This is a genomic window from Thalassospira sp. (genome assembly GCF_030690045.1).
In the GTDB taxonomy this organism is placed as follows: domain Bacteria; phylum Pseudomonadota; class Alphaproteobacteria; order Rhodospirillales; family Thalassospiraceae; genus Thalassospira.
In genome coordinates this window covers 114,236-171,906 of sequence record NZ_JAUYHK010000011.1, presented here as the reverse complement: position 1 = coordinate 171,906, position 57,671 = coordinate 114,236, and the positions used below count along the sequence as shown (strand labels likewise).

Here is a 57,671-nt window from a genome sequence, read left to right as displayed (position 1 = left end):
TCGCGCTGCGTTTCAAAGGCTCCGGCGGAGACGCCAAGACGGCCAAATCTTTCGGCATTTTCACCCTCGCCCGCGACGATCAATTCCGGCGTCGCCACGATCTCGATAAATTGGTCATTCCTAGTGACAGACAGAGTAACAGATTGCCCGCCTTTTTGACGCACAATGGCCGACAATTCATCAAACCAGGCAATGTCCTGCCCATCAATGGCCACGATCCGGTCCTGCGATTGCAAACCGGCAACCGCCGCCGGGCTTTCGGCCACCACATCTCCGACAACCGGCAAGGCCCGTTGCTGACCAACGACGGCAAACAAAACCGCAAAAACGATCACGGCAAAAATGAAATTGGCAAGCGGACCGGCAAAAACAATGGCAGCACGGGCCCAAAGGCTTTTGTGATGAAAGGCATGCTTGCGATCTTCGTCGCTCAGATCATCACGCTGCCCGACGCTGGCAGGATTCATATCGCCAAACATCTTGACATACCCGCCCAGCGGCAGGGCGCTAACCTTCCAGCGTGTCCCGCGCTTGTCGCGCCAGCCAAACAATTCCGGACCAAAACCGATTGAGAAGGCTTCGACTTTTACGCCAGAACGGATTGCGACCCAATAATGCCCGAATTCATGCACAAACACCAAAACCGACAAAACAAAAAGGAACGCAAGAATAGTTTCCATCAGACGTTTTACCTTGTCTCGAAAAAAGAAAAATCAGGCAAATTGCCCGGCAATGATATCAATAGTTTCACGACGCGCAGCCTGATCAATGGCAAAAACCTGATCAAGCGTCGTCAATTGTTCCGTTCCCAAACGATCCATCGCCATTTCCACCAGTTCGGCAATTTGTAAAAAACCGATTTTTTCGGCAAGAAAGGACGCAACCGCAATTTCATTTGCCGCATTCAAAACAATGGGCAGGGTCCCGCCCGCCTGCAATGCCTCACGGGCCAATCGCAATGCCGGAAACCGGTCCGGGTCAGGTTTCTCGAACGTTAATTGCTGCAAAGTGGCAAAATCAAGGCGCGGCACATCAATCCGCAAGCGTTCCGGCCAGGCAAGGGCATACGAAATCGGCGTACGCATGTCTGGCATCCCCATCTGCGCCAGAACCGAACCATCGCTGTATTCTACCATACTGTGAATAAGCGACTGCGGATGGACCAGAACGTCAATCCGCCCTTCCTCAACCGGAAACAGGCGGCATGCCTCAATCAGTTCAAGACCCTTGTTCATCATGGTCGCAGAATCAATGGAAATCTTGGCTCCCATATCCCAATTGGGATGCGCCAACGCCTGTTTCGGCGTTACCCGGGACATATCCTGTTTCGACCATGTCCGGAAAGGTCCGCCTGATGCCGTCAACAAAATCCGTTCGACCTGCGAAACAAGAGGTACTTCCAAAACCTGAAAAATAGCACTGTGTTCTGAATCAACCGGGATCAGGGTTGCCCCGTGGCTGGCGACCTCCTGCATCATCAGATCACCAGCACAAACCAGCGTTTCCTTATTGGCAAGTCCGACTGTCGCCCCCCGACGGATCGCGGCAAGTGTCGCTCGCAGCCCGGCCGCCCCGACAATTGCCGATATCACGATGTCGCTGGGCCGGGTTGCCGCCTCGACCACGGCGGCTTCGCCTGCGGCAACGGCAATGCCGCTTCCGGCCAGTGCCTCGCACAGATCACCATATAAATCCGGATCAGCAATCACCGCCAAAGATGCCTTCAGGGATTTCGCCGCCGCCGCAAGCCCCGCAACATCTTTATGGGCTGTGACCGCATCGACATCAAACCGGTCCGGATGCGCCTGCAACACATCACAAGTGCTGCTCCCGACAGAGCCGGTAACACCCAGAACGCAGACTGATTTTTTTTGGGTCATCAAGCACCAGTTAAACAGGATATCGCCGATATCAAATAACGATCAGCGCAGCGTCAAATCAAAGAAAAAAACAATAACAAAGGCGACAGGAAAAACCGACAACATCCCGTCGGCACGATCCAGAAACCCGCCATGCCCCGGTATCAGATTGCTGCTGTCCTTGACATCAAAATGGCGCTTCAATGCCGATTCTGCCAGATCGCCGATCTGGGCCACAATCGCCAGCACGGCACTGGCAACAGCAATGATGATGATATTGGGGCCATCCGCCACAAAAACCGTAATACCACCGACCAAGGCCGCACAAAACATTCCGCCAAACAAACCCGCCCAAGTTTTTTTCGGGCTGAAACGCGGGGCCAGTTTGGGTCCACCAATCGCCCGGCCAAAGGCATAGGCACCGGTATCCGTGGCCCAAACAACAAGAAACAGCCACATAATCAGCAAAAGGCCGTCATCATGATGGCCGCGCAACCACTGGGCGGCCAGTGCCGCGACCGACACATAGACAATCCCGATCACCACCAGCTTGCGTTCAGTCCCCGTCATCGCCAACACGATAAGGGTCGCTACAATCACCGGAACAAATATCAGAATCTCAGCAGATACCCATTGCATCACCATTGCAACAGCCAGCCCCAGCGACGCAATCCCGGCAAGAATACCGGCCCGTAATGGGGCACACATCCTCAACCATTCCCAAAGCATGCCAATCGAAAAAACCAAAAGCAGCAATTCATAAAAGGGAGAGCCAAACCATACCGCAGCAATCGCGATTGGCGTCATCACCAGTGCGGACCCGATGCGAAGGCCCAGACCGGATTTCAGGGGTTTTCCGGCCTCAGACGACTGCACCGAAACGCCGCTCCCTTCCGGCATAGTTTTCAATGGCTTTTTCCAGGTGCGAACGATCAAAATCCGGCCACAAAACCTCGTCAAAAATGAATTCGGCATAGGCACATTGCCACAGCAGAAAATTGCTGATCCGCTGTTCACCGCTACTCCGAATCAAAAGATCCGGGTCCGGCATTCCGGCCGTCGCCAAATGCTGTTCAATCACCGCCTCGTTGACATCGGCGGGATCAAGCACACCATCGCGCACCTTCAGGGCAATTGCCCGCATTGCTTCGGTTATTTCAGCACGCGCACCATAACTGAGCGCGATTGTCAGGTTCAGGCGTGTATTGTTGGCTGTGCGGTGTTCGGAGTCATCGAGCAATCGCCGAATATCTTCCTCAAACCGCGACCGGTCACCAATCACTTTGATCCGCACCCCGTTTTTATGCAGGGTCGACAATTCACGTTTCAGGAAAATCCGCAAAAGCCCCATCAGATCGCTGACTTCGCTTTGCGGACGTTTCCAGTTTTCCGTCGAGAAACCATAAAGCGTCAGATATTCGATCCCGATATCTGCCGCAGCCTCGACAACACGGCGCACCGCCTCGACACCGGCCCGGTGCCCGAAGCTGCGCGGCTTGCCACGCAACGACGCCCAGCGCCCGTTGCCATCCATAATGATGGCAACATGACGCGGCACAGGGCTAGTCTCTGAAAATCCGGGATATGGGGCCAGTGCGGTCATGATCAGACTTGCATGATTTCCTGTTCTTTATGCGCAAGCGACTTGTCGATATCCTCGATCACCTTGTCGGTAATTTTCTGGATTTCTTTTTCTTCGGAATGCAACTCATCTTGGGAAATGACGCTGTCTTTTTCCCATTTTTTCAGTTGATCCATACCGTCGCGACGCACATTGCGAACTGAAATCTTGGCCTGCTCGGCATATTTTCCGGCAACCTTGGTCAGTTCGCTACGGCGTTCTTCGTTCAGGGCCGGGATCGGAACGCGAACAAGAGTCCCGTCAGCGGCCGGGTTCAGGCCAAGACCCGCATCGCGGATCGCCTTTTCAACCGATTTGACCATCGACTTGTCCCAAACCTGAACCGACAACATGCGGGATTCGGGAACACTGACCGAGGCCACCTGATTAAGCGGAACCTGCGAGCCATAAGCATCAACCATCACCGGTTCCAAAAGGCTTACACTGGCACGCCCGGTGCGTAACCCGGTAAACTCCTTGTGCAAAACTTCAACAGCACCTTCCATACGTCGGGAAAGGTCTTTTTTAAGGCCAGCAACTTCAGACACCGTCAGTCTCCATTCGAAATAATTGTGAATTTACCTCTGGCACAAACGACATCGGCAAATGCGCCGGGATTATGCAAAGAAAACACAATCACAGGAATATCATTTTCGCGTGCCAAAGAAATAGCCGAAGCATCCATGACACGCAAATCTTTAGCCAACACTTCCATATAGGTTAGCGAATCATAACGTACCGCATCCGGGTCAAGTTTGGGATCGGCGGTATAAACACCATCCACTTGCGTTCCCTTGAGAAGCGCATCACAGCCCATTTCAACAGCACGCAAGGCGGCGGCCGTATCGGTGGTAAAAAACGGATTGCCGGTCCCAGCAGCAAAAATCACCACCCGACCCTTTTCCATATGCCGCACAGCCCGTCTGCGGATATAGGGTTCGCACACTGATGACATCGGGATCGCTGATTGCACACGAGTCTGAACGCCATGACGTTCCAGCGCGTTCTGCACAGCCAGCGCATTCATAATGGTCGCCAGCATGCCCATATAGTCGGCCGTGGCGCGTTCCATGCCTTGCGCGGCCCCCTTGACGCCGCGGAAAATATTTCCGCCGCCAATCACCATGCAAATCTCGGCACCCATCTCATGGACGGTTTTGATCTCGCTGGCGATCCGGTCTACCGTTTCAGGGTCAAGGCCATATTGCTGTTTGCCCAGCAACCCCTCACCCGACAGTTTCAACAGGACACGACGGAACTTTAGCTGGCCGTTTTCTGTCATACCAGGATGCCTCTCAAGCTGATTTTAGTGTTGCGGTCCGGCATTCAAGCAGGATGCAGATATGAAAAAACCGGCGGGCACAGGGGCGACAAGCACCGCATCGACCCGCCGGTCAGGATCATACACGAATTGGCACAGGACGCACCAATTCGATCCAGTATCTTTATTTTTTAAGCTGTTCTGCGACTTCGGCAGCGAAGTCTTTTTCTTCTTTCTCGATACCATCACCGAGTTCAAAGCGCAGGAAGCCTTTCAGGGTGATCGGGGAGCCCGCAGATTTTGCAGCCGCTTCGATCACATCCTTAACCTTGCTTTCGCCGTCAATCACGTAGGTCTGTTCAAGCAGAACGACCTGTTCGTAATATTTGCGAATGCGGCCTTCGATCATCTTTTCGATGATTTCCATCGGACGCCCCGATTCCTTGGCCTGTTCGGTCAGAACGGACTTTTCACGTTCGACCAGTTCAGGATCAAGATCGTCAACGCTGGTTGAAGCCGGATTGGTAGCAGCAACATGCATGGCAATCTGTTTGCCCAGACCTTCAAGAACAGCCGCATCAGCAGCCGATTCAAGCGCAACCAAAACACCGATCTTGCCAAGGCTCGGCGCGATTGCCGAATGGATATAGGCCGCAACAACACCCTGCTGGACCGAAATCGCAGCCGAACGACGCAAATTCATGTTTTCGCCGATTTTGGCGATCATGTGCGTAACCTGTTCTTCGACATTGCGTTCGGTACCCGGGAAAGATGCCGCTTTCAGCTTGTCGATATCGCCACCGGCGGCAACCGCCAGATTGGCAACTTCACGAACAAATTGCTGGAAATCGTCGTTGCGCGAAACGAAATCGGTTTCGGCATTCAGTTCGACAACAGCCGCCGAGGTTCCGCTGACGGCAACACCGACCAGACCTTCGGCGGCAACGCGACCTGCTTTCTTGGCAGCAGCGGCAAGACCCTTGGTACGCAGCCAGTCAACAGCAGCTTCAAGTTCGCCATTGGTTTCGGTAAGCGCCTTTTTGCAATCCATCATGCCAGCGCCGGTGGTTTCACGAAGCTCTTTAACCAGAGCAGCGGTAATAGCCATTTTTCAAAGCCCCTATTACGCGATCAGGTGATTACCTAAAGAAACGGCGGCATGATGTGCCGCCGTTTCATCAGGCACAAAATGAAATTTATGCGGAAGCAGATGCTTCTTCAGCCGCTTCGACAGCAGCAGCCGCTTCAACCGGAACGTCTTCGGACGCGCCAATATCGGCACCCGAAGCCGTCATTTCCTGCTGGATACCATCCAGAACCGCACCGACAAACAGGTCGCAATACAGCTGGATCGAACGGATTGCATCGTCATTGCCCGGAATCGGGTACTGAACATTTGCGGGGTCCGAATTGGTGTCCAGAATGGCGACAACCGGAATGTGCAGGTTTTTGGCTTCGTTAATTGCAATCGCTTCTTTGTTGGTGTCGATCACAACGATAATGTCCGGCAGACCGCCCATATCCTTGATCCCGCCCAGCGCGCGTTCAAGCTTGTCGCGCGAACGGGTCAGGTTCAGAATTTCTTTTTTGGTCAGGCCATCGGTGTTACCGGAAAGAATTTCTTCCTGTTCTTTCAGGCGCTTGATCGAACCGGAAACAGTGTTCCAGTTGGTCAGCATGCCGCCCAGCCAACGATGGTTGACATAATACTGGCCACACCGTTTTGCAGATTCGGCCACAACCGACGACGCCTGACGCTTGGTACCAACAAACAGAACGCGACCACCACCGGCGACAACGTCGCGCACAGCCTGCATCGCAGCATGCAGCATCGGTACGGTGTCTTGCAGATTGAGGATGTGAATATCGTTACGGGCACCAAAGATGTATTGCTTCATCTTCGGGTTCCAGCGGCGGGTATGGTGACCAAAGTGGACGCCAGCTTCCATGAGCTGACGCATCGTAAAGGTTGGCAATGCCATGATAAATCCTTACCTTTTTCCGGTTTAATCCTCCGCGAGAGGGAATTTCATACACCATGTATGAAACACCGGATGGACGAGAAGTCAGCAAAGACTTTTCGCCACGCTCCCGCGTGCGATGTTCGGGGCGGGTTTTAGCCCTCTCCCCGGCAGAATGCAAGCGTTAAGTCGTCCCGCCCGGATCAGATCAGGGTAATCTTCAGATGGTTTAAATTTCTTCGGCAAATTCAACACCGGGAATCGCCCCGATGACCCCGATCAGGGACGGACCAACCTTGAAGGTATCACCCAGTTCGATTTCCGCAATACGTCCGTCCGGACAAACCGACGAAATATTGACCAACCCTCGCCCCTTGCCGGTTTTCGCCAACATTTCGCTGATCTCGGATAAGGGATCAGGTTTGGATAATCTGATCCGCATGCCTTCGGCTGCCCCGGAAACCGCATTTTCAAGGTCTTCGACCTTTTGGCCCTGAATTCGCAACTGTCCGTCACGGGTTTCGGCCACCACCACCAACAATAACGGTTTGCCGCTAGTGATCAGTTCCTTGTATGCCGCCCACGCCTCGGCCCAGAACGCAACTTCAAACGCGCCGGTGGCATCGGAAAACTGCACAAAGGCAAACTTTGATCCGTTTTTCTGCGAAATCCGTTCCCGTGCACTGATCAACGTCCCCGCCAGCTTGATCGATCCGGCATTATGCGCGCGCATCCGGGCGGGCAGTTCCTTATAGGTTGCGACGCCAATACGCTGCAAACTTTTGCCAAAAGTATCAAGCGGATGGGCCGACAGGTAAAAGCCGACGGCGGCAAATTCCTCGGCCAGTTTTTCCATCGGTACCCAGTCGCGGTCTTCGGGCAGAACGATTGCATCTTTTTCAAAGCCAACATCGCTGCCAAACATGCTGATCTGGTCATCATTGCGGGCATGCATTTCGCGTTGCGCCACGGCAAGGATTTTATCGGTATGTTCAAACATCACCTTGCGATTGCCATGCAGGCAATCAAGCGCCCCGGCCTTGACCAGATTTTCCAGCGACCGTTTGTTTAACGCCCGGCTGTCAATGCGCGAGGCAAAATCGGTCAGGTCGCGGAATTTGCCATTCGCCTCGCGTTCCACCACCAGACTTGCCATCGCCGCATCGCCGACATTGCGGATCGCAGCAAGCGCATAACGGATTTTGCCAACGCCATCGACATTTTCAACCGTAAAGGCCACTCCAGAATGATTGACATCCGGCGGCAGGATTTCAATCCCCAGACGGTCGATTTCCTGTTTGAAAATTGCCAGTTTGTCGGTGTTGTGCATATCAAGGGTCATCAGGGCGGCCATGAATTCGACCGGATAATTCGCCTTCAGATAGGCCGTTTGATACGCCACCAGCGCATAGGCCGCCGCGTGGGATTTGTTAAAGCCATAAGACGCAAATTTGGCAACCTGATCGAAAATATCCGACGCCTGCCCGCGATCCACACCGTTCTTTTCGGCGCCATCGACAAACAGCGAACGCTGCATTTCCATTTCCTCGGCAATTTTCTTGCCCATCGCCCGGCGCAGCAAATCCGCCCCCCCCAGGGAATAACCGGCCATAATCTGGGCCAGCTCCATCACCTGCTCCTGATAAATCATGATCCCGTAGGTTTCCTGAAGGATCGGCTGAAGCATCGGGTGCATGTAATCGGGTTTTTCAGTGCCGTGTTTGCGGGCAATATAATGCGGAATATTGTCCATCGGCCCCGGACGATACAGGGCGACCACAGCGATAATGTCTTCCAGTGTGTCAGGTTTCAGGCCGCGCAACACATCCTGCATCCCCTGGGATTCAAGCTGAAACACCCCGACGGTTTCCGCCGCCGACAACAGCTTGAACGCCGGTCGGTCGTCAAAGGGAATGGCCGTGATGTCAAAATTGGGCTGAACATCGCTTCGTTGCGACATCAATTTGACGGCTTCGATAATCACCGTCAGGGTTTTCAGGCCCAAAAAGTCGAATTTCACCAGTCCGGCATTTTCAACATATTTCATGTTGAACTGGGTGACGGGCATATCCGAACGCGGATCGCGATACAGCGGAACCAGTTCATCCAGATCACGGTCACCAATCACCACACCGGCGGCGTGGGTTGATGAATTGCGATACAGACCTTCGATCTGCATGGCGATGTTCAAAAGCCGGTCAATATCCGGGTCTTCACGCGCAATGCGGCGCAAATCCGGCTCCATGCCAATTGCTTCTTTCAACGGGATCGGCTTGGCCGGGTCGCCGGGGATCATCTTGCAAATACGATCCACATAGCCATACGGAATGCTCAGAACCCGCCCGACATCGCGCACCGCCGCCTTGGCCTGCAATTTACCGAATGTGATGATCTGGGCGACGCGGTTATAGCCGTATTTCTTTTGGACATATTCAATAACTTCGCCGCGCCGATCCTGACAGAAATCGACGTCGAAGTCCGGCATCGACACACGTTCCGGATTCAGAAACCGTTCAAACAGCAAGGAAAACCGCAACGGGTCCAAATCGGTAATCAGCAAGGAATAGGCCACCAGCGACCCTGCACCGGACCCACGGCCCGGACCGACCGGAATATTATGTTCCTTGGCCCACTGGATAAAATCGGCAACGATCAGGAAGTAACCCGGAAACCCCATCTGATTGATGACGTTCAACTCGAAATCCAGCCGGTCATAATAGGGTTTGGCGGTTTCCTGTTTTTTCTCGTCCGACATATCGGCGGTGAAAACATATTTCTCCAACCGCCCTTTCAGGCCTTCCAGCGATTTGATGCGTAATTCATCGACTTCGGTGCGGCCTTCGCCGCAATCAAAGGGCGGCAAAATCGGATCGATTTTCTCAACATGCCAGGCGCAACGTTGTGCAATCACCTGCGTATTGTCGCAAGCCTCGGGAATATCGGCAAACAGGGCGCGCATTTCCGCCGCCGTTTTAAAACGGTGATCGCGGGTTAACCGGCGACGATCATCCTGACTGACAACCGCCCCCTGCCCGATACACAGAAACACATCATGCGCCTCATACATTTCCACCTTGGGGAAAAAACAGTCATTGGTCGCCACCAGTGGAATATTTTGCGCATAGGCCAGATCAATCAGCCCTGGCTCCACCTGATCCTCCAGCGGCAAGCCATGCCGCTGCAATTCGATATAAAGCCGGTCTCCATAAATATCGGCGAGTTGTTTCAGGCAGGCTTCAGCCTTGTCCTTTTGATCATCAGCCAGCATCCGCGCCAGCGGCCCGGACGGCCCGCCGGTCAGGCAAATTACGCCTTCATTATGTTCTTGCAGATGTGCAAACAGCGCCTTGGGCTCGTTCCCGGCCTCGGTCGTCATATGGGCGCGCGAAATCACCTTGAGCAGGTTGAAATATCCCACCCGGTTTTGTGCCAGCAGGACAATCTGATCAGGGTCAGCTTCGCGGGACAGTTTGCCAATGACAACGTCCTCGCCAAAGCGTTGCAACCCCAATTGAACACCCAGAATCGGCTGGATACCGGCTCCGGTTGCTGCGCCAGCAAAGTCCAGTGCGCCAAACATATTGTTGCTGTCGGTCATGGCAACCGCCGGCTGGCCGTCGGCGGCACATAATTTCGTCAGTTCTTTCGTCGTGATCGCACCTTCGGCAAGCGAATAGTTGGTGTGAACACGAAGATGGACGAAACCGTTTTCCATCGCAGACTTACCCCCGGTACAAAATACAACATCCGCACGGTGGCTCGTGATGGAACCGCCGCAACCAGCCTGTCAGGCTAGAAAATTTTCCGGCTTCAGGAAAGCGTTTCGCGATCCATTTCGACCAGATGCCCGTCGCGCAATGTCACCACCCGGTCCATCTGTTTGGCCAGTTCGGGATTATGCGTGGCAATCAGCGCGGCCAGACCGGTTTCCCGCACCAGTGTCACCAACATACCAAACACATTGGCCGCCGTTTGCGGGTCCAAATTGCCGGTCGGCTCATCGGCCAGCAACACATCAGGCACATTGGCCAGCGCCCGCGCAATCGCCACACGCTGCTGTTCTCCACCCGAAAGACGCGCAGGACGATGCTCTGCCCGTGCCTCAAGTCCCAGACAGCGCAAAAGCTCCCGCGCCCGGACCTCCGCTTCCTTGCGGCTCAGTCCACTGATCATTTGCGGGATAATGACATTTTCCAGCGCCGAAAATTCCGGCAACAAATGATGGTACTGATACACAAAACCCACATGATTGCGGCGCATGCCGGTGCGTGCCAGATCAGAAAGATCAGTGCTGCGTTTTTCGCCAATCGCCACCGAGCCGCTATCGGGTTTTTCCAAAAGCCCGGCAATCTGAAGCAAAGTCGATTTCCCCGCCCCCGACGGCCCGACAAGGGCGACGATCTCGCCCTGATGAATTGTCAGGTCCACTTCCTTGAGGATTTCAAGTTTCTCCGGTCCTTGCGAAAAGGACCGGACAACTTTTTCAAGTTTCAGAACCGGTTTTTTCACCAGATCATTCATAACGAAGAGCCTCCACCGGATCGAGGCGTGAAGCACGCCATGCCGGATAGATCGTCGCAAGGAAAGACAGGGTCAGCGCCATGACACAAACCATAACCACCTCGCCAACATCCATGTCGGCAGGCAATTGCGACAGGAAATAAATCTCGGCGCTAAACAAATCGGTGCCGGTCAGACTTTGGATAAACTGTCGGATATTTTCGATATTCAGGCAGAACAGGACCCCCAGTATCAGGCCGCTGAGCGTACCGAGAACACCAATCGACGCACCCGACAAAAAGAAAATCTTCATGACCGAGGATCGTGTCGCCCCCATCGTGCGCAAGATGGCAATATCGCGCCCCTTATCCTTGACCAGCATCACCATACCCGAAATGATATTAAATGCTGCAACCAGAATAATCAGCGTCAAAATCAAAAACATTACATTACGCTCAACTTGCAACGCATTAAAGAAACTGGAATTTGATTGCTGCCAATCCACCAGACGCAGGCTTTCGCCCGACAGGTTGCGCAACAGGTCATTCATGCTGGATGCAAGTTCTGACGGCTTTTCAAGCATCACTTCAAAATGCGTGATTTTTTCCGGCAGCCGGAAATAAGTCTGCGCGGCCTCAAGCGGCATGAAAATAAAGCCGGAATCATATTCATACATGCCAATGTCAAACAGCCCGACAATCCGGTAGGCCCGCATTCTGGGGACGGTGCCAAAGGCGGTTACATTGCCCTTGGGCGAAATCAGATTAACCGTGTCGCCCACACCAACGCCCAGCTTCATCGCCAAGCGTGCGCCCATCAGAATGCTGTCATCGCCGGTAAAATCATCAAGACTGCCAAACACGATATTATCGGCAATAGTGGCGCGCCCGGCAATATCACTTGCCCGCATGCCACGCACAATCGCACCGGATGCCCGATTGTCTTTGGTGGCCATCACCTGGCCCTCCACCACCGGCGTCACCAGCGTGATATTGCCGGTTTCCCGGATTTTCCGTTCGATGTCCTCATAATCGGGTAAGCCATCGGGGGATTGCGCATAAACAGAAATATGGCCGTTCAGCCCCAAAATGCGGCCCAGTAATTCCGCCCGGAACCCGTTCATCACCGACATGACAATGATCAGGGTCGCCACACCCAGCATGATTCCAAGCAGCGAAAAGATCGCAATGACGGAAACAAAACCTTCCTCCCGACGGGGACGCAGATAGCGGAATGCCACCATACGTTCGAACGGACTGAACATGCGCAAATGATCCTTGTGGAGAGTGTTTCGGAAATCGACCAAAAATCAGGCCGGGGCAGCATCGCCGCCCCGGCCCGTCATTATCAGGCGCTGATCTGGTTCAGGGCCGCTTCAAATGTCACCTCAACCCGCTCGCCACTGCGGCGGTTTTTCAGTTCGACAATACCGTTAGCCAAGCCTTTCGGGCCAATCACGATCTGCCATGGCAAACCGATCAGGTCCATGTCGGCAAATTTCCCGCCTGCCCGCATATCGCGGTCATCATACAAAACCTCGATCCCGGCGGCTTGCAACTTGCCATATGCATCTTCACAGGCCGCGTCACAGGCATCATCACCTGTGCGCAGATTGATCAGGCCAACCTTGTAAGGTGCAACCGCATCGGGCCAGATGATACCGTTTTCATCATGCGATGCCTCGATCAGGGCACCGACAAGACGCGAAACCCCAATGCCATAAGACCCCATCATCACCGGGACTTCCTTGCCATCAGGGCCCAGAACATTGGCGCCCATCGGTTCGGAATATTTGGCCCCGAAATGGAAAATATGACCGACTTCAATGCCGCGGGTGGCAATCATGTCATCGCCCGATACCGGGCACGTCGCCGGATCGTGTTTTTCTTCGGTCGCGGCATAATCTTCCAGTGTCGTCTGAACCCAGTTTTCCAGCCCGGTGCGATCATTCAGATCAACCCCCTTGCCGGTCAGATCCTTGTCCAGCCATTTGCGGTCACAAAACACTTCACTTTCGCCCGTTTCGGCCAGAATGATGAATTCATGGCTCAGATCGCCGCCAATCGGGCCGGTATCGGCCACCATCGGGATGGCTTTCACCCCCAGACGCGAAAATGTCCGGCAATAGGCCAGAAACATTTTATTATAGGCGTGGCGTGCACTTTCATAATCCACGTCAAAGGAATAGGCATCCTTCATCAGAAATTCACGACCGCGCATCACGCCAAAACGTGGGCGGATCTCGTCGCGGAATTTCCACTGGATATGATACAAAAGCTGCGGCAATTGTTTGTAAGATCGGACATCCTTGCGGAAAATGTCGGTGATCACTTCTTCGTTGGTCGGACCAAACAGCATATTGCGGTCATGGCGATCAGTAATGCGCAGCATTTCCAAGCCATAATCCTCATAACGACCGCTTTCCTGCCACAACTCGGCGGGCTGGATCGTCGGCATCAGAAGTTCGTTACAGCCAATGGCGTTCTGTTCCTCGCGCACGATCTGTTCGATCTTTTTCAAAACGCGATAACCCAGCGGCAACCAGGAATAAATCCCGGCCGAAAGTTGCCGGACCATCCCGGCGCGCAGCATCAAACGGTGGGAGACGATCTGGGCTTCTGCCGGGGTCTCTTTAAGGGTCGGCAAAAAGAACTGGGAAAGACGCATCAAAGCCTCGTGATCATGCAATCGGGAAAAGGAGCAACACCATAAACGTTGCCCGGAACATGCGACAGCGAAAACCGAAAGGCAAGCCGGAACTTCCCCGCAGCACCCTATAAACATGCCAAAAGCAATTTCATCCATTCCCGCAGAAAATGGCGAAATTGCGCCTGGATGTGAGCCTAGCGGAACCCGGCAGCCTTGCAGGCCGCAATCAAATCATCCTTGCCCGCATCATCGCCCAGCGGAGTATTGTTGAAATAAACCCGCCCGTTGCGAAAACTGATGCGCCCCAGTGTCGCCTCGCCGCCAATTCCTGTCGGGGCCGCGATTCCGGCATTTTCAAAAAAATCGACCGTCACCGGAAATTCAATCTCGCGGGGCACATCAATCACCGATTGCCCGGTTCCGCCATCGGCGGGAACAACCGGGCGGCCATGCACATCCACACCGGGTTTATAAGCGACATCATCGTCGGGAACATGACTGACCAGTGCCTCGCAGGCAGCCCGTGTGACGGTAACCGTTGGTTGGGAATTTTCCAGCGCAGAATTCGGAGAATCCGCACCCTGCGCTACAGCAGTTTGCCCGGCCAATGCAGTGATCAAGATCACGATACAACCCGTTACAATAACATTTCGAGACATCAGGAATAATGATCTCATCTGAACAATCCTTTGCGAAAGGGCTGATAACCGGCAGTTACTGCACCGCAGCATCGAAACACTTGTGAAATATGGTCAAAACATCTTGCATAATTGTGAAAGCTATGGCTTTTTAAGCAACACAAAACGACGTAAGATCGTTTTAAAGACGCACCGCAGCCGCTCATAATCTTGCGGGAGGCTTTTTACCAAAAAAGCAATAAGAAGCTGGCGCGACGTCGGAATACAACCTGTGCCACGTGCCCAGGTCTAGGAGGAATAAGAAAGATAACGGGAAAACAGCTAAAAATAGCTAATTGGGCAAGATCTTCGGATCTTGCTTTTTTTTGTCTGAACCCCGACCGTTATCAGGCCGGGGGCCGCACTTCGATGATCCCGCTGGTGATAACGGCATAGGCAACGCCCCATAACACGACCGATATCAATGAGGTCGCCAGAATTTTCTTCCACATATGGGGCTTTTCCGGGGCGCCACTGGCATGGCCATGTCCAATTTTGGCCGGACGATTAACACCAAACGGCAAGACCATGAACAAAACCAGCCACCAAATCACGATATAAACAAGGATGGCGGAAAACCAGTTCATGGCAACACTCTTGAACATTGAAAACAAATGATCCGCCGAACATAGAAACACCCGCCCGACATGGCAAGGGCGGGTGTGATAATTTGGATCACGGAATCGGGATGATAATCAAACCTGTTCAAGTTCGATCAGGGTGCCGTTGAAATCCTTGGGATGTAAAAACAGTACCGGTTTGCCATGCGCCCCGATTTTTGGCTCTCCATTGCCCAATATCCGCGCTCCGTCCTTGCACAGGCTGTCGCGGGCGGCCAGAATGTCATCCACTTCGTAACAGACATGGTGAATGCCGCCCACACTGTTTTTATCCAGAAACCCCTGAATCGGCGAATGATCACCCATCGGATAAAGCAGTTCGATCTTGGTATTGGGCAATTCGATGAAAACCACCGTCACCCCGTGATCGGGTTCATCCTGCGGTTCGGTAACCTTTGCGCCCAGAACATCGCGATACAGCCGAATGGCCTCGGTCAGATCGGGAACGGCAATCGCCACATGGTTCAATCGTCCAATCATTGATTTGCTCCTGCACTGAAACCGGTCCGCCGGGCAGCAAGACGGACCTTATCCGCCCTGCCCCGCACGGCAAAGTGCGTCATTGGTCGAACATGCGCCTCAGGCGCTTTCCTGGACCCTCATCAAATGCACTTCAATCAACGGGCGCTTGCCCAGTTTTTGGCGAATGGGGCGACGCATGCTTTGCCGGATCGCCAAAATAACCGCTGCATCATCAAGGACTTCGTCATCATCAAGCTGATCGACACGATTGCCGATTTCAGCGGCAAAAAGATCCAGCCGCACATCATCGCCCGGTTCGTCAAACAGGCTGGGGGCGGTGATTTTCGGTTCACCGACCATTTCCCCGAACTGGTTGAGGACAACGGAAACAAACACCACCCCGTTCCAGACAATACGGTTTCGATTGCGGAAGGTTTCCGAATCCCGGCTTAACAACCGCCCACCATCCAGGCACAAAATCCCCGCCCCCGCATCGCCAATGATCCCGGCATTGCCCGGTTCAAGACGAATAATCGTGCCATCATGTGGCACGACGCTTTCAGGGACCAGGCATTGTTCGGCAAGGGCGGCCTGCGCCCTTAAATGACGGGGTTCACCATGCACCGGAATCAGAATTTTGGGTCGGGTCAACTGATACATCCGCGCCAGATCCTGCCGCCCCGGATGACCCGACACATGGATCGGTTCATCACGCGCCGTAATCACCTGAATGCCGCGCTTGATCAGGCGGTTCTGGATATGGCCAATCGCCTTTTCATTGCCCGGAATTTCTCGGGCCGAAAAAATCACCGTATCCCCGGCATCAAGTTGCACCGTCGGATGATCGCCATTGGCAATGCGCGACAGGGCCGCACGCGGTTCACCCTGCGACCCGGTACAAATCAGCAAAACCTGATCCTTGGGCACTTCCATCGAATCTTCATCGGACAGCAAGTTCGGATACCCGGTCAGATAGCCAACCTTGCGCGCTGCCTCGGTCACCCGTTTCAAGGATCGCCCGGCCAGGGCAACACAGCGACCGTTTTCATGGGCGGCCTCGATGATCGATTGCAGACGGGCGACATTGGTCGCAAAGCAGGCGATGGCAATACGTCCGGTCGGATATTTGGCAATCACCTCGACCAGATTCTTGGCAACTTCAGCTTCGGATCCGGTAACGCCTTCGGAAAACACATTGGTCGAATCACAAATCAGGGCAATAACACCCTCATCGCCCAGTGCTTCAAGCTTTTTGACATCCGCGGCTTCGCCAATTTGCGGGTCGGGGTCAAATTTCCAGTCGCCTGTATGCACCACCAACCCCTTGGGTGTCCGGATCGCCAGCGCATTGGGTTCCAGAATCGAATGGGTCATGGTGATCATTTCGATATCAAACGGGCCAAGGCTAAAACGCCCGCCCAGTTCAATCTCGTGAATCGGCACCTGATCGGCAAAATCGGTTTCGGTCAGTTTCGCCCGCAGAAATTCGGCGGCAAACGGTGTTGCATAGATCGGGCAGCGAAACCGCTTCCACATATAGGGAACCGCCCCCAGATGGTCTTCATGGGCATGAGTCAGAACCAGCCCCAACAAGCCGTCCTTGCGGTCTTCGATAAAGGTCGGGTCAGGCATGACGACATCGACACCCGGCAGGCCATCCTCGCCAAACGACACCCCCATATCGACCATCAACCACTGGTCATTATAACCATAGAGGTTGAGATTCATGCCAATCTCGCCGGAGCCACCAAGCGGTACAAACAGCAATTCGTCTTTGGGCAAATACAGATCCACGGGTTTTACCTTTGTTCTGTGTGTCAGCACGCCAAGGGATAATGGCGCGGCTTATTCGGACGGGGCCGTATTGCGACGATAAATCATCAATAGCCCCAGCATGGTCAGATCGCCATGCAAATGCTGAATTTCATCAACCGCCTTCGTAAACAGCGGTGCAAGGCCACCGGTGGCGACAACTTTCATATCGGAAACACCCTGCTGGGCCTTGATCCGGGCGATCAGCCCCTCGATCATCGAGACATAACCCCAGAAAACCCCGGATTGCATCGCCTCGACCGTATTTTTGCCAATCACATTGCGCGGAGCTTCGACCGCCACCATCGGCAATTGCGCCGCCGCCATATGCAGGGCTTTAATCGACAAATTCACCCCCGGCGCAATGATGCCGCCCAGATAGTTTCCCTCGCCGTCAATCACATCGAATGTAGTCGCCGTGCCAAAATCCAGCACCACCAGCGGCCCGCCAAACAGCTTATGCGCGGCAACTGCATTGACCAGACGGTCCGAACCGACTTCGCTGGGCCGATCCATGATGATTTTCATGTCCAGTTCAACACCCGGATCACCAATCACCATTGGTTCGACATTAAAATAATGTCGGCACAAGGTTTTCAGGCTGAATTCCGCCGCCGGAACCACAGTGGCAATGATGGCACCGGTAATCGCATCTCTGGGCACATCGGCCAGCGTGAACAAATGGTGCAGCCAGACACCCAATTCATCCGCGGTACGTTCCACCGTTGTTGAACAACGCCATTGTCCCTTGACGGTATCGCCGTCAAACACGGCAAAAACAATATTGGTATTCCCCGCATCTATCGCCAGCAGCATGATGGTCCCTTTGTCGTCGGTATGGCTGTTGTTATTTAGGACCGGAAAAAAACTTCGCCAGCACCAATAAAATGATCCTGCCCTGTACTGTCTCTTAGAAGAAGCGCACCATCGTCATCAAGACCGACAAAAGTACCTTCTTGCGTCCTGTCGGACAATCGTGCAGTTACCGCCTCGCCCAGACCATGCGCCCGCGCCAGCCACACTGCCCGGACCGGGGCAAACCCCTGTTGCTGCCAGATATCAAGCCAATGCGCCATCCGCGCCATATAGGCTTCAACAAGGTCGCGAACAGATACCGGTGCGCCAAGCGATGCCAGCGAAGTCGCCGGACTTTCGGAATCTTCAGGATGAAAGGCAATATTGACCCCGGTGCCGATCACCAGATAATCGGTATCCGATCCCCGGGAAGAGGTGCTTTCAAGCAAAATACCCGAAAGTTTGCGCCCATGTACCAGCAAATCATTGGGCCATTTGCACGCGGGCTGCACCCGGTTGGCAGTCACCTGATCAATGGCTTCGGCCATCGCAATGGCGGCCAAAAATGTCAGGCGGGCACTTTCATTCAACGGCCGTTCCGGCCGCAGTAAAAGCGAACAATACAAATTGCCCGCAGGCGACGACCAGACACGTCCACGACGCCCCCGCCCCGATTGTTGCTGCCTTGCCCAGACAAGGGCACCGTTTCCGGTGCCCTTGTCGGCAAGGCGTTTCGCTTCTTCATTCGTATTGTCAACGACATCCAGATAGAAAAGATCATATCCATCCGGAAGCCGGACCACCGGCACCGGTGCCGTCATCCTAATTTCCGAACAACGCCGCAGCCGCAACAGCAGCACTGTCGGTCAACGGGTTGGGGAAAAAGACAAAGGCCAGCATAACGATGGTGGCAACGGCCATGATGACATTCATCTCGGTGCCATTGCGGTCGAAATCCTCGACCGGTTCGTCGAAATACATCACCTTGATGATCCGCAGATAGTAATAGGCACTGACAACAGACGTCACCAGACCAATCACCGCCAGCGTAATCAAACCGGAATCAACGGCGGCCTTGAAAACATAGAACTTGCCAAAGAACCCCGCCAACGGCGGAATACCTGCCATCGAAAACATCAGGATCGCAGTAACCGCCGCCATCATCGGTTTTGTTTTGGCCAGACCGGACAGATCGACAATATCTTCGACCATGCGTTCATTACGGCGCATGCACAGAATGACGGCGAATGTACCGATATTCATCACCAGATAAATACCAAGATACACCAGAATAGCCTGAACACCGTCCTGCGTCCCTGCGGCAAGGCCGACAAGGGCAAAGCCGACATGGCCGATCGATGAATAGGCCATCAGGCGTTTGATATTTTCCTGACGCAGGGCGGCAAAGGCACCAACCAGCATCGACAGGATCGAAATCAGGACAATGATCTGCTGCCAGTCTGCGACAACACCGGCAAACGGTCCCATCGCAACACGTACAAACAGTGCCAGACCGGCAATTTTCGGAGCAACGGCAAAGAAAGCCGTCACCGGGGTCGGTGCCCCTTCATAAACGTCCGGGGTCCACATATGGAACGGCACCGCCGATACCTTGAAACACAAACCGGCAAACATGAAGGCCAGACCAACCAGCGTCCCAACCGACAACGACCCTTCGGCCATAACGCCCGCCAGAACCGCGAAATTGGTAGTGCCGGTAAAGCCATAAACCATCGACATACCATACAGCAGCATGCCCGATGCAATCGAACCCAGAACGAAATATTTCAACCCCGATTCCGTGGCACGCACGGTATCACGGCGGATCGCCGCAACGACATACAGTGCCAGACTTTGCAGTTCCAGCCCCAGATACAGTGACAGCATATCGGTGGCCGATACCATCGCCATCATACCAACCGTCGCCAGCGTGATCAGGATCGGAAATTCAAACCGCGCCATGCGTTCACGCTCGGCATACCGGATCGACATGATAATACCCAGCGCCGAACCGGTCAGGATCAGAACCTTGCAAAACTGCGCAAACGGATCGGCCACGAACTGGCCGAAAAAGGCCGGGCCACCCTGCCCCATAATGACCAGAAAGGCCGTCACCAGCATGGCAACAACAGCCGCCCACGATACCGTTCGGAACGCCTTGTCCTTGCCGGCGAAAACGCCAAACATCAACAGGGCAAGTGCGGCAACAGCCAGAAACATTTCGGGCAAAGCCGCCCAGAGATTGAGCATAGTATCTCCCATGATCATTCCCCTCAATTCGCCGCCAGCTGGGCGGCCTGTGCCGCCGCAGCCTGTGCTGTTTCAACCTGGTTGACAAGGTTTTCAACCGACACATGCAGGACATCAAGGAACGGGACCGGATAAACACCCATCCAAATCACCACAATCACCAACGGCGCAAAGATCAGCCATTCCCGCGGGTTCATATCCAGAATGTTTTTAAGGTTTTCCTTCGTCAGGGCCCCGAAAACAATCCGGCGATAAAGGTACAGCGCATAGGCCGCCCCAAGGATCAGACCGGTCGCGGCAAAAAATGCCACCCAGGTATTCGCCTCGAACGCCCCCAACAGAACCAGAACCTCGCCGACAAAGCCGCCTGTACCGGGCAACCCGACCGATGCCATGGTAAAAAACATGAAAATCACGGCATAGCCGGGCATCCGGTGAACCAGACCGCCATAAGCATCAATCTCGCGGGTATGCATGCGGTCATAAACCACACCAACACACAGGAACAATGCCCCGGACACGACCCCGTGGCTCAGCATCTGAAAGATCGACCCTTCGATACCATGCTGGTTAAAGGTAAAAGCCCCGATCGTCACAAAACCCATATGGGCGATGGAAGAATAGGCAATCAGCTTTTTCATGTCCGACTGCACCAGCGCAACCAGCGAGGTATAGATCACCGCAATAATCGACAGGGTAAAGATCAGCGGTGCAAAGGTTTCAGATGCCAGCGGCATCATCGGCAACGAGAACCGCAGGAAACCATACCCCCCCATCTTCAACAGCACACCGGCCAGAATGACCGACCCGGCGGTCGGTGCTTCAACGTGGGCATCAGGCAACCAGGTATGAACCGGCCACATCGGCACCTTGACGGCAAAGGATGCAAAGAATGCCAGCCACAACCACAATTGCATATTATAGCCGAAATCATGGGCCATCAGGCTGGGGATATCGGTGGTACCGGCATCGAAATACATTGCCAGCAACGCCACCAGCATCAGGACCGATCCCAGCAGGGTATAAAGGAACAGTTTGAACGCGGCATAAACGCGGCGCTGTCCGCCCCACACCCCGATGATGATAAACATCGGGATCAGGACACCTTCAAAGAAGATGTAAAACAGCATCGCATCAAGCGCCGAAAACATGCCGATCATCATCGTTTCCAAGATCAGGAAAGCGATCATGTATTCCTTTACACGTTTTTCGATGGCTTCCCATGCCGACAGGATACAAATCGGTGTCAGGAATGTTGCCAGAATGACAAACAGCATCGAAATGCCGTCCACCCCCATGTGATAGGAGATGTTCAGGCCCGGCATCCAGGCTGCTTTTTCAACAAACTGGAAATCGGCGGTGCTATTATCGAAATTCACCCATAGCATCAGGGATGCCAAAAAGGTAAATCCCGATGTCCATAACGCAACCCAGCGCGCGTTGCGGGCGACATTCGCCTCTTCGCCACGGATCAACAGGACAAAAACAGCCCCGACCAGCGGCAGAAAGGTGATGATCGAAAGAATTGGCCAATCACTCATCGCCCGTTAACCCATCTTGTAAATCGTGAATGTCACCAGAACCGCAATGCCAATCAGCATCGCAAAAGCGTAATGGTAGACAAAACCGGTCTGCATCGAACTGACCCGACGGGCGATATTGCGACATGCCGCAGCAACCCCGTCCGGACCGACGCCATCAATCAGCGCACCGTCACCCGATTTCCAGAAACCCCGGCCCAGATAAAAGGCCGGTTTGACGAAAATCGCGTGATAGAGTTCATCGAAATACCACTTGTTGAACACAAAGCGATACAAACCATTGAAACTGTTCGCCAGCGTACGTGGCAGGGACGGCACCAACTTGTACATCACAACCGCGATGATAAAGCCGGTCAGCATGGCAACAAACGGTGCCAGCTTGACCCACCCCGGAACATGATGTGCATGTTCCAGCGCCTGATGACCTTCGGCCATGAACAGCGCACCATTCCAAAATGCCAGCATTTCCTCGTAATCGCCGCCGCCAAACCAGTCCTTGGCGAACCACCCGGCGAAAATCGCGCCAATCGCCAGAATAACCAGCGGCACCGTCATCACAGCCGGGCTTTCATGGACATGGGCCATGGTCCGTTCATCGGCACGCGGAGCCCCGAAGAAGGTCATGAAAATCAAACGCCAGCTATAGAAAGACGTCATCAATGCCGCCAGAATACCCGCCCAGAATGCATAGGTTCCGACCGGCGTATGGGCCGCAAATGCGCTTTCCAGAACCAGATCCTTGGAATAAAAGCCCGCAAAGAACGGAACCCCGGTAATCGCCAAAGTCCCGATCATCATGACAGCAAAGGTCAGCGGCACCATTTTATAGATACCACCCATCTTGCGCATATCCTGTTCATCAGACATGGCATGGATGACAGAACCGGCCCCAAGGAACAGCAACGCCTTGAAGAAACCATGCGTCATCAGGTGGAACACACCGGCACTATAGGCAGACACGCCGCAGGCAAAGAACATATAGCCCAGCTGCGAACAGGTCGAATAGGCGATCACTCGTTTGATATCGTTTTGCAAACAGCCAATGGTCGCCGCAAAAAACGCCGTCGAGGCCCCGACAATTGTAACAATCGCCAGCGTGGTTTCGGCATATTCAAAGATCGGCGACAGACGCGCCACCATAAACACACCGGCCGTCACCATGGTGGCGGCGTGAATCAGGGCAGAAACCGGGGTCGGACCTTCCATCGCATCAGGCAACCAGGTGTGAAGACCCAACTGGGCCGACTTGCCCATCGCCCCGATAAACAGCAGGAAACAGGTGATCTCAAGCGCCGAGAACTCCATACCAAGGAACATCAACGTGCTTCCGGCGACTTCTTCGGCATTGGCGAAAATCACGTCGAATTCCACACTGCCAAACAGCACGTAAACCGCAAAAATGCCAAGGGCAAAGCCAAAGTCACCCACACGGTTGACCAGAAACGCCTTGATAGCCGCAGCCGACGCCGACGGTTTGGAATACCAGAACCCGATCAGAAGATAGGACGCCAGCCCCACCCCTTCCCAGCCAAAAAACAACTGGATCAGGTTGTCTGCCGTTACCAGCATCAGCATGGCAAAGGTAAACAGGCTGAGATACGCCATGAAACGCGGCTTGTCAGGATCATGCGACATATAACCGATGGAATAGACATGTACCATCGACGACACGCCCGTCACAACAATCAGCATCACACAGGTCAGGGTATCAAACCGCAACGACCATTTGACCAGAAAATCACCTGAACTGATCCAGGTAAACAGCTCCACCGTTACCGGATTGCCATTCAGCGCGACTTCGACAAACGCCAAAATCGACAACAGCGCGGCCACCAGAACCGAACCGGTTGTGATCAATTGCGCAAGGCGTTCCAGTGGAGAAATACCGTGATGATGCCCGTGCCCGTCATGAGATGACGGGTGCGATACCGATTTCATTGCCCCGGCAAGGGTAATGATCCCGGCAATCAGGGACGCAATCAGGGGAAGGAATACGATCAAAGCATACATATTGTGCCTTACCCCTTCATCATGTTGATGTCTTCAACCGCGATGGTGCCACGGTTGCGGAAATAGACCACCAGAATCGCCAGACCGATGGCGGCTTCGGCCGCAGCAACCGTCAGGACAAAAATGGTAAAGACCTGGCCGACGAGATCACCCAGAAAGGCAGAAAACGCCACGAAATTGATATTGACCGCCAGCAGCATCAGTTCAATCGACATCATGATGATGATGACGTTCTTGCGGTTCATAAAGATACCGAAGATGCCAAGCGTAAACAGGATTGCCGCAACGGTCAGATAATGTGCAAGACCAATATCCATCAGATCCCCCTACCGACCGGTACTTTTTTGACTTCAAGGGTATCGGCGCGGGTGCGCCGGACCTGCTCGGAAATATTCTGGCGGCGCACACCTTCACGGTGACGCAGAGTCAGGACAATCGCCCCGATCATCGCCACCAGCAGAACCAGACCGGATGCCTGGAACACATAGACGTAATCGGTGTAAATCAGATTGCCCAGCGCCTCGATATTATTGATACCGTCCGGTGTCGGTTTGCCAAGGGCGGCAACCTTCTCATCCGTCAAGGCCCAGGTCGCACCGACGAATGCCAGTTCCACAAACAGGGCGACCGCCACCAGAATACCAATTGGCAAATAGTTCAGAAAACCTTCGCGCATTTCGGTAAAATTGATGTCGAGCATCATGACGACAAACAAGAACAGCACCGCGACGGCGCCGACATAGACAACCACCAGCAGCATCGCAAGAAATTCAGCGCCTAGCAGAACAAAAAGCCCCGCCGCGTTGAAAAATGTCAAAATCAGCCACAACACCGAATGAACCGGGTTGCGCACGGTCACCACCAATGTCGCGGCAATCACCGCGATTGAGGCAAACAGGTAAAAAGCCAAAGCCTGTACGACCATAAGGTACCCCCTTGGCGAGTCATTTCCGTCCCTTTGGCAGGAAAATGACCCAAAACTCTCTTTTCTCGATCAGACGCGACACTTACCGGTAAGGTGCGTCTGCCTCCAATCGTGCGGCAAGCTCGGCTTCCCAACGCTCGCCATTCGCCAGAAGCTTGTCTTTGTCATACAAAAGCTCCTCGCGGTTTTCGGTTGCGAACTCAAAGTTCGGACCTTCGACAATCGCATCCACCGGGCAGGCTTCCTCGCAAAAACCGCAATAGATGCATTTCGTCATATCGATATCGTATCGTGTGGTGCGGCGCGATCCGTCGGTGCGCGGCTCCACTTCGATGGTGATGGCCTGCGCCGGGCAAATTGCTTCGCACAATTTGCAGGCAATACAGCGTTCTTCACCGTTCGGGTAACGGCGCAACGCATGTTCACCGCGAAAACGCGGGCTGAGCGGACCTTTTTCGTACGGGTAGTTCAGCGTCACCTTCGGTTTGAACATATACCGAAATGTGAGCCACATGCCCGACACCAGTTCCGCCAGAAGAAAGCTCCGGGCTGTCCGGTCTATAAATGACATCGTTTACCTCTCTCTTTCCCGATGCCGGCGGTCAGGCCGGGACCTTGTCGAAAACAACCAGGAACGTGGCGACCAGCATGACCCATGCGAAAGACAGCGGCAGGAAAATCTTCCAGCCCAGACGCATCAGTTGGTCATAGCGATAACGCGGGAAAGTGGCACGTACCCAGAGGAAAATAAACAGAACCAGACAAATCTTGATGATGAACCAGATCGCACCCGGGATAAATTCAAGGAACGGCAGCGGTGACGTCCATCCCCCAAGGAACAGAACGGCGCACAGGCCGCTCATCAGGATCATGTTGGCGTATTCACCAAGGAAGAACAGCGCAAAGGTCATTGCCGAATAATCGACGTTATACCCCGACACCAGTTCGGCTTCGGCTTCGGGAAGGTCAAACGGCGCACGGTTGGTTTCGGCAAGGATCGAAACGATAAAAATCACAAACATCGGGAAATGATAGACGAAATTCCATTCCCAGAAACCGCCGCCCTGCCCGCGCACAATATCGCTCAGATTAAGCGACCCGGTCGTCAGCAGAACCGAAATAATGATCAGACCAATCGAGATTTCATAGGAAATCATCTGTGCGCCCGACCGCAGCGACCCCAAAAACGCATATTTGGAGTTCGACGACCAACCCGCCATCACGATCCCGTAAACCCCAAGCGATGAAATCGCAAAAAGATACAGAACCCCGACATTGAGATCGGCCAGAACCATTCCCTCATCAAACGGGATAACCGCCCAGGCGATCAGCGACAGAATGAATGTCAGCATCGGCGCAATGATAAAAACGCCCTTGTTGGCACTGGTCGGAATGACCGTTTCTTTCAAAAACAGCTTCAGACCATCCGCCAGCGGCTGCAACAGCCCGAAAGGCCCGACAACGTTCGGCCCCTTGCGCAGTTGCATCGCGCCGATAACCTTGCGTTCCGCATAGGTCAGATAGGCGACACCAACCAGCAACGGCAGAACAATCGCCAGAATCTTGACGACGATCCAAACTGCCGGCTGAATATATCCGTCCCAAAGAAGTTCCATCGGTCAAACCGTATCTTTTGCGTTTCGTCCCAAAATCGGGACACCCCCTTGCGAGACGGGCGACGGCTTTTGCCATCGCCCCTCAATCTCAGGCAACCTTGCCTTCTGCCGTGCCGCTAACAAAGGCCTCGGTACATTTGGCCATTGTTACCGATGCCCGGCTGATCGGGTCGGTCATATAGAAATTGCGAACAGCCGACACGAACCCTTCGGGTTTCATGTCGCCCGCCACACCGAAATCGCTCCATTCTGCCTTGCGCGTCACATTCAATCCGGCAAAAACGTCATTGATGGCAATCATGCGAGTTCGCACATCATCCAGCGTATCATAAGGCAGGGTTTGCCCCAGAACAGCCGAAAGTGCACGCAGGATCGCCCAGTCTTCCTTGGCCTCGCCCACCGGAAAAACCGCACGCCAGCCTTGCTGAACGCGGCCTTCGGTATTGACATAGGTGCCGTTCTTTTCGGTATAGGCCGCACCCGGCAGGATCACGTCGGCGGCCTGCGCCCCGGCATCCCCCATGCAGCCCTGATAAATCACAAATGCTTTTTCAAGTTTGGACATATCAATTTCATCGGCCGCCAGCAGATAAACCGCTTCGATCTTGCCTTTGGCAGCGGCATCAAGGATTTCTTGCGTGGCAAGACCACCCTTGCCCGGCACCAGACCAAGATCAAGGCCCCCCACACGGGCAGCCGCCGAATGCAGAACGTTAAAGCCGTTCCATTCACCTACCACCATGCCGAATTTGTCGGCAATGGCGCGGGCGGTTGCCAGAACCGCATCGCCATCTTCACGGGCCAGCCCCCCCATGCCGATAATGATCATCGGCTTCTGGGCTGCTTCCAGAACCTTGGCAAAGGCATTCTTGCCGTCCAGAACATCCTTGAGGGTTTCCGGACCGGCCCCCAGATAATCATGCTTGAAGGTCGGGTCCCAGCTTTCGCCGATCATCGCAACCTTGAAAGCACCCGCCGTCTGTTTCCAACGCTTGCGCAGGCGGGAATTGATAATCGGTGCTTCCTTGCGCAGATTGGCCCCGATAATCAGGCAGGCATCCGCCTCTTCAATACCGGCAATTGTAGTATTGAAAATGTAGGAACCCCGAGCTTCGGTGCCGATTTTCGCCCCGTCCTGACGGCAATCAATATGGGGGGACCCCAGTTTGCCCATCAAATCTTTCAGCGCGGTCATCGATTCGCAATCGACCGTATCCCCGACAATCGCCGCAATCTTTTTGCCACTCAAACCCGAAAGCTTTGCCTGGATCGCGGCAAAAGCCTCGTCCCAGCTTGCGGCTTTCAGTTTGCCATCGACCCGCACATAAGGTCGGTCAAGGCGCTGGCGTTTCAGGCCGTCAATCGCATAACGGGTTTTGTCGGAAATCCATTCTTCATTCACGTCTTCGTTCAGGCGCGGCAGCACGCGCATGACTTCGGGACCGCGGGCATCAATACGGATGTTCGATCCAACCGCGTCCATCACATCGATGCTGTCGGTCTTTTTCAATTCCCATGACCGCGCCGTAAAGGCATAGGGCTTGGAGGTCAGTGCGCCAACCGGGCACAAATCAACCAGATTTCCCGACAGTTCGGAATTGATCGACGCCTCGATATAAGGTCCGACCTCGGTTTCTTCGCCGCGATAAACCGCGCCCATCGTCGGAACACCGGCAACTTCTTCGGAGAACCGCACGCAACGGGTGCAATGGATGCAGCGGGTCATGATCGTCTTGACGATCGGGCCCAGTTCCTTGTCCTTGACCGACCGTTTGACTTCGTCATACCGCGACGAGTCAAAGCCATATGCCATCGCCTGATCCTGAAGATCGCATTCACCGCCCTGATCGCAAATCGGGCAATCAAGCGGATGGTTGATCAACAGAAATTCCATTACCCCGTTACGGGCTTTTTTAACCAGATCGGAATCGGTTTTGATCACCATTCCATCGGCCGCAGGCATGGCACAGGACGCGACCGGTTTGGGTGCACGTTCCATTTCCACCAGGCACATACGGCAATTCCCGGCGATCGACAGCCGTTCGTGATAGCAAAAACGCGGGATCTCCTTGCCTGCTTCTTCACAGGCCTGAAGCACCGTTGCGCCGGGTGCTACTTCGACTTCGATACCGTCAACTGTCAGTTTCGGCATGTCTCAATCCCTCTCAACAGGCCCTTCAGGCCGCGATCCGTGCGCGATATTCCTTGATCCGGCGTTCCATTTCGGGACGGAAATTCCGGATCAGCCCCTGAATGGGCCATGCGGCAGCATCACCGAGCGCACAAATCGTGTGGCCCTCTACCTGCTTGGTCACTTCCCAAAGCAGATCAATCTCTTCCAGTGTGGCTTCGCCCCGGACCATGCGTTGCATCATCCGCATCATCCATCCCGTTCCTTCACGGCACGGGGTGCACTGGCCACAACTTTCATGTTTGTAGAATTCCGACAGGCGAGCAATCGCGTAGACAATGTCGGTTGACTTGTCCATGACGATCACCGCCGCCGTGCCAAGGCCGGAACCGACCTCGCGCAGGGCATCAAAATCCATCAGAACCGTGTCGCAGACATCCTTGGTCAGCAACGGCACCGATGATCCGCCGGGAATAACGGCCAACAGATTGTCCCAGCCGCCGCGAACCCCGCCGCAATGCTTTTCAATCAGTTCGCGCAACGGAATGCTCATGGCTTCTTCAACCGTGCAAGGCTGGTTGACGTGGCCGGAAATGCCGAACAATTTGGTCCCGTGATTGTTTTCACGGCCAAAACTGGTGAACCATGAACCGCCACGCCGCAGAATTTCGGGCACAACCGCAATCGATTCAACGTTATTGACCGTGGTCGGGCAACCATACAGACCGGCATTGGCCGGAAATGGCGGCTTCAAACGCGGCTGGCCTTTTTTGCCTTCAAGGCTTTCAATCAGGGCGGTTTCCTCGCCACAGATATAAGCACCCGCCCCCAGATGCAGATACAGGTCAAAATCCCAACCCGATCCACAGGCATTTTTGCCGATCAGACCGGCTTCGTAGGCCTGATCAATCGCCTGTTGAAGGTTGGAAGCCTCGTTATAAAATTCACCACGGATGTAAATATAGGCCGCATGCGCCCCCATGGCGAAACTGGCCAGAAGGCAGCCTTCGACCAGTGTATGGGGATCGTTGCGCATGATTTCGCGGTCTTTACAGGTACCCGGTTCGCCCTCGTCAGCATTGACGACCAGATAGCTTGGACGGCCATCCGATTCCTTGGGCATAAACGACCATTTCAGACCGGTCGGAAAGCCCGCACCGCCACGGCCACGCAGACCGGACGATTTCATCTCGCTGATGATCCAGTCGCGTCCCTTGTCAAGAAGCGCCTTGGTGCCGTCCCAGTTGCCGCGTTTCTGCGCCGCTTTCAGGCCGAAATCCTGATAACCATAGAGGTTGGTAAAGATGCGATCCTTGTCTTGCAGCATCTCAGGCCTCCTCGCCTTTTGCGTCACAGCCACAATAGGCTTTCAGTACCTTGGGTCCGTCAATCGGTTCGCATCCCTTGCGACCGCTTTGCGGACCGGCCTTGGGTGTCTCGCCACGCTTGAGCGCGTCAAGAATGGCCTTGGTGCTGTCTGCGGTCAGATCTTCGTAATAATCGTCATTCACCTGCATCATCGGGGCATTGACACACGCGCCAAGGCATTCAACCTCGATCAGGGTAAACTGGCCATCTTCGGTGGTTTCACCAATACCAATGCCCAGATTATCCTTGCACGCCTTGACGACATCCGACGACCCGCGCAACCAGCACGGCGTCGTCGTGCAAACCTGGATAAAATTCTTACCGACCGGTGACAGATTGTACATCGTATAAAATGTCGCCACTTCATAGACGCGAATCGCGGGCATTTCCAACAGGTCGGCAATGTAATCCATTGCGACTGTCGGCACCCAGTTCCCCTCGGTCTGACGCTGTGCCAGATCAAGCAACGGCATCACCGCACTTTGCTGGCGGCCTTCCGGGTATTTGGCGATGATCTTTTGCGCCTTTTCCATGTTTTCCGGAGAAAACGCAAAGCTGATCGGTTGAAGCTCGCGCGGAGCAGGTCTTCTTACATGGCTCATCGGTCAATCTCACCGAAAACAATATCAAGCGAACCGATATTGGCGACAACGTCCGCCAACATATGACCTTTGGACATGAAATCGATGCCCTGAAGATGCGGGAACCCCGGCGCACGGATCTTGCAGCGATACGGACGGTTCGACCCGTCCGATACCAGATAGACCCCGAATTCGCCTTTGGGTGCTTCCACGGCGGCATAGCATTCGCCTGCCGGAACGTGGAACCCTTCGGTAAACAGCTTGAAGTGATGAATAAGGGCCTCCATCGAACGCTTCATATCGGCGCGCGACGGCGGAGCAACCTTGTTGTTTTCAACAATCACCGGCCCGTCGGGCATATTGGCAATCGCCTGCTGCATGATCGACAGCGACTGGTTCATTTCCTCGAAACGCACCAGATACCGGTCATAACAGTCGCCGTTTTTGCCAACCGGAATGTCGAAATCAAACTCTTCGTAAGAATCATACGGCTGGGATTTACGCAAATCCCACGCAATCCCCGACGCCCGCAAATTCGGCCCGGTAAAGCCCCAGTCAAAGGCTTCTTCGGCGGAAACGATACCGATATCAACGGTACGCTGCTTGAAGATGCGGTTGCCGGTCAGAAGTTTGTCGAAATCCTTGACGAATTTCGGATAATTGTCACACCATTCCTTGATGTCATCAAGCAACCCTGCCGGAAGATCGGCCGCAACGCCGCCCGGACGGAAATAGTTGGCATGCAGGCGGGCCCCCGAAGCACGTTCGTAAAACTCCATGAGTTTTTCACGTTCCTCAAAGCCCCACAGCAAGGGCGTCATCGCGCCAACGTCCAGCGCAAAAGCCGTCAGGTTCAGAAGATGGTTCAAAATCCGGCCCATTTCGGCGTAAAGCACGCGGATATACTGGGCGCGTTTCGGAACCTCGATCCCCATCAGTTTTTCGATCGCTAGACAATAGGCGTGTTCCTGATTCATCGGGGCGACGTAATCAAGACGGTCGAAATACGGGGTGGCCTGAATATAGGTCTTGTATTCGATCAGCTTTTCGGTGCCGCGATGCAGCAGACCAATATGCGGATCGGCACGTTCAATGACCTCGCCATCCATTTCCAGAACAAGCCGCAAAACCCCGTGCGCCGCAGGATGCTGCGGGCCGAAATTCAGGGTCATGTTTTTGATTTTTTGCTCGGACATCAGGCGTTGCCCTCCGCCTTTTCATCGCCGGGCAGGACACGCTGAATGCCCTCCCACGGACTTTCAAAATCGAAATTACGGAAATCCTGCACCAGCTTGACCGGTTCATAAACAACACGTTTCTGTTCGTCATCATAACGAACCTCAACGTAACCGCTCAGCGGGAAATCCTTGCGCAACGGATGACCTTCAAACCCATAATCGGTCAACATACGGCGCGGATCGGGGTGATCGGCAAAGAAAATGCCATACATGTCCCATGCTTCGCGCTCGAACCAGTTGGCCGCACTGAACACCGGGACCACGGTCGGTACCGGTGTTTCTTCATCGGTGCGCACCTTGATGCGGACCCGCAAATTGTGTTTCATCGACAACAGGTGATAGACCACGTCGAAACGCTCGTTGCGTTCCGGGTAATCAACCCCGCAAATATCAATCAGCTGCTTGAACATGCAACCGGCGTCATCGCGCAGGAACGTCAGAATTCTGGTGATCGCGTCGCGTTTGACGACAATCGTCAATTCACCATACCGAAACGCCGTTTCGATCACATCCTTGGCGAAATGCGAAATCACCAGCTCTTTAAGCTCGGTCAACGCTACGCTGTTTTCGCTGAGCGATTCGCTCATGCTTGCCCCCTACTCTCGGATCAGCGTGTCAGAACACCGGTACGACGGATTTTCTTCTGCAATTGCAGAATCCCGTAAATCAGCGCCTCGGCAGTCGGCGGGCATCCGGGGACATAAATATCCACCGGAACAACGCGGTCACACCCGCGCACAACCGCATAGGAATAATGATAATAACCGCCGCCATTCGCACAGGACCCCATCGAGATCACCCAGCGCGGCTCGGCCATCTGGTCGTAAACCTTGCGCAGGGCCGGGGCCATCTTGTTGGTCAGGGTGCCAGCAACAATCATCACATCGGACTGACGCGGGCTGGGCCGAAACACCACCCCGTAACGGTCCATGTCATAACGCGATGCGGCGGCATGCATCATTTCAACCGCGCAACAGGCCAGACCAAAGGTCATCGGCCATAACGATCCGGTACTGGCCCAGCTTGCCAGCTTGTCAAGATTGGCAAGGACAAAACCCTTGTCGTTCATTTCGTCGAAGACACCTTTGAGAAGGGTATCCTGATCCTGTCCGGGCACCATCGGCGCGCCTGTGGCAGTGCTCACTCCCATTCCAAAGCTCCCTTCTTCCATTCATAGACAAAGCCGACCGTCAGAACCGCAAGGAAAATCACCATCGACAGATAGCCAAACATCCCGATATCGCCCAGCGTCACCGCCCACGGGAACAGGAACGCGACTTCAAGATCGAAGATGATGAACAGAATCGCCACCAGATAGAACCGGACGTCAAATTTGATCCGGGCATCTTCAAACGGAGCAAAACCACATTCATAGGCTGACAGCTTCTCACTGTCCGGGGCCTGTTTGGCCAGAACCATTGACGCGATGATGATAACGGCCGAAAGACCGACCGCAATCCCGATAAAAATCAGGATCGGAAGATATTCCGAAAGAAGCTCTTGCATCTCTCTGACCTCTCAAGAACGGGTCTTGCGACCCGACCAGGTCCCCACCTGGTCTGTAGGGGCGCACCATAGCGTATGCACCGCACAAGTTCCAGCCCCGGAAATATGTTTTCACATCTCCGAATCTCGAACTTTTCTAAACTTTCCGCCGTTTGCGTTACTTTGATATCGGGCTGCCGGGCATCTTGGTCAAGTCCCTTGTTATTGCAGGGCAACAATAAGGATACATGCAGGAAAGACGCAGCGCTCGACAAAACAGAAATTCAGGCACCAATGGCGGGAGCGACGGGACTTGAACCCGCGGCCTCCGGCGTGACAGGCCGACGCTCTAACCGACTGAGCTACGCCCCCATATGGTGTCCCTCCAACGGCGCGCTCTTGTTAGACCAGCCCCCGAAGCAAGTCAAGCTGATACCAGTATTTTCAACCCTGTAGACAATTGGATGGCACCATATCTGTCATGGACGACACCGATACGGGAAAAACAGATCGCAAGGCACCCTATACATCTGCAAAAATCGGAAATATCGCCTATGGACTTTCCATAACCCCGTCGAAAGCTTATAGAAATATTGACGATTTGCGATACACCATGACGCATAAGGGGAACGGCACGGTCCGTGTCGGGGCGATTGCGAACGGAGATGACGTCACGTGGGGCGGGTTAAGGAAGAATATCGGTCACTTACCGGGCCTGAAAAAGCATCGATTCTGATGCTGGCATTGGGCGAAGAGCATGCGACCAAGATGTTCAGCATGATGGATGACGAGGAGATCAAGGAAATCTCCCAGACCATGTCGGGTCTCGGCACCATCAGTTCCAACATCGTGGAACGCCTGTTTGTGGAGTTTGCCGACCAGTTATCCTCGACCGGTTCGCTGGTCGGGTCGTTTGACACGACCGAACGCTTGCTGAACAAGGTCCTGCCCGAAGACCGCGTTAACAATATCATGGAAGAAATCCGGGGTCCGGCCGGTCGCACCATGTGGGACAAGCTGAACAACGTGAACGAAGCTGTTCTGGCGAATTATCTGAAAAACGAATATCCCCAGACCGTCGGCGTCGTTCTTTCCAAACTGAAAGCCGGGCATTCGGCCGCAGTGTTGTCGTTGCTGCCTGAAAACTTCTCGATGGAAGTAATCATGCGAATGTTGCGCATGGAAGCCGTCCAGAAAGAAGTTCTCGATAATATCGAAAAAACCCTGCGAACCGAATTCATGTCCAATCTGGCGCGCGGTTCACGCGGCGACAATCATGAAATGATGGCCGATATTTTCAACAGCCTTGATCGCCAAAGTCAGGACCGCTTCCTGACCGCCCTTGAAGAGCGTAACCGCGACTCTGCGGAAAAGATCAAGGCCCTGATGTTCACCTTCGAGGATCTGGCCCGTCTTGACAACAATGGCGTCCAGACCTTGCTGCGTCAGGTCGAAAAAGACAAGCTGGCCCTGGCTCTCAAGGGATCGACCGACGGCATGCGCGATCTATTCTTCAAGAACATGTCCGAACGTGCAGGCAAGATGATGCGCGAAGACATGGAAGCACTGGGTCCCGTGCGTCTGTCCGATGTCGAGGAATCGCAAATGATGATTGTCCAGCTTGCCAAGGAACTGGCAGCACAGGGACAAATTGTCATTACCGAAGGTGGTGGCGAAGACGAAATGGTCTATTAACCGGGACAACATATCGCCTGCCCCGTCAGACCATCCTATCCAATGATCAAAACCGGCACAGGGTCGTCCAGAGACTCGATTGCCCAGCGCAGGCGGTTCTGGTCGCCCGTTTTGTCAAAGCTGGCGGCGTTATGACTGCGAATACCGGCTTCGGTGCGAATTTCGATATCGCCCTGCATTCTATAGCCCATCGCCGCCAGACGTTCCCGATATTGTTCGGGGACAAATCCGCCGCGAATTTCGACAGTGTTGTCGGACTGGCGATATGACATCTCAAGAATTTTTGCATTGCGCCGGACAAAGCTGAAAGTTTTGTCGGCAATAATATTGCCCTGACGTTCATAACGAATGTCAAAAACCCCCTGCCCGCGGTAAACCAGCGCCTTAAGGCCCGAATCCCGGCCAAGGTCGCGCGCCACGACATCGACCCGCTCTTGTTCCGCCGCACTGTCAATCTCGCCCGCCATCAAATCCTCGGCAAGCCCCGGATGCACCAGCAATCCCTGATAACTGAACTGATAATCCCCCTGCCGTGTCATCGACAGATCGATCTTGTAAGACTCGGGCAGATAGCATCCCTGCAAGATCGCCAGCAAAACCAGAACCACAACCGGCATCATGGCAATGCGCCAGCCACGACGTTCCATTGCAAGGCAGAGGGCATATCGGACCAGGGGGAAATACGACATCAGGGTTCTTTTCCGTAAGGCTGAGGAGATCACAAAGCCACAGTGCCCCCAAGGACGAACAAAGGTCAACATGCCTTCTACAGGCAAAAAATCAAACCCGTTGCCCAGACAGCAAAAAAGTCGGCACATGGCCGACTTTTGCAGGAATGGTGGGTGATGAGAGATTCGAACTCCCGACCCTCTCGGTGTAAACGAGATGCTCTAACCAGCTGAGCTAATCACCCGTATTTCTGACGTTCCGTTTTGCGGAAGCGGGCGGAACATAACACGCTTTTTTTAAAAAGCAATGCCGGTGACGCTAGCCACCGGCATTTTTTTCGGAACTTCGCCAAACTTAGTTGACGGCGTCCTTCAGACCCTTACCAGCCTTGAATTTCGGCTGTTTAGATGCCGGAATCGTGATTTCTTCACCGGTACGCGGATTACGGCCTTTGGATGCTGCACGAGCAGCAACGGCAAAGGTACCGAAACCGACGAGACGAACTTCGTCACCGCCTTTAAGCGATTCAGTGATGGAATCGAAAACTGCGTCTACGGCTTTGGCAGCGTCTGCTTTGGACAGATCAGCTTTAGCAGCGACACTTCCAACGAGATCGTTTTTATTCACTTCCTGGCCCCCTTGTTTGGACGTTCGGAGTTATAAGGAAATTTGGTTTGCCCCAAACCTGTTGCATGGGCAGTGTAAGCAGTTCCCCAACATCCAGTCAATGCGAGAGACGCAGTTTTCTGCGGTTTACGACGTTTTTTTGCTGTTTTTTCGTCTTTACAGGGATCGCCATTTGAATATTAGGCGATTCAGGCTGGATTCTGGGGGCAAAAACAAAGGGGATGGCACTGCCATCCCCTTATTTTACCCCGAAAAAAACAGGAATCAGTGAGTGGTGATACCACCGATTTCCGATTCTTCGCCTTCCTTGGCCTTGACCGCCAGCTCTTCCGATTCTTCATCCCACTCAATCGGCACCAGCGGATTGACCAGTGCATGGGCCAGAACCTCGTCAACATGCGACACAGGAATGATGGTCATACCGCGTTTGACGTTATCGGGAATCTCGGCCAGATCCTTTTCATTGTCTTTCGGGATCAAAACCGTTTTCACACCACCGCGCAGGGCCGCCAGAAGTTTTTCCTTCAGGCCGCCAATGGCCAGAACCCGCCCGCGCAATGTGATTTCGCCGGTCATGGCGACATCACGGCGCACCGGATTACCGGTCAGAACCGAAACAACAGATGTGACCATGCCAACACCGGCCGATGGCCCGTCTTTCGGGGTTGCGCCCTCGGGCACATGGACATGGATATCGCGTTTCTGGAACAAATTAGGCTTGATCCCAAACTGTGCCGCACGCGACCGCACAAACGACGTTGCCGCCTGAATCGATTCCGTCATGACATCGCCAAGCTTGCCGGTGGTTTTCATATTGCCCTTGCCCGGTACCGTGACCGATTCAATCTGCAACAGATCGCCGCCAAATTCGGTATAGGCCAGACCGGTTACAACGCCGACCTGATCTTCCCCTTCGGTTTCGCCATGATGGAATTTGCGAATACCGGCATATTTGCCCAAAGTGCGCGGTGTAACCCGCACAGATTTGATGCCGTCCAGAAGAATACGCTTGGTCGCCTTGCGGGCCAGACGGGCCAGTTCACGTTCCAGACTGCGCACCCCGGCTTCGCGGGTATAATAACGGATCAAATCCCGAAGGGCTTCGTCCGAGATGCTCCATTCAGTTTTCTTCAGACCGTTGGCTTCGTACTGTTTGGGAATCAGATGCCGCTTGGCGATTTCAACCTTCTCGTCTTCGGTGTAACCCGAAATCCGGATGATTTCCATACGGTCCAGCAACGGCTGTTGCATCCGCAAACTGTTGGCCGTGGTCACAAACATGACATCGGACAGATCATAATCGACTTCAAGATAGTGATCATTGAAGGTCGCATTCTGTTCCGGGTCCAGAACCTCCAGCAAGGCCGAAGCCGGATCACCGCGGAAATCCGATCCCATCTTTTCGATTTCATCAAGCAGGAACAGCGGATTGGAAGACTTGGCTTTCTTCATCCCCTGAATGATCTTGCCCGGCATCGAACCGATATAGGTCCGGCGATGGCCGCGAATTTCCGACTCATCGCGCACCCCACCCAGCGACATGCGGATGAAATTACGCCCGGTCGCATTGGCAATTGATTTGCCAAGCGAGGTTTTGCCAACACCCGGAGGACCAACAAGGCACAGGATCGATCCCTTGACCTTTTTGGTGCGGACCTGCACGGCCAGATATTCAAGGATGCGTTCCTTGACCTGTTCCAGACCGTAATGTTCACGATCCAGAATTTTCTTGGCTTTTTTCAAATCCAACGATAGCCGCGACCGCTTGTTCCACGGAATCGATACCATCCAGTCAAGATAATTGCGCACCACGGTGGCTTCTGCCGACATCGGGCTCATATTGCGCAGTTTCTTAAGTTCGGCTTGGGCCTTTTCAAGGGCTTCCTTAGGCAATTTGGCCTTATTCAGCTTCTCTTCAAGTTCCGAAGCTTCATCCTTGCCATCTTCGCCCTCACCCAATTCCTTCTGGATCGCCTTGAGCTGTTCGTTCAGATAATATTCGCGCTGGGTCTTTTCCATCTGCCGCTTGACGCGGTTGCGAATCTTTTTCTCGACCTGCAAAACGCCAATTTCCGATTCCATGAAACCGAAAATGCGTTCCAAACGGTCGGCAACCGACGCGGTTTCCAGCAATTCCTGCTTTTCCGCGATTTTCAGTGACAAATGAGACGCCACCGTATCGGCCAGTTTCGCCGGGTCTTCGATCTGATTGACCGATACCAGAACCTCGGGCGGAATCTTTTTGTTGAGTTTGATATATTGCTCAAACTGCGTCACAACAGACCGCGACAGCGCTTCAAGTTCGCTTTCATCGTCGATGCCTTCATCGCGTACCGAAGCATGGGCCTGAAAAAATTCCGGATTATCAATAAATCCGCTGATTTGGGCGCGCTTGCCGCCTTCGACCAGAACCTTGACGGTACCATCAGGCAGTTTCAGCAATTGCAGAACCGTCGCCACCGTCCCGACCTTGTAAAGATCGGTAATCGCCGGGTCATCAAGACCGGCGTCTTTCTGGGTGACCAGCAAAATCTGTTTGTCTTCGCGCATGACATCTTCAAGTGCCCGCACCGATTTTTCGCGTCCGACAAACAGCGGAACAATCATGTGCGGAAAAACGACGATGTCGCGCAGGGGCAGGACCGGGTATATTTCGCCACGTGCCAGTTCGACCATAATGTTCTATTCCCTATTCTGAGCCAGAACGCTGTTGCGGTCCTGCACGAGGCCCCGCAAACAACGCGAACAAGCAAGAGATAATCCGTTATTCCCGCACCGCAATAGCGCCAGTGCGGGAATAATGTCAGGCAGTGTTTTCAACGTCGTTACGGCGTTCTGCGTGAATGACCAGCGGCTTGGCCTTGCCTTCAACAACTTCCTTGCTGACGACAATTTCCTCGACGCTATCCATTGTCGGTAGGTCAAACATGGTATCCAGCAGAATGCCTTCCATGATCGACCGCAATCCGCGCGCCCCGGTCTTGCGGGCAATCGCCTTGGATGCAATCGCCACCAGCGCATCGTCATGGAATGTCAGTTTGACATCTTCCATATCGAACAGGCGCTGGTATTGCTTGATCAGGGCGTTTTTCGGTGCGGTCAAAATCTGCACCAGTGCGGCTTCGTCAAGGTCTTCCAGCGTTGCCAGAACCGGCAGACGACCGATGAATTCCGGGATCAGACCGAATTTCAACAGATCTTCCGGTTCAACCTCGCGCAGGACATCGCCCTGACGACGGTCTTCGGGGCTACGAACATCGGCACCAAAGCCAATGGCGCTGCCGCGACCACGCTGGGCAATCACCTTGTCAAGACCGGCAAAGGCACCGCCAACAATAAACAGGATGTTGGTAGTATCGACTTGCAGGAATTCCTGCTGCGGATGCTTGCGACCGCCTTGCGGCGGCACCGAGGCAACCGTGCCTTCCATGATTTTCAACAAGGCCTGCTGGACACCTTCGCCCGAAACGTCACGGGTGATCGACGGATTGTCGGACTTGCGCGAAATCTTGTCGACTTCGTCGATATAGACGATGCCGCGCTGGGCGCGTTCAACATTGTAATCCGCAGACTGCAACAGTTTCAAAATGATGTTTTCGACATCCTCGCCCACATAACCGGCTTCGGTCAGGGTTGTGGCATCGGCCATGGTAAAGGGCACATCCAGAATCCGCGCCAGCGTCTGCGCCAGCAGAGTCTTGCCACAACCGGTCGGACCAACCAGCATGATGTTGGATTTGGCCAGTTCGATGTCTTCGTTCTTGCCCGCGTGGTTAAGGCGTTTGTAGTGATTGTGAACCGCAACAGAGAGAACTTTTTTCGCATGGCTTTGCCCGATGACATAATCATCGAGGACCTTGCAAATTTCGTGCGGAGATGGCACCCCGTCTGCCGATTTGACGAGATGTGTTTTGTGCTCTTCGCGGATGATGTCCATGCAAAGCTCGACGCATTCATCACAGATGAACACGGTTGGACCGGCGATGAGCTTGCGAACCTCGTGCTGGCTCTTTCCACAGAAAGAACAGTACAGAGTGTTCTTGGAGTCCCCGCTGTTCGATTTGCTCATACAAACCCCAATTGCGTTTAACGTTATCTTTTGCAGACATGTTAGCCGGGAAAGGACATCGACCTCAACGGTTAATCTGCTCTTTTCCGGCTATCGGCACTTTCTTTCATATGGGGCTTCATCATCAGATGCAAAAGCCCCACCCTTAATCACCCAAACGTTTCAGGCAGCCTGTATGTTCCAGACTGTTGCACCCTAGGACTTTCGTCCGAAACGGTGCAAGCGATAAAAAACGCCCCGGTCGGAAAACCGGGGCGTTCCAAAGCGAGATATCCGACATCAAAAAGATGTCATTTATCCTTGCTGTCACTATCCGGTTTGGGGCGCGACGTCACAACTTCGTCAATCAGACCAAATTCCTTGGCTTCATCGGGCGTCATAAACTTGTCGCGTTCCATTGCGTCTTCAATGGTTTTCAGATCACGGCCCGTATGATGAACATACATTTCGTTCAACCGGTGACGCAGGGAAAGAATTTCGCGGGCATGGATTTCAATGTCCGATGCCTGCCCCTGAAAACCGCCGGAAGGCTGATGGATCATGACCCGGGCATTCGGCAAACAATACCGTTTGCCAGCCGCCCCGGCCATCAACAACAACGACCCCATCGAAGCCGCCTGCCCCATACATACGGTCGAAACATCGCACCGGATGTATTGCATGGTGTCATAAATCGCCAGACCTGACGTTACGACACCGCCAGGCGAATTGATATACAGCGAGATATCCTTATCCGGATTTTCCGATTCGAGATGCAACAACTGCGCACAAATCAGTGACGACATGCCGTCATGGACCTGACCGTTGATGAAAACAATCCGTTCCTTGAGAAGCCGTGAAAAGATGTCATAGGCCCGTTCGCCCCGGCTGGTCTGTTCGACCACCATTGGTACGAGCGTGTTCATCTGTTCTTCAATCATCAACTGCAATCTCCTTGCTGCAACCCAAAACCGTTATCCGAAGATTACTTTTCGTCCGAAGCACCTGCTTTTTTCGCAGCCGGTTTCTTGGCCGCAGCCTTTTTTGCCGGTGCTTTTTTCGCAGACTCAGTCTTTTTCTTCGGAGCCTCGTCTTCGTCGTCGGTTTTCAGAAGGTCTTCAAGCGAGACCTTTTTGTCTTCGACCTTGGCGAGTTCAACGATGTAATCAACAACCTTGTCTTCATATACAGGGCCCTGAAGCGCCTGCAAGGCCTGCGGGTTATTTTTATAGAATTCAATAACCTGCTGTTCTTGGCCCGGATATTTGCGGGCTTCGGTGACAAGGATCTTGTTGATGTCTTCCTGGGTTACCTGAATCTTGTTGTTCCGGCCAACTTCCGCCAGAAGCAGTCCCAAAAGAACACGACGTTCCGCAATTTCGCGGAATTCAGCGATCAGTTCCTCTTCCGACTTGCCTTTGGTTTCGTCATCTTCCTGTCCGGCTTCGCGCGCCTGTTTGATCTGGGCGACGATACCGTTCAGTTCATTCTCAACCAGCGACGGCGGCAGATCAAAGCTGTGATTCTCGGCAAGCGCGTCCAGCAACTGACGTTTCAGTTTCTGACGGGCAACCGATTCGTATTCACGGCCATAATCCTTGCGGATGGCATCCTTGAGCGACTCAAGGCTTTCCTGACCCAGCTTTTTTGCCAGTTCATCATCCAGCGCAGCCGGTTTCTTTTCCTGGATTTCCTTGACGGTCACATCAAACTCGGCATCTTTGCCCGCCAGTTCGGTGGAACCATAAGCTTCCGGGAATTTCACCTTGACCACAACAGCATCGCCCGGATTGACCCCGGTCAGCTGGTCTTCAAAACCTTCGATGAAGGTGCCCGATCCCAGTTCAAGCTGGTAATCTTCGGCTTTGCCGCCATCAAACGGAACGCCATCAATCTTGCCAAGGAAATCAATAACCAGAACGTCGCCGGTTTTCGATTTCCGCTTGCGCGAGATGGCTTCGCTGGTGCCCTGGGCAGCCGCGATCCGGTCAAGCGTTTCGGTGATTTTTGCGTCATCGATGTCAACGACTTCGCGGCTCAGGCTGAGCTTGGCAAAATCCATCGGTTCGATGGCCGGAATGATTTCGACCGAAATATCATATTCGAGGTCCTTGCCTTCATCAAAGGAAGTGACTTCGATTTTCGGCTGAACAGCCGGGCGCAGCTCATTGTCGGTCAACACCTTGTTGGTGCTTTCATTGACAGCGGCTTCCAGCACTTCACCCATCACGGCCTTGCCGTAACGCTGACGCAGGAGCTTGCCCGGGATTTTACCCGGACGGAAACCCGGCAAACGAACCTGGCTTTTGACTTCTTCCAGTTTCGCGGTGAGTTGTTCTTCGATCTTGGCTGCCGGCACGACAACTTTATATTCGCGCGCCAGGCCTTCGTTTTTGGTTTCAGTAACCTGCATAGATAACTCTTTTGCTTGGTTCGAATTATGTCCGTTACGCGACGCCGTCCGGACGTCAAAAAGTCGTTATGACTAAACGAATTACTTTATTCTTTTCCCGTTCTTTGGTGTGCCGGTGGTACGGGCGAAGGGACTCGAACCCCCACAGATTGCTCTACCAGGACCTAAACCTGGCGCGTCTACCAGTTCCGCCACGCCCGCTCACAGGCATACCAAACACCCCGGCAAGACCGGCGTGAGTGCGCCTTAATACAAACTTCGCACCCCTCATGCAAGCGTCGCCTGCCGCAAGTCGCACTGCAATGTGACATTATTATGCAATTGGCCCGAAAAACCGGCTTTTACCCCCGGATCGAAACAGTCCGGACAACAATCCCGGCAACATTTCCGGGATATCTTCGGCAATCAGGCCCGGGCCGAATTTTTGCCCGGCCTCGCCATGCAACCACACCGCCATTGATGCCGCGTCAAACATATTCATGCCCTGTGCCAGCAATCCGGCAATCATCCCGGCCAGAACATCCCCCGACCCCGCCGTCGCCAGCCACGGTGCATCGGCGGCATTGATCCGTGCCCGGCCATCCGGGGCCGCAATCACCGTATCGGCCCCTTTCAGGACAATTGTCGCCCCGCTGCGTTTGGCCGCCGCACGGGCACGGTTGATCTTGTCACCGGCAATATCGGGAAACAATCGGGAAAATTCCCCTTCATGCGGGGTCAGGATAGTCGGCCCTTGTATCGCAAAAAACAAGGCACTCGAATCCTCGGCAAAGCTGATCAGGGCATCGGCATCCAGAACACAGGCGCGACAACTGCGCAGGGCATGGATGACCTTCCATCGTGTTTCGTCGCCAATACCACATCCCGGCCCGATGACAATTGCATTATGGCGGCAATCTTGCAGCATATCCTCATACTGGCTGGTCGGAGCTGTCATCACCCCCGGCGCATCGGCGGCATAAAGCGCCAGAACTGCCGGATCGGCAATCACGGTCAGCAACCCTGCCCCGACACGCCGCGCACCGCGCGTACTCAACCGGATCGCACCTGTGGTTTGCGTACCGCCCAGCGCCAGAACATGGCCGCGCTGATATTTATGCCCGGCCATGGCGGGCCAGCAAATGGCATCGCGCCAGACATCGGGATGATTAAGCATCACTTGTGGCCCGATTGCCGCAATCACATCATCGGCAATCCCGATATCGGCCACCACCAGCCGACCGCACCTTTCCCGCCCCGGCAACAGATAATGTCCCGGCTTTGCCCGGCAGAATGTCACTGTCAGATCGGCATGGATGGCAATACCACGCACATCGCCGCTATTCCCATCAACGCCGCTGGGTATATCAACTGCCACCACAGGCAATCCGGCATTATTGACCGCCTCAATCAGGGTGGCGGCATCGCCGTCAATATCGCGGGCCAGTCCTGCGCCAAACAAACAGTCAACCACCAGTTCCGCCCCGACCAGCAAGGCCGGAGACGGCAATTCAACCGGTCCGCCCCATCGTTCGGCATTCAGCGCGGCATCGCCCTGCAAATCCGCAATCGATCCCAGCAAGCCAAGCCGCACCGGCCAGCCCTTTTCACGCAGCAAACGGGCAATGACAAACCCGTCACCCCCGTTATTGCCCGGCCCGCACAATATGGCGGCCGGGCGCGGTGACCAGTTTTGCACAATTGCCTGCATCACAACCGCTCCGGCATGTTGCATCAGGATGTCCCCGGCAACCCCGGAGGCGATGGTACGCCGGTCGGCTTCATACATTTCTTGCGTCGTTAAAAGTTCAGTCATCTCTGGCCTTTTGTCTGGTGGAAAATACGCAGACCGCACCGGTAGCTATTTGTTATCTCGCTGAGTATATTGCAAATCCGGGCGCGAGTCCGGTTATCGATTATTCCGAACAAGGCTTTTCCGGCATGCATGTCGTTGTTTTGGGCGCGGGCGTCATCGGGACGACGGCAGCCTGGTATCTTTTGCAAAATGGCCATCAGGTCACAGTGATCGACCGTCAACCAATGGCCGGGCAGGAAACCAGTTTTGCCAATGGCGGTCAGATTTCCGCATGCCACGCCACCCCTTGGGCCAATGCCGACACTCCCGGTCAGTTGATCAAATGGCTGGGCAATGAACAGGCCCCCTTGTTGTTTCGCCTGCGCTGGGACCCACAATTGTTTGGCTGGGGTCTGAAATTCCTGCGCAATTGCACCAATGCGCGGGCGCGGATCAATATCGAAAAATCCCTGCGGGTTGCCCTGTACAGCCGCGACTGCCTGCATGCCTTGCGCACCGGACTGGGTCTTGAATATGATCATCTGGAAAAAGGTATTCTGCATATCTGCCGGACCGATGTCGAAATGGCCCATGTCGAAAAGGCCGTGCGCATCATGCAGGATTTCGGCCTGAACCGTCATCTTGTCGATCCGCGTCAATGTCTGGACATCGAACCGGCTCTGCGGTCTGTTGGCAATCAGATCATCGGTGGCAGTTTTTCCCCCGATGATGAAAGCGGCGATGCCCATCACTTTACCCGGCAACTTGCCGCGCATTGCGCCGCCCGTGGTGTGCAATTTCACTATGACACCGTAATTCAGGGATTAATGACCGATGGCGATCAGGTGACGGGCGTCCTGACCGACAAGGGTCTTGTGACCGCCGACCGGTTTCTGGTCTGCATGGGCAGTTACAGCCCGCTTTTGCTTCGGCCACTGGGCATTCACCTGCCGGTTTATCCCTGCAAGGGATATTCGATGACGGTGGATACCACCGGTCATGACGGTGCACCGATGGTCGCCCTGATCGATGATAATGTGAAAATGGTCTATTCCCGGCTGGGCAATCGCCTGCGTGCCGCCGGAACCGCCGAACTGGACGGCTATGATTTGCGCATGTCCGAACGGCGTAAAAAACTGGTTTTCGATCAGACGTTTGATCTGTTTCCCGATGCAGGTAACCGCGATACTGTCGAATACTGGACCGGTTTACGCCCGGTCAGCCCGGATTCTGCCCCTGTTATTGGGGGCACGAAGTATGGTAACCTGTATCTGAATACGGGGCACGGAACATTGGGGTGGACGATGAGTTGCGGATCAGGCAAGGCGATTGCCGATCTGATGTCCGATCAAAAAACCGACATATCGTTAAACGGACTGGGCATTGACCGTTTCTGAACGGCAGACCGCAGTTCAAGCAGGGGCTTCGATATGACGACTGACACTGTCATTCTGACCGATACCAGACCATCCCTGACCAGTCAGGTGGTGCTGGATGCCCTGCCCTATGGCGTTGCCATTTGCGAACGAAATGGCCGTGTTTTACAATGTAACGAAGAACTGGCCCGGATGATGGGCGTTGCCCGTGACCGCATGGTCAATCACAAGGCCGGATTCCTGTCCCCCGGATTGTTGGGCGATATGGATGCCGCCTTTGTCTCCGGACGACCGTGGCGGGGCGACATTGTGTTTATCAATGCAAGACAGGAAAAAATCCTGTGCGAAATGTCGATTGCCGCCATCGATTATGTCGATCACAACCAAACCTGTGCGGCCCTTCTGTTATCACTTCTGGAAAATAACAGTCGGCAGCTTGCAGAACGCAGCCTGATCGAACAAAGGCAGGATCGCGTTGACGTCAATGCATCGAAATCCGATTTTCTGGCCAATATGGGCCATGAATTGCGCACGCCGCTGAATGCCATCATCGGCAATTCCGAACTGATTGCCGAAGGTGTTCTGGGCCCGCTATCGCAAAACTATCGCGATTGTGCGCAGGATGTTCTGGATGCCGGGCGGCATTTGCTGGCCCTTGTCAATGATGTGCTGGATGTCTCGAAATTGTCCGACGGGGCGATGAAACTGCACAGCATGCCCGATGATGTGATTGCGATCACCCATGAGGCGGCCCGCATTGTCATGGATCACATCAAAAAACGCCATCACAGCTTTGAAATGTCATTGCCCGATGGGCCGTTGATGGTGAATTGTGACCGCCTGAAACTGAAACAAATCCTGATCAATATCCTCAGCAATGCGACAAAATTCACCCCGGATGGCGGCAAAATCCATCTGGCGCTGGAAATTGCGGATGATGAAATCATTTTTGTCATTACCGATAACGGTGTGGGCATGTCGCCAGATGACATTCCCCGCGCCATGATGCGCTATTCGCAACTTCATCCCGCCGGGGTCAAGGAAAGCGAAGGCACAGGACTGGGCCTGCCGCTGGCCAAATTGCTGGCCGAACTGCATGGCGGGCGCATTGGCATCGACAGCCTGCCCGGACAGGGTACCACCGTCAAAATTCATTTGCCGCGCTGAAACCGGTCCACCGGTCAGTTCCTGTTTTGGGCCGCTTCATTCATCTGGTCATGCCGGGCGCGGATTTCACGCGGCCAGCGGCTTTTGATATAGGACAGCACGGCGATGATCTGCCGGTCATCAAGAATATCCTGATAACCGGGCATGGCACTTTGATATCCTTGGCCGACAATTTGCGCCGGACCATATTTGGTCAGGGAAAACAATACCTCATCGGGATGGTGCCATGTATGGCCGCTAACATCATGGGGTGGTGCGGGTAACAGGCCATCGGGTCGGCGCTGTTGCCAGTCCGGCTCCCCTTCCAACCTGACACCGTGGCAGGAGGCACAATTTTCCTCATAAATTTTCTTGCCCATAGCCACCAGCGACGTATCTTCCGGGGCAAGCCGCACAGATACACTGTCAGATATTTCGGGTTTCAGCACCCCATAAGCAACCGCACCTGCCCCGGCCAGAATGGCAACGGCAAGTCCGATATTAATCGACGTTTTCACGGGTCGCTCTCTCTCTTGTTTTGTCGGTTTACTGGCGGGCCAGATCATCAATGATGGGGCAATGCGGGCGGTCGTCACCTTGACACTGGTCAACCAGTTGCGACAAGGTGCGGCGCAATCCCTTTAATTCCGCGATTTTACGGTCAATTTCCGTCAAATGGTCCTGAGCCAGTTTTTTGACGTCACCGGACGCCCGGTTGCGATCCTCATACAGCGATAACAACATCCGGCAATCCTCAACCGAAAACCCCAAACCGCGGGATCGTTGCAAGAACCCCAGTTTATGCAGGTCGGTATCGCCATAATCGCGATATCCATTGGCAAGACGCCCCGGCATGATCAGGCCGATTTCCTCGTAATAGCGGATGGTCTTGGCCGGAAGGCCGCAAATGCGCGATGCTTCGGAAATATTCATGATTCAGGCCTCCGTCTGGCGGGCACGCCAACGCCGCAGCATCAGGGAATTGGTCACCACCGACACCGAACTTAGTGCCATCGCCGCCCCGGCCAATGTCGGGCTCAGAATGCCAAAGGCCGCCAATGGCACACCAATCACATTATAGGCAAAGGCCCAAAACAGGTTCTGGGCGATTTTGCGCCGGGTCGCGACAGAAATCTCAATCGCCGCCGCCACCATGCGCGGATCGGACCGCATCAGGGTAATACCCGCCGTTTCCATCGCCACATCGGTCCCGCCGCCCATGGCAATGCCGACATCGGCCGCCGCCAAGGCCGGCGCATCATTGATGCCATCTCCCACCATCGCAACATGACGCCCGTTTTTACGCAGGGTCTCAACTTCGCGTGCCTTGTCCTGTGGCCGGATGCGCCCCCGCCATTGTTCCAGTCCGATTTCACGGGCGACATGGGCCGCCACATCTTCGGCATCGCCTGACAACATCACGCTGTCGATCCCGCGTGCTTTCAAAAGCGCAATCGCGGCACTTGCCTCGGGCCGGATGCGATCTTCAAGGGTCAGATATCCGGCAAAAAAGCCATCAACAGCCACCAGAATAACCGTCCGCCCCTGCCCCTCATGATCGCGGATTTCTGTCGCCATCGCCGCATCGGGCAAACTCGCCTGTTCATCCTTCAGCAATTCGGCGGTGCCACTCAAAACCTTGTGGCCTTCTACCATGCCCAGAACACCCGCCCCGGTTCGCCCCTGAAAATCCGTCACTTCGGGTATGCTGATGTTACGTTCTTTGGCCTCCCGAACCACGGCACGCGCCAAAGGATGTTCGCTGGCCGATTGCAACGCAGCCACGACCCGCAACAAATCATCCTTCTGTGCGGCATCGACCGCCCTGATATCATGCACCGCCGGTACACCTTCGGTCAGGGTGCCGGTTTTATCGAAAATCACGGTATTGACGTTATGCGCCTGTTCCAGCGCGTCAAAATTACGGATCAGAATGCCTGATTTGGCCGCAACCCCGGTTCCGGCCACCAATGCCGTCGGCGTCGCAAGACCCAACGCACAGGGACAGGCAATCACCAGAACCGAAACAGCCGCGACAATCGCCGCTTCGCTGCCCTGCCCGATGATCATCCACACCGCCATCGTGATCAGGGCGATGACAATGATCACCGGTACAAACACGGCGGCCACCTGATCCACCATTTTCTGCACCGGTGCCTTGCCTGTCTGGGCCTGCTCGACCAGACGGATAATACGCGACAAGGTGGTGTCTTCACCAATCGCATCCACCCGGATATCCAGACGTCCGGTGCCATTCACCGCCCCGCCAACCACGGCATCGCCGGGTTTGCGGGCAACGGGCCGGGTTTCACCGGTAATCAGCGATTCGTCAATCTCGCTTTCGCCCGATACCACCGTACCGTCAATTGGCAACCGTTCGCCCGGCAATACCCGCACGATATCGTCAAGAGTCAAATCTTCGATGCCGATTTCGGTTTCACCGCCATCGGCGCCAAGGCGGCGCGCCCGTCGCGGACGCAAGGCCATCAATTCCCGAATGGCCGCCGAGGCACCGCGTTTGGCACGTTCTTCCATGATCTTGCCTGCCAGAACCAGCGTAATGATCGCCGCCGATGCCTCGAAATACAAATGCCCGTGTGTATTGTCACTGTGGGCAATCATATTATAGACGCTCAGAAAATAGGCCGCCGACGTGCCCAGCGCGACCAGAACATCCATGTTTGCACTTCCGGCGCGCACGGCCTTCCACGCCCCGCGATAAAACCGGGCACCAATGATGAATTGCACCGGTGTTGCCAGAACAAGTTCGACCCAGGCGGGTAAATGGTAATTCACCCCTGCCGTCATCCAGATCATCTGTCCCACCAGCGGCACCGTCAGAACCGCCGAAATCACCAGCCACCAGATTGCCCGGTCTGCCTTGCGGGAATGTCTGGCTTCCGCATCATCATGGGTACCTGTTATGGCCTTGTTGCGGGAAATAGCGTGATATCCGGCCTGTTCAACCGCTTCGATCACCTGTTGATCCGTCACCTGCCCCGGCAATACGGATATATTGGCGCGTTCCAGTGCCAGATTGACACTCACATTTGTCACACCACGCAGTTTCGACAAGGCCTTTTCAACCCGACCGGAACAACTGGCACAGGTCATGCCATCAATATCAAAGGATAATGGCTGTTGCGGAACGTCATATCCGGCATCGACAATCGCCTGGGTCAAATCGACCAACCCCAACATATTGGCATCATAGGTGACGTGGGCAGTATTCATCGCCAGATTGACCTCGGCCTGCGACACACCGGGCAATTTCGACAGGGCCTTCTCAACCCGACCGGAACAACTGGCACAGGTCATGCCGTCCACCGGCAAGGTGATATCGCCCGTTGCTGTCACTGCCATTGTCATAAAACCCACCATTCCGTTGCCCCAACGACGCAAGGATACACCATCAGGCTGTGTTGACTATTTGGGTCACCATAAAGGTTCCCGCAACAGGAAGGTCAACAGGCAATTTTTCAGCAAGGCGTAACAGCTGGAATCACGCAAAACAAAGGCCCGCGATTGGAACGCGGGCCTTGTTATTGCAGATAGCGGCAAAAGATCAGGCGTGCGGGTTCGGTTCGCCCACAGCACGGAACTGAATATAGTTTTGCAGGCCCATCATATCGATCAGGCGCAATTGCTGTTCCAGCCAGTAGGCATGATCTTCTTCGCTGTCATCCAGAAGCTTGGTCAGCATATTGCGGGTCTGGTAATCGCCTTCCTTCTCCGCTAACTTGATCGCGTCTTTCAGATAGCTGATGACGACATATTCGTATTCAAGATCGAGCTTGATCATTTCCGGCACGGTTTTGCCGACCTTGATCTTTTCGCGGGATGCCGTATCGGGGGTCCCTTCCAGAAACAGAATACGCTCAATCAGCATTTTGGCGTGTTCGAGTTCTTCTTCCATTTCATGATGCATACGTTCATAAAGCGCATGCAGACCGAAATCGCGATACATCTCGGCATGAATATTATACTGATCGGCGGCCGATAATTCGGCGGTCAGCTGCTTGTTCAGCGCTTCGATGATTTTCTTGCTGCCCTTCATGGCCTTGGTGCTCCTTTAATCGCCGTCGCCCGAACGGCTTTGAATATAATTCTGGATTCCGGTGTGCTCGATCTGCCACTGCTCGGTTTCCATCCAGTCGACATGCTCTTCCTGGTCATCCAGAAATTTCACCAGCAAATCACGGGTCACAAAATCCTCGGCCTTTTCACAGGCTGCAATCGCCTCGCGCAATTGCGGCAAGGCGGCCAGTTCGTATTTCATATCGCATTCAAGGATTTCGACGACATTTTCGCCGATCAGCAATTTGTTAAGATTCTGCAAATTGGGCAGCCCCTCCAGAAACAGAATGCGCCCGATGGTGTCATCGGCGCGTTTCATTTCCTTGATCGACAATTTATATTCATATTCGCCCATCTCTTCGACACCCCAGTCCCGCAACATACGGGCATGCAGGAAATACTGGTTAATCGCGCTCAACTGATTGGTCAGAACGCGATTGAGATGGCTGATGATCTTGGGATCACCTTTCATTGCGGCACTCCTTTTATAAAGCTTGCCTGAATACTGCCCCCCACGCTCAATGAATTCAAGTCATTTAAGTGAATTTGATTTCCATTATCAATAACTTAGGCATTTTTTGATAAAAGAACCAAAGTAATCACCACAATGAAAATCATTCTCATGAATTTTCGCGCAAATGATTATTAGGAACATATTCTTTCCTCTTTCCGCCAATCTGTTTTGAATATCCTCACGCGATTCGCGCTCTCCTGTCACCGGCAAGGCATGACTGTCGGGCAACCAAACCACGTGCCCCGTCGTGCCGCAGATTTGCACAAGGGAATTCTTTCTGTGATATCTCATTTGGGAACGATGCCCGTATCGGGCGCTTGCCGAACCGGTTTCACCGATGATCGCATCAGGCGGTCGCGCAAACAAAAAGCCGGACAAAATGTCCGGCTTCTGCGTTACAGCTGCCTATAGTCTGGCGCTGTCGGTGTTTCGTCTGGCTCAGGCGATGGCGTCGCGAGCGGCTTTCCGCGCAACGTCCCTGATCTGCCAGCGGGAAATCCCGACATCGTCAAGATCACGGGTGTCGAGATTGTAAAGTTCATTCGCGACAGACCGTGCATAGGCCCAACGACGAACAGCAACGATCATACTGGACAACAACATGTTGAACCTCCTGTGTTAAAAAAATCGAACGCTTCCTGATATGGACACTGTATCCTGACCGGACGGCGTTCAGCGATGTTCCTTCTGCAATGCAGCATATCAGAAACAGCCCCCCTCTCAATCTGCAAAGATTGCACATCATCTATGCCATTTCGGCACAATTGAATGGGTTCAATTGTTTTATTGGATGAAAATTCCTGCTGCAAACGGAGTAATCTGAGAAAAATCACGATTTTTCAACACAGTGCACCGCACCATAAACCATGCCCGAACCAGAACCGGCACGGCAAAACCGTCAGACACAAACGGTTTCCCTATTTATTATCGACGCCAAACCGCCCCGACCTTTTCCAATTGTGACGCACCGGAATAACATCCGTTCTGAACCGGTGACTAAAAATACGGTCCGGTATGCGCTATCAACATGCTATACATGCAGATTATTGTAACAATTTGTTTCCATGCGTGCTTTTGGAAACGCCCTGTTACAGTTTTGTAGATGCATTCCCCGTCCTCCCGCAGCATGGTGTCGCGGCAAATGGTTTTAAACCAGGGAGGAAACCCAAATGAAACTTACCAAAACAATTCTGGCCACCGGTGTGGCATTTTCTGCACTTGCAACCGCAACCTTCGCCCATGCCGAACCGACTGCCGAAGTTCTGCATTGGTGGACATCGGGCGGCGAAGCCAAGGCCGTTTCGGCTTTGAAAGAAGACTTTGAAGCCAAGGGCGGTAAATGGGTAGACAGCCCGGTCGCCGGTGGTGCCGGTGATGCGGCCATGACGGTTCTGCGTTCGCGCGTCCTGTCGGGCGATGCACCGGCGGCCGTTCAGCTCAAAGGTCCGGCAATTCAGGAATGGGCCGAACAAGGCGCCCTTGCCGATTTGAATGACGTTGCCGCTGCCGAAGGCTGGAACGATGTTCTGCCTGCCGCCATCCAGACGATCATGCAGTATGAAGGTGATTACGTGGCCGTTCCCGTCAATATTCACCGTGTTGACTGGATCTGGGCAAACCCGGAAGTGCTGGCCAAGGTTGATGTCACCGAAGTTCCCGGTACGTGGGAAGAATTCAACAGCCTTGCTGACAAACTGAAAGCCGCCGGGATTACCCCGCTGGCCCATGGTGGTCAGCCGTGGCAGGACGCAACCATCTTTGAAACGGTTGTTCTGGGTGTTGGCGGACCGGAATTCTATCAGCAAACCATGATCGACCTTGATGAAGACGCGCTGAAATCAGACACGATGAAAGCCGTGTTCGACCAGATGCGCAAAATGCGCGGTTATGTCGATGCCGATTTCTCCGGTCGGGACTGGAACCTTGCCACCGCGATGGTCATGAATGGCGATGCCGCCATGCAGATCATGGGTGACTGGGCCAAGGGCGAATTCATGGCAGCCGGCAAGGTACCGGGCAAGGATTTCATCTGCGCCCCGACCCCGTCGGAAAACGGCTATCTGTTCAACACCGACAGCTTTGCCATGTTTGAAGTCAGCGGCGATGACAAGGTTGCCGGTCAGAAACTTCTGGCCGAACTGATTGTTGGCGAAAAGTTTCAGGAAACCTTCAATCTGCTCAAAGGTTCGATCCCGGCACGTCTGGGCGTTCCGATGACCAATTTTGACGATTGCGCCATCAAATCCGAATCCGACCTGAAATCGGCCGAAGAAGCGGGCGGGTTCCTGCCGTCGATGGCACATGGCATGGCCCTGCGTGGTCACCTTGCCGGTGCAATCATTGACGTCGTTACCGCACATTTCAACTCCGACATGTCGTCTGACGAAGCCGTCATCCGTCTGGTCGAAGCCGTTGAACTGGCCAAAGACTGATCACCTTCATAAACAGGCATTGCGCCTGACGTGAAAATGCTGGCTCCGGGCTTTTGTCCGGGGCCAGTGTCCCGCATTTATAAATAAAGTTGAGGCAAAGGGTTATGGGGGCTTCTTCAAGCACCAAAAGCAACCTGACGGCGCTCATTCAACGCAATCTGTCCAAGATCGTTGTCGCACCGTCCTTTGCTGCGTCCCTGTTTTTTGTCTATGGGTTTATCCTGTGGACGGCCTATATGGCGTTTTCAGATTCACGCATGATGCCTTCCTATGGCTGGACGGGCTTGCGGCAATATGAACGCCTGTGGTCGATGGAACGCTGGCATGTTGCCATCGAAAATCTGCTGATTTTCGGCGGATTGTTTATTACGATTTGTCTTCTTCTGGGTTGTTTGCTTGCGGTCCTGCTGGATCAGCGCATCCGGGCCGAAGGCGCACTTCGCACCATTTTTCTCTATCCGATGGCCCTGTCTTTCATTGTCACCGGGACCGTCTGGAAATGGATTCTCAATCCGGGCCTTGGTCTGGAAAACATGATGCACGAACTGGGCTGGGCCAGTTTCAAGTTCGACTGGCTGATCAATTCCGACATGGCGATCTATACCGTTGTCATCGCCGGGGTCTGGCAGGCGTCGGGCTTTGTGATGGCGATGTTCCTTGCGGCGTTGCGCGGTGTCGATCAGGACATTATTCGCGCCGCCTATATGGATGGCGCCAGCCTGCCTCGCATTTATTTCGGCATTATCATTCCATCGATCCGCCCGGTTTTCCTCAGCGCGATTGTCGTTCTGGCCCATCTCGCGGTCAAAAGTTTTGACCTTGTGATTGCCCTGACCGGCGGTGGCCCCGGCTATGCCTCGGATTTGCCTGCGACCTTCATGTATACGATGGCGTTCCAGCGCAACCAGCTCGGCATTGGTGCCGCCAGTGCAATGATGATGCTGGCGACCGTGATGGCGATCATTGTGCCCTATCTCTATTCCGAACTGCGGGGAGGCAGGAAAAATGGCTGATCTTCAGCAATACAGCCATGGCGCAGGCTGGAAAAATGCCGTTCTGCGCGGCTTGCTTTATCTCGTACTGATCCTGTTTGCGCTCTATTACCTGTTTCCGCTGTTTGTAATGGTTTCGACATCACTGAAATCATTGACGGAAATTCGCGAAGGATCTTTGATCTCCCTGCCCCGCGTCATCACTTTTGACGCATGGACCTATGCCTGGAACGACGCCTGTGTTGGCGTCACCTGTTCGGGGATCAAGGTCTATTTCTGGAATTCGGTCAAAATGGCCATTCCGGCCGTTTTGATTTCGACCTTTCTGGGCGCGATCAACGGCTATGCCCTGACCAAGTTCCGGTTCAAGGGGGCCAATGTGGTGTTTGCCCTGTTGCTGTTTGGCTGTTTTATCCCGTTTCAGGTGGTTTTGCTGCCGATGTCACAGGTTCTGGGCAAGCTGGGCCTTGCCAGTTCAACACCGGGTCTGGTCATGGTCCATGTTGTGTATGGCCTGTGCTTCACCACCCTGTTTTTCCGCAATTACTATGTTTCGATCCCCGATGAACTGGTCAAGGCGGCCACCATCGATGGTGCGGGTTTCTTTACGATTTTCTGGCGGATCATCCTGCCGATTTCAACCCCGATCATTGTGGTGTCTGTCATCTGGCAGTTTACCCAGATCTGGAACGACTTCCTGTTCGGGGCTTCGTTCAGTTCGGGCGATAACGCGCCCATGACTGTTGCTCTTAATAACATCGTCAATACCACCACTGGCGTCAAAGCATACAATGTCGATATGGCCACAGCCCTGCTGACCGGCCTGCCGACCCTGTTGGTTTATGTTTTGGCCGGGAAATATTTTGTCCGCGGCCTGACTGCCGGCTCGGTGAAGGGATAATCAAATGTCATCACTCACCCTTGATAAAGTGCGCAAGGCCTATGGCCCGGTCGAGGTTCTCAAAGAAATCAATCTGGCGATTGAAGACGGCGAGTTTCTGGTCCTTGTCGGTCCGTCGGGTTGCGGCAAATCCACCCTTCTGAACCTGATTGCCGGTCTGGAATCGTCATCTGGTGGCGAAATCCGCATTGGCGACCGGGTGATCAACGATGTTCACCCCAAGGACCGCAACATCGCAATGGTGTTTCAGTCCTATGCGCTCTATCCCAATATGACTGTGCGCAAGAACATCACCTTTGGTCTGGAAATCCGCCGGGTATCGGCAGAAGAACGCGACAAGGCTGTTGCCAGCGTCGCAAAACTTCTGCAAATCGAACCGCTTCTGGACCGCAAACCGGCACAATTGTCGGGCGGTCAGCGTCAACGTGTGGCGATGGGCCGTGCCTTGGTGCGGAACCCGGACATTTTCCTGTTTGACGAACCGCTGTCAAATCTTGATGCCAAACTGCGCGTCGATATGCGCACCGAAATCAAGAAACTGCATCAGCGTCTGGGCGCGACCATCGTCTATGTCACCCACGACCAGATCGAAGCCATGACTCTGGCGTCGCGCATTGCGGTGATGAAAGACGGTATCCTGCAACAGTTCGACACGCCGCAGCGGATTTATGAACACCCCAACAATATGTTCGTTGCCGGTTTCATCGGGTCGCCCTCGATGAATTTCATTCATGCCAAACTGATCAGCGACAATGGCCGTCTGGCCATATCCATCGAACGCGGCAGCAACCCGATTGTCCTGCCGCTGAAAGATGCACCCGAAAGCTATAACGCCTATGTCGGCAAGGATGTGGTGTTTGGCATCCGCCCCGAAGGCCTGACGCACAAGCGGACCGGGTCGGAAGAACCGGGCAGCCAGTATGTCAATTTCGACAGCAAGGTCGAAGTCATCGAACCGACCGGGGCCGACACCATGACGGTCATAGAAATCGGCGGTAAGGAAATCGTGGCGCGTGTCCGGCCCGACCGGGCACCCCATCCGGGCGAAACCATGACATTCTCGGCCGATATGTCTCAGATCAGTCTGTTTGATCCGGTAACGGAACTGCGGATCTGATCTGAACGGCGGGAGGGTCTGGGGGCCGCCCGCCGTTCTTCTTTTTACATCGTCTATCCGCCAGCAAACCGCACCGGGCGCAGAAACCGGGCGACGAAAAGCGCGCGCAAACATGTGCTTTCAGGGAGACAGGTCACATGACCACACAAGACCGGACCGGCAAGGGGGTTGGCATCCGTTTCAAATTGGGGGCCTCGTTTGGTGCGATGGCAACCATGACGACGATTGCCGCCATTGTCGGCATTATCTCGATTGAACGGATCAGTTCGGCCCTGAACAGCGTTACCGAAACCTCGTCGGTGGCACAGGCCCTGCGCGCCGCCGAGGAAAGCAGCGCGATTGCCGTGATTGCATCGGAACTGGCAAACAATCCATCGGCCAATATCGAACAATTGTCCGGTCTGGCCAATCAGCGCATGCAAAATCTTCAGGCTGCAACACAAAACAGCCTGCTGGCCGACGATGCCGCCACATTGCAGCCACGCCTGACCTCGCTGATCACAGCAGCCAACACACGCAAACAATATG

Annotated in this window: 53 protein-coding genes and 3 tRNA genes (2 of these 56 running past the window's edge); 8 read left to right on the top strand and 48 right to left on the bottom strand. The window is 54.1% G+C overall.

The window, feature by feature from the left end; genetic code table 11:
- The 33 genes from rseP to Q8O73_RS06520 form a co-directional block, all read right to left on the bottom strand.
- Nucleotides 1-680, bottom strand: the 5' portion of a protein-coding gene (rseP, locus tag Q8O73_RS06680; RefSeq protein WP_305556687.1) for an RIP metalloprotease RseP. The gene continues 424 nt to the left of window position 1, outside the view; the window shows 680 of its 1,104 coding nt (coding positions 1-680); it begins with the start codon at nt 678-680; the stop codon falls past the left edge of the window.
- 33 nt (nt 681-713) lie between these two features.
- On the bottom strand, nt 714-1,880 hold the full coding sequence (locus Q8O73_RS06675) for a 1-deoxy-D-xylulose-5-phosphate reductoisomerase (RefSeq protein ID WP_305556685.1): 1,167 nt from the start codon (nt 1,878-1,880) through the stop codon (nt 714-716).
- Between the two features lie 42 nt (nt 1,881-1,922).
- A complete protein-coding gene (locus Q8O73_RS06670; protein ID WP_305557914.1) occupies nt 1,923-2,759 on the bottom strand; it encodes a phosphatidate cytidylyltransferase in 837 nt (278 codons plus the stop codon).
- Complete coding sequence (locus tag Q8O73_RS06665) at nt 2,722-3,462, bottom strand: isoprenyl transferase (RefSeq protein ID WP_305556683.1); 741 nt, start codon at nt 3,460-3,462, stop codon at nt 2,722-2,724. Before Q8O73_RS06665 ends, Q8O73_RS06670 begins: the two co-directional genes overlap by 38 nt.
- 2 nt (nt 3,463-3,464) lie before the next feature.
- Nucleotides 3,465-3,986, bottom strand: coding sequence for a ribosome recycling factor (gene frr / locus Q8O73_RS06660; protein WP_305557913.1), 522 nt, complete (start codon nt 3,984-3,986; stop codon nt 3,465-3,467).
- A 44-nt stretch (nt 3,987-4,030) separates the two neighbouring features.
- Nucleotides 4,031-4,762 (bottom strand): UMP kinase, encoded by a 732-nt coding sequence (gene pyrH, locus Q8O73_RS06655; RefSeq protein WP_305556680.1) that lies wholly within the window; start codon nt 4,760-4,762, stop codon nt 4,031-4,033.
- 163 nt (nt 4,763-4,925) lie between these two features.
- Nucleotides 4,926-5,849: a translation elongation factor Ts gene (gene tsf / locus Q8O73_RS06650; protein WP_305556677.1), complete on the bottom strand. Its 924-nt coding sequence runs from the start codon at nt 5,847-5,849 to the stop codon at nt 4,926-4,928.
- A gap of 88 nt (nt 5,850-5,937) precedes the next feature.
- Nucleotides 5,938-6,723 (bottom strand): 30S ribosomal protein S2, encoded by a 786-nt coding sequence (rpsB, locus tag Q8O73_RS06645; protein ID WP_305556675.1) that lies wholly within the window; start codon nt 6,721-6,723, stop codon nt 5,938-5,940.
- A 208-nt stretch (nt 6,724-6,931) separates the two neighbouring features.
- On the bottom strand, nt 6,932-10,417 hold the full coding sequence (gene dnaE / locus Q8O73_RS06640) for a DNA polymerase III subunit alpha (protein ID WP_305556673.1): 3,486 nt from the start codon (nt 10,415-10,417) through the stop codon (nt 6,932-6,934).
- Between the two features lie 95 nt (nt 10,418-10,512).
- Complete coding sequence (locus Q8O73_RS06635; protein ID WP_305556670.1) at nt 10,513-11,223, bottom strand: ABC transporter ATP-binding protein; 711 nt, start codon at nt 11,221-11,223, stop codon at nt 10,513-10,515.
- Complete coding sequence (locus Q8O73_RS06630) at nt 11,216-12,466, bottom strand: lipoprotein-releasing ABC transporter permease subunit (protein ID WP_305556668.1); 1,251 nt, start codon at nt 12,464-12,466, stop codon at nt 11,216-11,218. The genes Q8O73_RS06635 and Q8O73_RS06630 overlap by 8 nt, the downstream gene beginning before the upstream one ends.
- Nucleotides 12,467-12,549: 83 nt before the next feature.
- Nucleotides 12,550-13,869, bottom strand: coding sequence for a proline--tRNA ligase (gene proS / locus Q8O73_RS06625; RefSeq protein WP_305556666.1), 1,320 nt, complete (start codon nt 13,867-13,869; stop codon nt 12,550-12,552).
- 176 nt (nt 13,870-14,045) lie between these two features.
- Nucleotides 14,046-14,477 carry a hypothetical protein gene (locus Q8O73_RS06620; RefSeq protein ID WP_305556664.1) on the bottom strand — a complete coding sequence of 144 codons (432 nt, stop codon included), beginning with the start codon at nt 14,475-14,477 and terminating at the stop codon, nt 14,046-14,048.
- A gap of 398 nt (nt 14,478-14,875) precedes the next feature.
- Nucleotides 14,876-15,115, bottom strand: coding sequence for a DUF1467 family protein (locus tag Q8O73_RS06615; protein ID WP_305556662.1), 240 nt, complete (start codon nt 15,113-15,115; stop codon nt 14,876-14,878).
- A 108-nt stretch (nt 15,116-15,223) separates the two neighbouring features.
- Nucleotides 15,224-15,628, bottom strand: a complete 405-nt coding sequence (gene mce, locus Q8O73_RS06610) for a methylmalonyl-CoA epimerase (protein WP_305556660.1) — start codon at nt 15,626-15,628, stop codon at nt 15,224-15,226.
- A 99-nt stretch (nt 15,629-15,727) separates the two neighbouring features.
- The gene (locus Q8O73_RS06605; protein WP_305556658.1) at nt 15,728-17,404 is read right to left on the bottom strand and encodes a ribonuclease J; all 1,677 of its coding nucleotides are present in this window, start codon (nt 17,402-17,404) and stop codon (nt 15,728-15,730) included.
- A gap of 51 nt (nt 17,405-17,455) precedes the next feature.
- Complete coding sequence (locus Q8O73_RS06600; RefSeq protein WP_305556655.1) at nt 17,456-18,238, bottom strand: type III pantothenate kinase; 783 nt, start codon at nt 18,236-18,238, stop codon at nt 17,456-17,458.
- Between the two features lie 35 nt (nt 18,239-18,273).
- Nucleotides 18,274-19,038, bottom strand: coding sequence for a biotin--[acetyl-CoA-carboxylase] ligase (locus Q8O73_RS06595; protein WP_305556652.1), 765 nt, complete (start codon nt 19,036-19,038; stop codon nt 18,274-18,276).
- 1 nt (nt 19,039) lies between these two features.
- A complete protein-coding gene (gene nuoN / locus Q8O73_RS06590) occupies nt 19,040-20,479 on the bottom strand; it encodes an NADH-quinone oxidoreductase subunit NuoN (protein WP_305556649.1) in 1,440 nt (479 codons plus the stop codon).
- An 11-nt stretch (nt 20,480-20,490) separates the two neighbouring features.
- Complete coding sequence (locus Q8O73_RS06585; protein WP_305556647.1) at nt 20,491-22,008, bottom strand: NADH-quinone oxidoreductase subunit M; 1,518 nt, start codon at nt 22,006-22,008, stop codon at nt 20,491-20,493.
- Nucleotides 22,009-22,014: 6 nt separating this feature from the next.
- On the bottom strand, nt 22,015-24,018 hold the full coding sequence (gene nuoL / locus Q8O73_RS06580) for an NADH-quinone oxidoreductase subunit L (protein WP_305556644.1): 2,004 nt from the start codon (nt 24,016-24,018) through the stop codon (nt 22,015-22,017).
- Nucleotides 24,019-24,026: 8 nt separating this feature from the next.
- Nucleotides 24,027-24,335, bottom strand: coding sequence for an NADH-quinone oxidoreductase subunit NuoK (nuoK, locus tag Q8O73_RS06575; RefSeq protein WP_305556642.1), 309 nt, complete (start codon nt 24,333-24,335; stop codon nt 24,027-24,029).
- Nucleotides 24,335-24,943: an NADH-quinone oxidoreductase subunit J gene (locus tag Q8O73_RS06570; RefSeq protein WP_305556640.1), complete on the bottom strand. Its 609-nt coding sequence runs from the start codon at nt 24,941-24,943 to the stop codon at nt 24,335-24,337. Before Q8O73_RS06570 ends, nuoK begins: the two co-directional genes overlap by 1 nt.
- An 82-nt stretch (nt 24,944-25,025) precedes the next feature.
- A complete protein-coding gene (nuoI, locus tag Q8O73_RS06565; RefSeq protein WP_305556638.1) occupies nt 25,026-25,514 on the bottom strand; it encodes an NADH-quinone oxidoreductase subunit NuoI in 489 nt (162 codons plus the stop codon).
- Nucleotides 25,515-25,545: 31 nt separating this feature from the next.
- The gene (nuoH, locus tag Q8O73_RS06560; RefSeq protein WP_305556636.1) at nt 25,546-26,559 is read right to left on the bottom strand and encodes an NADH-quinone oxidoreductase subunit NuoH; all 1,014 of its coding nucleotides are present in this window, start codon (nt 26,557-26,559) and stop codon (nt 25,546-25,548) included.
- Nucleotides 26,560-26,647: 88 nt separating this feature from the next.
- Nucleotides 26,648-28,711, bottom strand: a complete 2,064-nt coding sequence (gene nuoG, locus Q8O73_RS06555) for an NADH-quinone oxidoreductase subunit NuoG (protein ID WP_305556634.1) — start codon at nt 28,709-28,711, stop codon at nt 26,648-26,650.
- Nucleotides 28,712-28,736: 25 nt separating this feature from the next.
- The gene (gene nuoF, locus Q8O73_RS06550; RefSeq protein ID WP_305556632.1) at nt 28,737-30,017 is read right to left on the bottom strand and encodes an NADH-quinone oxidoreductase subunit NuoF; all 1,281 of its coding nucleotides are present in this window, start codon (nt 30,015-30,017) and stop codon (nt 28,737-28,739) included.
- A 1-nt stretch (nt 30,018) separates the two neighbouring features.
- Nucleotides 30,019-30,660 carry an NADH-quinone oxidoreductase subunit NuoE gene (nuoE, locus tag Q8O73_RS06545; RefSeq protein WP_305556630.1) on the bottom strand — a complete coding sequence of 214 codons (642 nt, stop codon included), beginning with the start codon at nt 30,658-30,660 and terminating at the stop codon, nt 30,019-30,021.
- Entirely contained in the window at nt 30,657-31,835 is a 1,179-nt protein-coding gene (locus tag Q8O73_RS06540) for an NADH-quinone oxidoreductase subunit D (RefSeq protein ID WP_305556627.1), read from the bottom strand. The genes nuoE and Q8O73_RS06540 overlap by 4 nt, the downstream gene beginning before the upstream one ends.
- The gene (locus tag Q8O73_RS06535; protein WP_305556624.1) at nt 31,835-32,464 is read right to left on the bottom strand and encodes an NADH-quinone oxidoreductase subunit C; all 630 of its coding nucleotides are present in this window, start codon (nt 32,462-32,464) and stop codon (nt 31,835-31,837) included. The genes Q8O73_RS06540 and Q8O73_RS06535 overlap by 1 nt, the downstream gene beginning before the upstream one ends.
- Nucleotides 32,465-32,484: 20 nt before the next feature.
- On the bottom strand, nt 32,485-33,027 hold the full coding sequence (locus tag Q8O73_RS06530) for an NADH-quinone oxidoreductase subunit B family protein (RefSeq protein WP_305556622.1): 543 nt from the start codon (nt 33,025-33,027) through the stop codon (nt 32,485-32,487).
- A complete protein-coding gene (locus Q8O73_RS06525; RefSeq protein WP_305556620.1) occupies nt 33,018-33,383 on the bottom strand; it encodes an NADH-quinone oxidoreductase subunit A in 366 nt (121 codons plus the stop codon). Before Q8O73_RS06525 ends, Q8O73_RS06530 begins: the two co-directional genes overlap by 10 nt.
- A 274-nt stretch (nt 33,384-33,657) precedes the next feature.
- A tRNA-Asp gene (locus Q8O73_RS06520) sits at nt 33,658-33,734 on the bottom strand.
- A 303-nt stretch (nt 33,735-34,037) separates the two neighbouring features.
- Between Q8O73_RS06520 and fliG the strand changes: the two genes are divergently transcribed.
- Nucleotides 34,038-35,057 carry a flagellar motor switch protein FliG gene (fliG, locus tag Q8O73_RS06515; protein WP_305556618.1) on the top strand — a complete coding sequence of 340 codons (1,020 nt, stop codon included), beginning with the start codon at nt 34,038-34,040 and terminating at the stop codon, nt 35,055-35,057.
- A 35-nt stretch (nt 35,058-35,092) separates the two neighbouring features.
- On the opposite strand, the gene Q8O73_RS06510 is transcribed toward fliG, so the two are convergent.
- The 9 genes from Q8O73_RS06510 to Q8O73_RS06470 all read right to left on the bottom strand — a co-directional run bounded on the left by Q8O73_RS06510 (nt 35,093) and on the right by Q8O73_RS06470 (nt 44,609).
- Nucleotides 35,093-35,746, bottom strand: a complete 654-nt coding sequence (locus Q8O73_RS06510; RefSeq protein ID WP_305556616.1) for a hypothetical protein — start codon at nt 35,744-35,746, stop codon at nt 35,093-35,095.
- Nucleotides 35,747-35,893: 147 nt separating this feature from the next.
- Nucleotides 35,894-35,970, bottom strand: a tRNA-Val gene (locus Q8O73_RS06505).
- 110 nt (nt 35,971-36,080) lie between these two features.
- Complete coding sequence (locus Q8O73_RS06500) at nt 36,081-36,353, bottom strand: HU family DNA-binding protein (protein WP_305556614.1); 273 nt, start codon at nt 36,351-36,353, stop codon at nt 36,081-36,083.
- A gap of 264 nt (nt 36,354-36,617) precedes the next feature.
- Complete coding sequence (lon, locus tag Q8O73_RS06495) at nt 36,618-39,029, bottom strand: endopeptidase La (RefSeq protein WP_305556611.1); 2,412 nt, start codon at nt 39,027-39,029, stop codon at nt 36,618-36,620.
- A gap of 127 nt (nt 39,030-39,156) precedes the next feature.
- The gene (gene clpX / locus Q8O73_RS06490; RefSeq protein ID WP_305556609.1) at nt 39,157-40,422 is read right to left on the bottom strand and encodes an ATP-dependent Clp protease ATP-binding subunit ClpX; all 1,266 of its coding nucleotides are present in this window, start codon (nt 40,420-40,422) and stop codon (nt 39,157-39,159) included.
- 290 nt (nt 40,423-40,712) lie between these two features.
- Entirely contained in the window at nt 40,713-41,342 is a 630-nt protein-coding gene (gene clpP, locus Q8O73_RS06485; protein WP_305556607.1) for an ATP-dependent Clp endopeptidase proteolytic subunit ClpP, read from the bottom strand.
- Nucleotides 41,343-41,386: 44 nt separating this feature from the next.
- On the bottom strand, nt 41,387-42,814 hold the full coding sequence (gene tig / locus Q8O73_RS06480) for a trigger factor (protein WP_305556605.1): 1,428 nt from the start codon (nt 42,812-42,814) through the stop codon (nt 41,387-41,389).
- Between the two features lie 116 nt (nt 42,815-42,930).
- Nucleotides 42,931-43,015 (bottom strand) — tRNA-Leu (locus Q8O73_RS06475).
- A gap of 112 nt (nt 43,016-43,127) precedes the next feature.
- Nucleotides 43,128-44,609, bottom strand: coding sequence for an NAD(P)H-hydrate dehydratase (locus Q8O73_RS06470; RefSeq protein ID WP_305556603.1), 1,482 nt, complete (start codon nt 44,607-44,609; stop codon nt 43,128-43,130).
- A 125-nt stretch (nt 44,610-44,734) separates the two neighbouring features.
- Here Q8O73_RS06470 and Q8O73_RS06465 point away from each other — a divergent pair, with 125 nt between their 5' ends.
- Nucleotides 44,735-45,985 carry a D-amino acid dehydrogenase gene (locus Q8O73_RS06465; protein WP_305556601.1) on the top strand — a complete coding sequence of 417 codons (1,251 nt, stop codon included), beginning with the start codon at nt 44,735-44,737 and terminating at the stop codon, nt 45,983-45,985.
- A 33-nt stretch (nt 45,986-46,018) separates the two neighbouring features.
- Entirely contained in the window at nt 46,019-47,131 is a 1,113-nt protein-coding gene (locus tag Q8O73_RS06460; protein WP_305556599.1) for a PAS domain-containing sensor histidine kinase, read from the top strand.
- A gap of 14 nt (nt 47,132-47,145) precedes the next feature.
- Here Q8O73_RS06460 and Q8O73_RS06455 read toward each other — a convergent pair whose 3' ends face one another.
- From Q8O73_RS06455 to Q8O73_RS06430, 6 genes are all read right to left on the bottom strand, one after another.
- The gene (locus tag Q8O73_RS06455) at nt 47,146-47,628 is read right to left on the bottom strand and encodes a cytochrome c (RefSeq protein WP_305556596.1); all 483 of its coding nucleotides are present in this window, start codon (nt 47,626-47,628) and stop codon (nt 47,146-47,148) included.
- Between the two features lie 28 nt (nt 47,629-47,656).
- Entirely contained in the window at nt 47,657-48,043 is a 387-nt protein-coding gene (gene cueR / locus Q8O73_RS06450) for a Cu(I)-responsive transcriptional regulator (protein WP_305556593.1), read from the bottom strand.
- Between the two features lie 3 nt (nt 48,044-48,046).
- The gene (locus Q8O73_RS06445) at nt 48,047-50,479 is read right to left on the bottom strand and encodes a heavy metal translocating P-type ATPase (protein ID WP_305556590.1); all 2,433 of its coding nucleotides are present in this window, start codon (nt 50,477-50,479) and stop codon (nt 48,047-48,049) included.
- A gap of 196 nt (nt 50,480-50,675) precedes the next feature.
- Nucleotides 50,676-51,167 carry a bacterioferritin gene (gene bfr, locus Q8O73_RS06440; protein ID WP_305556588.1) on the bottom strand — a complete coding sequence of 164 codons (492 nt, stop codon included), beginning with the start codon at nt 51,165-51,167 and terminating at the stop codon, nt 50,676-50,678.
- Between the two features lie 15 nt (nt 51,168-51,182).
- A complete protein-coding gene (gene bfr / locus Q8O73_RS06435; RefSeq protein WP_305556586.1) occupies nt 51,183-51,659 on the bottom strand; it encodes a bacterioferritin in 477 nt (158 codons plus the stop codon).
- Between the two features lie 480 nt (nt 51,660-52,139).
- Nucleotides 52,140-52,304: a DUF1127 domain-containing protein gene (locus Q8O73_RS06430; RefSeq protein ID WP_305556584.1), complete on the bottom strand. Its 165-nt coding sequence runs from the start codon at nt 52,302-52,304 to the stop codon at nt 52,140-52,142.
- A 566-nt stretch (nt 52,305-52,870) separates the two neighbouring features.
- Here Q8O73_RS06430 and Q8O73_RS06425 point away from each other — a divergent pair.
- The 5 genes from Q8O73_RS06425 to Q8O73_RS06405 all read left to right on the top strand — a co-directional run.
- The gene (locus tag Q8O73_RS06425; RefSeq protein WP_305556582.1) at nt 52,871-54,133 is read left to right on the top strand and encodes an ABC transporter substrate-binding protein; all 1,263 of its coding nucleotides are present in this window, start codon (nt 52,871-52,873) and stop codon (nt 54,131-54,133) included.
- 104 nt (nt 54,134-54,237) lie between these two features.
- Nucleotides 54,238-55,146, top strand: a complete 909-nt coding sequence (locus Q8O73_RS06420; RefSeq protein ID WP_305556580.1) for a carbohydrate ABC transporter permease — start codon at nt 54,238-54,240, stop codon at nt 55,144-55,146.
- A complete protein-coding gene (locus tag Q8O73_RS06415) occupies nt 55,139-56,026 on the top strand; it encodes a carbohydrate ABC transporter permease (RefSeq protein ID WP_305556578.1) in 888 nt (295 codons plus the stop codon). The genes Q8O73_RS06420 and Q8O73_RS06415 overlap by 8 nt, the downstream gene beginning before the upstream one ends.
- Nucleotides 56,027-56,030: 4 nt before the next feature.
- Nucleotides 56,031-57,143 carry an ABC transporter ATP-binding protein gene (locus Q8O73_RS06410; protein ID WP_305556576.1) on the top strand — a complete coding sequence of 371 codons (1,113 nt, stop codon included), beginning with the start codon at nt 56,031-56,033 and terminating at the stop codon, nt 57,141-57,143.
- 137 nt (nt 57,144-57,280) lie between these two features.
- On the top strand, nt 57,281-57,671 hold the 5' end (the start) of the coding sequence (locus Q8O73_RS06405; RefSeq protein WP_305556575.1) for a methyl-accepting chemotaxis protein. Its footprint extends 2,474 nt past the window's final position; the window shows 391 of its 2,865 coding nt (coding positions 1-391); its start codon is at nt 57,281-57,283; its stop codon lies beyond the right edge, outside the window.

What these genes read in the sequence shown, in the direction of transcription:
- Q8O73_RS06675 (WP_305556685.1), bottom strand. Translation starts at nt 1,880, where the DNA reads ATGACCCAAAAAAAATCAGTCTGCGTTCTGGGTGTTACCGGCTCTGTC.
- Q8O73_RS06670 (WP_305557914.1), bottom strand. Translation starts at nt 2,759, where the DNA reads ATGCCGGAAGGGAGCGGCGTTTCGGTGCAGTCGTCTGAGGCCGGAAAA.
- Q8O73_RS06665 (WP_305556683.1), bottom strand. Translation starts at nt 3,462, where the DNA reads ATGACCGCACTGGCCCCATATCCCGGATTTTCAGAGACTAGCCCTGTG.
- frr (WP_305557913.1), bottom strand. Translation starts at nt 3,986, where the DNA reads ATGGAAGGTGCTGTTGAAGTTTTGCACAAGGAGTTTACCGGGTTACGC.
- pyrH (WP_305556680.1), bottom strand. Translation starts at nt 4,762, where the DNA reads ATGACAGAAAACGGCCAGCTAAAGTTCCGTCGTGTCCTGTTGAAACTG.
- tsf (WP_305556677.1), bottom strand. Translation starts at nt 5,849, where the DNA reads ATGGCTATTACCGCTGCTCTGGTTAAAGAGCTTCGTGAAACCACCGGC.
- rpsB (WP_305556675.1), bottom strand. Translation starts at nt 6,723, where the DNA reads ATGGCATTGCCAACCTTTACGATGCGTCAGCTCATGGAAGCTGGCGTC.
- dnaE (WP_305556673.1), bottom strand. Translation starts at nt 10,417, where the DNA reads ATGGAAAACGGTTTCGTCCATCTTCGTGTTCACACCAACTATTCGCTT.
- Q8O73_RS06635 (WP_305556670.1), bottom strand. Translation starts at nt 11,223, where the DNA reads ATGAATGATCTGGTGAAAAAACCGGTTCTGAAACTTGAAAAAGTTGTC.
- Q8O73_RS06630 (WP_305556668.1), bottom strand. Translation starts at nt 12,466, where the DNA reads ATGTTCAGTCCGTTCGAACGTATGGTGGCATTCCGCTATCTGCGTCCC.
- proS (WP_305556666.1), bottom strand. Translation starts at nt 13,869, where the DNA reads ATGCGTCTTTCCCAGTTCTTTTTGCCGACCCTTAAAGAGACCCCGGCA.
- Q8O73_RS06615 (WP_305556662.1), bottom strand. Translation starts at nt 15,115, where the DNA reads ATGAACTGGTTTTCCGCCATCCTTGTTTATATCGTGATTTGGTGGCTG.
- mce (WP_305556660.1), bottom strand. Translation starts at nt 15,628, where the DNA reads ATGATTGGACGATTGAACCATGTGGCGATTGCCGTTCCCGATCTGACC.
- Q8O73_RS06600 (WP_305556655.1), bottom strand. Translation starts at nt 18,238, where the DNA reads ATGCTGCTGGCGATAGATGCGGGGAATACCAATATTGTTTTTGCCGTG.
- Q8O73_RS06595 (WP_305556652.1), bottom strand. Translation starts at nt 19,038, where the DNA reads ATGACGGCACCGGTGCCGGTGGTCCGGCTTCCGGATGGATATGATCTT.
- nuoN (WP_305556649.1), bottom strand. Translation starts at nt 20,479, where the DNA reads ATGGGAGATACTATGCTCAATCTCTGGGCGGCTTTGCCCGAAATGTTT.
- Q8O73_RS06585 (WP_305556647.1), bottom strand. Translation starts at nt 22,008, where the DNA reads ATGAGTGATTGGCCAATTCTTTCGATCATCACCTTTCTGCCGCTGGTC.
- nuoL (WP_305556644.1), bottom strand. Translation starts at nt 24,018, where the DNA reads ATGTATGCTTTGATCGTATTCCTTCCCCTGATTGCGTCCCTGATTGCC.
- nuoK (WP_305556642.1), bottom strand. Translation starts at nt 24,335, where the DNA reads ATGGATATTGGTCTTGCACATTATCTGACCGTTGCGGCAATCCTGTTT.
- Q8O73_RS06570 (WP_305556640.1), bottom strand. Translation starts at nt 24,943, where the DNA reads ATGGTCGTACAGGCTTTGGCTTTTTACCTGTTTGCCTCAATCGCGGTG.
- nuoI (WP_305556638.1), bottom strand. Translation starts at nt 25,514, where the DNA reads ATGTCATTTATAGACCGGACAGCCCGGAGCTTTCTTCTGGCGGAACTG.
- nuoH (WP_305556636.1), bottom strand. Translation starts at nt 26,559, where the DNA reads ATGGAACTTCTTTGGGACGGATATATTCAGCCGGCAGTTTGGATCGTC.
- nuoG (WP_305556634.1), bottom strand. Translation starts at nt 28,711, where the DNA reads ATGCCGAAACTGACAGTTGACGGTATCGAAGTCGAAGTAGCACCCGGC.
- nuoF (WP_305556632.1), bottom strand. Translation starts at nt 30,017, where the DNA reads ATGCTGCAAGACAAGGATCGCATCTTTACCAACCTCTATGGTTATCAG.
- nuoE (WP_305556630.1), bottom strand. Translation starts at nt 30,660, where the DNA reads ATGAGCCATGTAAGAAGACCTGCTCCGCGCGAGCTTCAACCGATCAGC.
- Q8O73_RS06540 (WP_305556627.1), bottom strand. Translation starts at nt 31,835, where the DNA reads ATGTCCGAGCAAAAAATCAAAAACATGACCCTGAATTTCGGCCCGCAG.
- Q8O73_RS06535 (WP_305556624.1), bottom strand. Translation starts at nt 32,464, where the DNA reads ATGAGCGAATCGCTCAGCGAAAACAGCGTAGCGTTGACCGAGCTTAAA.
- Q8O73_RS06530 (WP_305556622.1), bottom strand. Translation starts at nt 33,027, where the DNA reads ATGGGAGTGAGCACTGCCACAGGCGCGCCGATGGTGCCCGGACAGGAT.
- Q8O73_RS06525 (WP_305556620.1), bottom strand. Translation starts at nt 33,383, where the DNA reads ATGCAAGAGCTTCTTTCGGAATATCTTCCGATCCTGATTTTTATCGGG.
- Q8O73_RS06510 (WP_305556616.1), bottom strand. Translation starts at nt 35,746, where the DNA reads ATGTCGTATTTCCCCCTGGTCCGATATGCCCTCTGCCTTGCAATGGAA.
- lon (WP_305556611.1), bottom strand. Translation starts at nt 39,029, where the DNA reads ATGGTCGAACTGGCACGTGGCGAAATATACCCGGTCCTGCCCCTGCGC.
- clpX (WP_305556609.1), bottom strand. Translation starts at nt 40,422, where the DNA reads ATGAGCAAATCGAACAGCGGGGACTCCAAGAACACTCTGTACTGTTCT.
- clpP (WP_305556607.1), bottom strand. Translation starts at nt 41,342, where the DNA reads ATGATTGAAGAACAGATGAACACGCTCGTACCAATGGTGGTCGAACAG.
- tig (WP_305556605.1), bottom strand. Translation starts at nt 42,814, where the DNA reads ATGCAGGTTACTGAAACCAAAAACGAAGGCCTGGCGCGCGAATATAAA.
- Q8O73_RS06470 (WP_305556603.1), bottom strand. Translation starts at nt 44,609, where the DNA reads ATGACTGAACTTTTAACGACGCAAGAAATGTATGAAGCCGACCGGCGT.
- Q8O73_RS06465 (WP_305556601.1), top strand. Translation starts at nt 44,735, where the DNA reads ATGCATGTCGTTGTTTTGGGCGCGGGCGTCATCGGGACGACGGCAGCC.
- Q8O73_RS06460 (WP_305556599.1), top strand. Translation starts at nt 46,019, where the DNA reads ATGACGACTGACACTGTCATTCTGACCGATACCAGACCATCCCTGACC.
- cueR (WP_305556593.1), bottom strand. Translation starts at nt 48,043, where the DNA reads ATGAATATTTCCGAAGCATCGCGCATTTGCGGCCTTCCGGCCAAGACC.
- Q8O73_RS06445 (WP_305556590.1), bottom strand. Translation starts at nt 50,479, where the DNA reads ATGACAATGGCAGTGACAGCAACGGGCGATATCACCTTGCCGGTGGAC.
- bfr (WP_305556588.1), bottom strand. Translation starts at nt 51,167, where the DNA reads ATGAAGGGCAGCAAGAAAATCATCGAAGCGCTGAACAAGCAGCTGACC.
- bfr (WP_305556586.1), bottom strand. Translation starts at nt 51,659, where the DNA reads ATGAAAGGTGATCCCAAGATCATCAGCCATCTCAATCGCGTTCTGACC.
- Q8O73_RS06430 (WP_305556584.1), bottom strand. Translation starts at nt 52,304, where the DNA reads ATGTTGTTGTCCAGTATGATCGTTGCTGTTCGTCGTTGGGCCTATGCA.
- Q8O73_RS06425 (WP_305556582.1), top strand. Translation starts at nt 52,871, where the DNA reads ATGAAACTTACCAAAACAATTCTGGCCACCGGTGTGGCATTTTCTGCA.
- Q8O73_RS06420 (WP_305556580.1), top strand. Translation starts at nt 54,238, where the DNA reads ATGGGGGCTTCTTCAAGCACCAAAAGCAACCTGACGGCGCTCATTCAA.
- Q8O73_RS06415 (WP_305556578.1), top strand. Translation starts at nt 55,139, where the DNA reads ATGGCTGATCTTCAGCAATACAGCCATGGCGCAGGCTGGAAAAATGCC.
- Q8O73_RS06410 (WP_305556576.1), top strand. Translation starts at nt 56,031, where the DNA reads ATGTCATCACTCACCCTTGATAAAGTGCGCAAGGCCTATGGCCCGGTC.